This is a genomic window from Erythrobacter sp. S227 (genome assembly GCF_057364925.1).
Genome location: NZ_CP200280.1, coordinates 1,248,987 through 1,305,541, shown reverse-complemented (window position 1 = coordinate 1,305,541; position 56,555 = coordinate 1,248,987). Strand labels below are relative to the sequence as shown.

Sequence of the window (56,555 nt, the reverse complement as noted above, 5' to 3'; positions counted from 1 at the left end):
ACAAGGTCCGGGGTATGGACATCATCGTAACGACGACCGCGAAGACCGACGAAGAAGCCCGCGAGCTTCTCCGTTTGTTCGGCTTCCCCTTCCAGGGTGACGCGGACGCTCAAAAAGAGGCGGCGTAAGCGCACCTCATGACACAGACACTAGCAAAGAGAGCTTAAGTCCTATGGCGAAACTGAGTTCGATCAATAAGAACGAGAAGCGTAAGAAGCTCGTTCAGAAGTATGCAGCAAAGTACGAGAAGCTGAAGGCGATCGCGAATGACGAGAGCCTTGATGAAGGTGAGCGCCTGATGGCCCGCCTGAAAATGGCTGAGCTTCCCCGCAACGGGAATCCAACTCGCGTACGCAACCGCTGCGCCACCACCGGCCGCCCGCGCGGCTATTACCGCAAGTTCGGCATCAACCGGATCGAGCTGCGCAATCTCGGCAACCGGGGCATGATCCCTGGTCTGACCAAGTCGAGCTGGTGAGGAATTAATAGATGGCTATGACCGATCCATTGGGTGATATGCTCACCCGCATCCGCAACGGCCAGCGTGCGAAGAAGGACAGCGTTGTCTCTCCTGCTTCCAAGCTGCGTGCGAACGTTCTCGAAGTGCTGACCCGTGAAGGCTACATCCGTGGCTATTCCGACGACACTTCGGGCAAGCATCCGCAGCTGCGTATTGAGCTGAAGTATTTCGAAGGCGAGCCTGCGATCAAGCACGTTGCTCGCGTATCCAAGCCGGGCCGCCGCGTCTATTCGGGTTCGCAAGAACTGCCGACTGTTCGCAATGGCCTTGGCATCACCATCGTCTCGACCCCTCGCGGTGTTCTTTCGGACAACGAAGCGCGCGAAAACAAGGTCGGCGGCGAAGTGCTTGCGGAGGTCTTCTGATGAGCCGCATTGGTAAAAAGGCTGTTCCGATCCCTGGTGGGGTGACGGCCACGATCGATAACGGCACACTCACCGTAAAGGGCCCGAAGGGTTCGCTTTCGATGGGTATGTCTGACCTCATCAGCTATAAAGTTGAAGACGGTGAAATCCAGGTCAACCCGGCGAATGACAGCAAGCAGGCACGCTCCTTCTGGGGCATGCAGCGCACGCTGGTCTCGAACCTGGTTGAAGGCGTAACCGACGGTTTCTCCAAAACTCTGGAGATTTCAGGTGTTGGTTACCGTGCCAAGGCACAAGGCAAGACATTGAAGTTGGAACTGGGTTTCAGCCACGATGTTGATCTTGCTGTGCCAGAAGGTCTCGAAGTGAAAACGCCCGATCAAACCACTGTCGAGGTTTCCGGCATCGACAAGCAGGCCGTTGGCCAGTTTGCTGCTGAAATCCGCAAGTGGCGCAAGCCTGAGCCTTACAAGGGCAAGGGTATCAAGTATCGCGGCGAGTATATCTTCCGCAAGGAAGGGAAGAAGAAGTAAGATGGCAAAACTTTCTCTCTTTGAACGTCGCCGTCGCCGTGTCCGCACCGCTTTGCGTGCGCGCTCGGGTGGCAAGCCTCGCCTTTCGGTGCACCGTACAGGTCGCCACATCTACGCTCAGGTCATTGATGATACAGTCGGCAAGACCGTTGCTGCTGCATCAACTCTCGGTGCGAAGAAGTCGGGCGCCAATGTCGATGCCGCTACCCAGGTGGGTAAAGACATCGCAGCGGCTGCCAAGAAGGCTGGCGTTACCACTGTCGTGTTTGATCGCGGCGGGTTCCTGTTCCATGGCCGCGTGAAAGCGCTCGCCGATGCCGCTCGTGAAGGCGGGCTGGAGTTCTAATGATGGCTGACGAAAAGAAACCAGAAGAAGCAGCAACGCAAAACGCTGCAACCGAAACGCCGGCTGTTGCTGAAACGCCTTCGCAGGCTGCTGAAGATCAGTCAGCTGCTCAAGAGCCTTCCGCTCAGCCAGCCGAAGCGCCGAAGACCGAAGCTCCTGCTGAGGAACAACCCCAAGAACAGCGGGGCCGGGGTGGCCGTGGTCGCGGTGGTAACAACCGTGATGGCGGCGGTCGTGGTCGCGGTCGTGGCCGTGGCCGCGATAACAAGCGCGAAGAAGAAGATGATGGCATCATCGAGAAGCTCGTCCACATCAACCGTGTTTCCAAGACGGTTAAGGGTGGTAAGCGCTTTGGCTTTGCCGCTCTCGTAGTGGTTGGCGATGGTCAGGGCCGTGTCGGCTTTGGTCATGGTAAAGCACGCGAAGTGCCTGAGGCGATCACCAAGGCAACGGCTGCTGCTCGCAAGAAGATGATCCGCGTTCCTTTGAAAGAAGGCCGCACTCTGCACCACGACGGCAACGGTCGTTTTGGCGCGGGCAAGGTGACCCTTCGTACAGCGCCTGCGGGTACCGGTATCATCGCCGGTGGTCCAATGCGTGCCGTCTTCGAAAGCCTTGGCGTTGCTGACGTTGTGACCAAATCGGTTGGTACGTCGAACCCATACAACATGATCCGCGCAACCTTCGATGCGCTCAGCGACCAGACTTCGCCGAAGTCAGTTGCTCAGCGTCGCGGTAAAAAGGTTGCAGACCTTTTGGGTCGTGGCGGTGCAAGTGAAGCAGAAGCAGCGGTCGACGCCGCGGCGGTAGTGGAGTAATTCATCATGGCTACCATCAAAATCAAGCAGATCGGTTCGCCGATCCGTCGCCCGGAGAGCCAGCGTAAGATCCTTATCGGTCTTGGCCTCAACAAGATGCACAAAGTCGTGACACGTCAGGACACGCCTGAAGTGCGCGGCGCGATCGCAAAGATCCCGCATCTGGTGACCGTTGTCGACTAATAGGGCCGATTGGGCTTTAGCCGACACTGACATTCAAGACGGGCCCGTCATGCGAAATCCGCATGGCGGGCCCGCTTGCGTTTGGGGGGCAGGGCGGTAGTCTGGGCGAGCGCCGTTTTGGCGCGTTAGGGACTGAAAATTTGAGGCATTCTTGGGTCTTGGGGGCGTTTGCCTGTGTGGCAGCGAGTACCAGCCTTACGGGCTGTGTCAGCGCGGCTGCGCCCAAATCAACCGCAGAAGTCGTGAAGGACCTCGGACGTGAGGCGAGAGCGATTGCTATGGGGCGGGGCTATTCCGGCTCGCAAGTCTTCAATAGCGGCGCGCTTGATGAACGTGAAACGGGAGAGCTTCGCGTGCGCCTCAAGGGCGGCGAGCGCACCATCGCGATTGGCCTGTGCGACAAGCAGTGCAAGGACATTGACCTTGGCGTCTACGACGAAAACGGCAACGAGATCGCCAGCGACCGCCAAGAAGATGCCATCCCGATTGTTGAACTCGCGCCTGATGGGGATAGCGTCGCGGTGTTCCGCGTGAAGATGATCCGGTGTGATGCGGAGCCGTGTCGCTATGGGATTGGGGTGTATCGGGAGTGATTATTCAACGAAACAAGTGAAACGCTTAGTTTTTCTTGATCTTGATTGATTGCGATTCCGGGTGGCTCGAACTATGTTTCTTCGTACATGGTTGAAACAACTCTCAGTGTTTTCCTCACATTCTTTGGAGCGATTGCAGTCTTCCTAGGGAGCGTGGGAGTGGCTCTGATCCTTTGGTTGTGGGTTGGCGCTGAACTGTTTGACAAGCCCCTCAAGATTAATGGTGCAGTTGGAGCGATTAACTGGTCGAGGCGGGTGCAACTGGCGTTGGGGGTCGTTCTATTCGCCACTCTTGCTGTCTTGGGTGCTTGGTTGGTCCTTAGTGATTGGCCTGCAAACGTCGCAACAGCAATTCTTGCTGTTGTTCCTTGGTGGGCCATTTTCGTATTCTTGTTTATCGTTTGGCTGATTGTCATAGGTAGTTTGACGATTGCTTCGGGATGGCCAAAGCTTGGCAAAGTTTATTCTCGACCTAGCGGGGCGCCATTGGCCTCAAGAAAGCTTCCGTGGGCAGTTCTGGGCAACGGAGTGAAGTTTGAAAATGTACTTACGATTTCCGCTTATGTCGATGGGATCGGGGTTTCTCAAAACCGTTTCTTAGGACCATTCAGCAGGCCAATCTTGGTTCCATGGAGGGAGATATCCGTTGAGAGCATGGAGACTGCTCAGTTGCCCCAGACAAAGCTGAAATTTGCTGGAGTCGAACAAATTGAACTCCGTTGCCTGGCAGAATGTTGGGAATTTATCGCTGAGCATAGACCGACAAATTGAGCGCGCCTTAATCCTGTCGAGTAGTTACGAGGGTGAGGTGGATAGCCCTCACAGATACCGCTCAGAATCCACGCGGTGGTGCAGCACGCGGGCGATCAGGATTTCCTCCGCTGTCAGCAGATAGAAAACAACATGCGTCTGCCGCCTAATCCGGCCCAGCCCCGGCGTGAGCTCCTCGGCGCTGCGGCCTAGGTGCGGGTTGGTGCAGGCGACAAGGGAGGGTGGCGGTCAGCCGGTTATGCAAATCCCTCTCAAGCTTATTCATTAGGTGTATCACTCGCGGTCTGTTATAAGGTCCCCTGCTGACGTCGAAATTTGCGACGGACTTCGAATTTTTGACGACCGCCACGTGGTTTCAGTACCCTTGGCGCAGAAGACGACGACTTCCTTTCAATTCACGATTTGACGCACGACCGCAGGGCATTTCGCCTTGTGGCAATTTACATGTGTTCTTGAAAGGAACCATTATGAGCAAGACCGGAACAGTAAAGTTCTTCAACACCGACAAAGGCTATGGTTTTATCCAGCCTGACGACGGTTCAAACGACAGCTTCGTTCACATCAGCGCTGTGCAAGCCGCAGGCATGCACTCGCTCGATAAAGAGCAGCGCCTCAACTACGAAGTTGAAACCGGCAAAAACGGCAAGGAAAGCGCCGTGAACCTGTCGGCTGCTGACTAAGCGACAATAAGGCTGTCTCCCGCGCCTGTTTCACACAGTGCGCGGGAGATGTGCCAATGCTCCCCCACCCACAACAACGCGAGGCCTATCGTGAGCGCAACATTCGAGTTTTATGACGCGAGAGCAAACGAAGCGGCTGCGGCAGCGAAAGAAGCGACACTCGACAATGTGCGGGAGCGCAACTTGCGTGCCGAGCGGACCTGGCGTGGGCTTGCCGAACAATCGCGTAAAGCAGCGCTGGACCGGGCCAAGACCGAACGCGAACGCGCAGAGCGGCGCGAGGCAGAAGCCGAAGCCGAAGCCGCAACCGAAGCCGCCGCCGAAGTTGAAGCCGGCAACATTTGATCGCGACAGGTTGGCTGACAGCACTGGGCAGGGCATCCTCGCTTTGATGCACGAAGTTCGACCCGCACACCGGCATACCACACCCCTCTTTCCGCTTGCACCTTTTCCCACTCTTCGCTAGTGGGCCCGCTTCCATAGCGCGTTGCTCCATGGTGGGGCCGTACTGAAAGCGAAAGCGAGTGCAACGATGAAACTCAACGACATCCGTGACAATGATGGTGCCCGCAAGGGACGTATGCGTGTGGGCCGTGGTATCGGTTCAGGCAAAGGCAAAACCGCAGCCCGCGGTCAGAAGGGTCAAAAATCCCGCTCTGGCGTAGCGATCAAAGGCTTTGGCGGTGGTCAGATGCCGCTTCACATGCGTCTGCCTAAGCGTGGCTTCAACAACCCGTTTGGCAAAGACTTTGCCGAAGTGAACATTGGCATGGTTCAAAAATGGGTCGATGCGAAGAAAATCGACGCCAAAAAAGACATCACCGAAGACGTTCTTCGCGAAACCGGCCTTGTGCGCGGTGGCAAAGACGGTGTGCGTCTTCTTGGTAAGGGCGAGCTTAAAGCAAAAGCCAAATTCGTCGTCACCGGCGCGACCAAAGGCGCGATTGCAGCCGTTGAAAAAGCGGGTGGCAGCGTCGAAGTGACCGCGCCTGCCAAAGCGGCAGCTGTCGCTGAGTAAGCCTCTTTTATCGTCCCGAAGCCTCGCTTGAGCGCTTCGGGATGATGAAAAGTACACCGCAGGGTTCGACAATTGCCCCTGTGGTTCCTATCTAGGCCCTCACGTACTCGGCCCCGCATTGGGGATAGCCCGAGGGAAATCCATAGGATCGACACCAAAGATGGCTTCACGCGCCGATAATATCGCCAGCAATCTGAACCTTGGCAACTTTGCCCAGGCGACCGAATTGCGCCAACGCATCTGGTTCACAATCGGTGCGCTGATCGTGTTCCGCTTCTTGAGCTTTGTGCCATTGCCCGGGATTAACCCGCTGGCCCTGGACCTTCTGGCCGAGCAGAACCAGGGTACTATCCTCGACATGTTCAACATGTTCACAGGCGGCGCTCTGGCGAATATGAGCCTCATTGCTCTTGGCGTGATGCCGTATATCACGGCCTCGATCGTGGTGCAGATGGCATCGGCGCTTCACCCGACATTGACCGCGTTGAAGAAAGAAGGCGCGACCGGGCGTCAGAAACTGAACCAGTACACCCGTTACGGCACGGTTTTCCTCTGCGCTATTCAGGGGTATTTCCTTGCGACCGGCCTTGAAAGCTATGCAGGGCAACAGGGCATTCAAGCTGTGGTTGAGCCCGGCTATATGTTCCGTATCGGCGCGGTGATCAGCCTTGTTGGCGGCACCATGTTCCTCCTTTGGCTGGGTGAGCAGATTACCTCGCGCGGGATCGGCAACGGCGTCAGCCTCATCATTATGGCGGGTATTGTCGCCCAGTTCCCCGTGTTTGCCATGAACATGTTCGAAGGCGGGCGCACCGGTTCGATTGCGCCTGGCATCATCATCGCGTTTATCGTGATGGTCGTGGGCCTGATCCTGCTGATCTCATGGGTAGAGCGCGCACAGCGGCGTCTCCTCATCCAATATCCCAAGCGTGCGACACAGCGCGGCATGATGCAGGCGGACCGCTCGCACATGCCATTGAAGCTGAACACAGCTGGCGTGATCCCGCCGATCTTTGCCAGCTCGCTTCTTCTCCTGCCGCTGACGATCAGCTCGTTTGCCGGTAATTCGGTTGACACCACGAGCGGTTTTGGCAGCGCGATTGTGACGCTCAACCAATATCTGGCCCATGGTGAGCCGATCTATATGCTGCTGTATGCGGTCGGCATTATCTTCTTCTGCTTCTTCTACACCGCTGTTGTCTTCGACCCGGAAGAGCACGCGGAGAACCTCAAGAAGAACGGCGGCTTTATTCCGGGTATTCGCCCCGGCAAGCGGACGGCTGAATATCTTGAATATGTGCTTACCCGGATCACCGTTGTGGGCGCGGCCTATCTGACTTTTGTCTGTGTTGTGCCCGAATACATGATCGCGCAAACCGGAATTCCGCTGTTCCTTGGCGGTACGAGCTTGCTGATTGTGGTGAACGTGACCGTGGATACGATCAGCCAAGTGCAGTCGCACCTCTTGGCGCACCAATACGGTGACCTTATCAAGAAGGCGAAGCTCAAAGGCCGGATGCGTTAAGCAACTGACCTGAGCAGGAACGATAATCGAATATGCCGCGTACGCTTTGGATAGCTGCGCGGGGGAAAATTAGGGGCGTTTCGTGAACATCATTCTTCTTGGTCCTCCGGGCGCTGGTAAGGGTACGCAAAGTGCTGGCCTCGTCGAACGTCATGGCATGAAGCAACTGTCGACCGGCGATATGCTTCGTGCAGCGGTCAAGGCCGGAACGCCTGTCGGGCTCGAAGCCAAGGCCGTGATGGACCGGGGTGAACTTGTTTCAGATGAGATAGTCTCGAACCTGATCGACGAGAACCTTGCCTCAATGCCAGCGGATCAAGGCGCGATCTTCGATGGCTACCCTCGCACTGCGGCGCAAGGCGAGCAGCTCGATGCGCTTCTGGCAAAGCATGGCCGTAAGCTCGACCACGTGATCGAGCTTGGCGTTGATATTGACGCACTTGTCGAACGCATCACCGGTCGTTTTTCCTGCGCAAACTGCGGCGCGCTTTACCACGATACGGCCAACACCCCTTCGAAAGAGGGTGTTTGCGACAATTGCGGATCAACCGAATTCAAACGTCGCCCTGACGACAATGAAGAGACCGTGCGCACTCGCAACAACGAATACCGCGAAAAGACCGCGCCGATCCTGCCGGGCTATGAAGCGCGCGGTATCGTAAAGCGTGTCGATGGCATGGCCGATATTGACGTTGTTGCAAAAGACATCGACGCGATCCTCGCCGGGTAATTTGCGGCTCTGGCCTCAAGCGGGCTTTTCAGGGCGCGCGCGATCTCCTAACCCTGCAGCTTCTGGGAGGAGACCCGTTTTGCATCGTTTTCACCGTTCACTTGTCGGGCTCACTTTGGGCACGGTTGCGATTGTGGCATCGCCCGCCATGGCCGAAGTGGTCGAGGCGCGTGACGACCACTTCATCACCCGCACTGAGGCGGTAGTCGATGCAAGCGCCAAAGAGACATGGCTTGCGCTCATCAGCCCTGCAGGATGGTGGTCGAGCGAGCACACATGGTCGGCAGACGCCGCCAATCTGAAGCTCACCCCGCAAGCGGGCGGCTGTTTTTGCGAAACCATCCCCGAGGTTGACGAGCCTGGCCGTTTCACATTGCAGGGCAGTGTTGAACATATGCGGGTGATCCAGGCCTATCCCGAGGTTGCCTTGCGCATGTCCGGCGCGCTTGGCCCGCTGCAAAGCGAGCCGGTGGCCGGCATCCTCACCATTGCGTTGAGCGAGGCGGATGCGGGCGAAGATGGCGAGGCCCGGACCAAGATTGTCTGGGAGTACAATGTTGGCGGTAAGATGCGTTACCCTGTGCCGGTGATCTCAAATGCGGTTGATGGGGTGATGACGCTCCAGCTGACACGCCTTGCCGAGCTTCTGGGGCCGGTTGAGCTGCCCGGGTCCGAGGAAGAGGTGGAGGAGGCTCCTGCCGAAGAAGGCGCGGCTGCGGAGCTTTCCGAAGAGGAGGGCGCTGTGACCATCGAAGCGCAAGAGGTTTTGGATGATGGTGAAGCACCAGAAGGTGGTGACAGGGGTATGGAACTGGAGGGCCCAAGCGTCGACGAGGCGTTTGGTGATCTGAGCGGGGATCAGGGCTGAGTTTCAGCCTGTTTTGACCCGCTCTCACTGTTCGTGTATCAAGGTCTTGCAATCCACCGGCGGCTGTCCATTTAGGCGGCTCGCTCGGATTTGTGCGTCTTGCGGTTGACGAGCTTTGTCAAAGTCCGTAAGCGCGCCTCTATTCGATATTTCAATTCTTGTCTGGCAAGCGCTGCCTCATTGTAGTGCAACCCGGACTTTTGCCGTCTTGGCGGGTTTTCGAAATCGCGAATATTTTTAGCGTCGAGATAAAGGTCGGTGACCATTCACCCAAACCTTTGTGGAGCATGGAGAATTAAGTGGCTCGTATTGCCGGGGTAAACATCCCCACCAACAAGCGTGTTATTATCGCGCTCACCTATATTCACGGGATTGGCCGCACGACGGCTGTCCAAATCGCTGACAAGCTTGGCATTGCGCATTCTGCACGCGTGCAAGATCTTACCGATGAGGAAGTTCTTCGCATTCGTGAGACGATTGATGCTGATCATCAGGTGGAAGGCGACCTTCGCCGTGACACCGCGATGAACATCAAGCGTTTGATGGACCTGCGTTCCTATCGTGGTCTTCGTCACCGTAATGGCCTGCCTGTTCGCGGTCAGCGCACTCACACCAATGCCCGCACCCGCAAGGGCAAGGCCAAGCCGATCGCCGGCAAGAAGAAGTAAGCTTCGGGCTTAGGCTCAAAGCTTTTCCTTCGGACGAGTTAAAGGAATATATGAAATGGCACGCGAACCCGGAAAAGTCAGGAAGCGCGACAGAAAGAACATCACCAGTGGTGTTGCTCACATCAATGCGAGCTTCAACAACACGATGATCACCATCACCGATGCACAAGGCAATGCGATCAGCTGGTCTTCGGCAGGTATGATGGGCTTTAAAGGCAGTCGTAAATCCACCCCGTACGCCGCACAGGTTGCAGCGGACGATGCAGGCAAGAAGGCTGCTGAACACGGCGTACGCACGCTGGAAGTCGAAGTCAAAGGTCCAGGTTCTGGCCGTGAGAGCGCACTTCGCGGTCTTGCAGCGGTTGGCTTTAACATCACTTCCATCCGCGATGTGACGCCGATCCCGCACAATGGTGTGCGTCCTTCTAAACGGCGCCGGGTCTAATCCGACGCTGATCCGATTGAGGAGGGCGGACCGTCCGATGCGGTCCAACCTCTCCAACGGGTTCTTATGCTGCTGACGAGCGCTCTGGACCCGAATTTTGAAATCGAACCGCTAACGTAAGCGAATTAGGGGAAATCCATGTCCGTCAATACGAAGAACTGGCAGGAACTGAAGAAACCCAACGCTCTCGAAATTAAAGAAGGCAGCGACCAAAAGCGCAAAACCACCTTCGTCGCCGAACCGCTCGAACGCGGTTTTGGTCTGACGCTTGGTAACGCTTTGCGCCGTGTCCTTCTTTCGTCGCTCCAGGGCGCGGCGATCACCTCGATCAAGATTGAGAACGTGCTCCACGAATTCTCGTCTCTCGCAGGTGTGCGCGAGGACATCACCGATATGGTCCTAAATGTGAAGCAGATTGCTCTCAAGATGGAAGGCGAGGGACCAAAGCGTCTCCAGCTTTCCGTGACCGGGCCTGCGACCGTTGAAGCTGGCGATATTGCTGTCACCGGCGATATCGAAGTGTTGAACAAGGACCTTGTTCTTTGCCACCTCGACGAAGGCGCAACGCTCAACATGGAGCTGACCGCTGACGTGGGTAAAGGCTATTCGCCTGCGGTTCAGAACCGTCCGGCTGATGCGCCGATTGGCCTCATCCCTGTGGACTCGCTCTACTCTCCTGTGCGTCAGGTGAGCTACAAGGTCGAGAACGCACGTGTTGGCCAAGAGCTTGACTATGACAAGCTCAGCCTCACTGTTGAAACCGATGGCACGGTCACTCCTGAAGATGCGGTCGCTTATGCTGCCCGTATCCTGCAGGACCAGCTGACGCTCTTCGTACACTTCGAAGACGGCATTCCGCAGCCACAGTCGGCCATGATCGGTCAGGCAGCGACCCCGCAAGAGGACGATGCCAACCAACTCAACCGCTACCTTCTCAAGAAGGTGGACGAGCTGGAACTGTCGGTGCGTTCGGCAAACTGCCTCAAGAACGACAACATTATCTACATCGGCGATCTGGTTCAAAAGACCGAAGCCGAGATGCTGCGTACCCCGAACTTTGGCCGCAAGTCCTTGAACGAGATCAAGGAAGTGCTGTCATCCATGGGTCTGCGCCTCGGAATGGACATCCCCGGATGGCCGCCCGAGAACATCGAAGAAATGGCCAAGAAGCTCGAGCAAGAGCTACTTGGTTAATCAAGGTATCGGCGGCGCACCTTCCCTCTGGAAAAGCGCCGCCTGCTTTGGGCTACCTGATACGGGCCCTTATCGAACCAAAGGACTAGAATAATGCGTCACGGAATTTCACAGCGTAAGCTTTCGCGCAAATCGGGCCACCGCAAGGCTCTCTTCCGCAATATGTCGGCCGCTCTCATCAAGCATGAGCAGATCGTCACGACTGCGCCAAAGGCGAAAGAACTGCGTCCGTACATCGAGAAACTCATCACGCTTGCAAAGCATGGTGGTCTTTCAAACCGTCGTCTCGCGATGACCCGCCTTCAGGACGAAACCCAGCTCAAGAAGCTGTTCGACGTTCTGGCCGAGCGTTATAAAGACCGCGACGGTGGCTACACCCGCGTGATTAAGGCCGGCCCACGTGCCAGCGACAGCGCGCAAATGGCAGTGATCGAACTGGTCGACCGCGACGAAGACGCCCGCGGCCAGGATTCCGGTCCGGACATGAGCCAGGTTGACGAATACTCAGAAGCAGAAGCCGCTGCATAAGCGCTTCGAGCAAGAGACAATGAAGGGCCTGCGGAGCGATCCGCGGGCCCTTTTCTTTTGAACCCTAAGGGTTAGTGTGAGGTGCATGAAGAAACTCATCCTCGCCGCCGCCGCATTGGCCTCAATCGCCACAATCCCTGCACCCGTATCCGCCCAAAGCGCGCAAGAGCGGCTCGATGAGCGCTACAACCGAGCGCTAGCGGCAGGGTATAAGGCAATGATGCTGTGCGGCGCGATTGGACATGCCGAGAAAGGGATCACCCGGCGTACACCCGAAAGTGTAGAAGAGTGGGAGCTGACGGGCATTCAAGCACCGCTTGATAGCATCATACGCGATCTCCCTTATGAGATAGTGCGATACGGAGAAGGGCAGACAATCAATCGAGTGGAAGTTGCTTGGAATGATGAGATGCCTCCGCGTATTGCTGAGTATGGAATCAATGGATGCCATGTCTGGCCCATCGGCACAGTGCCGCCGACACCTTACATCATCGCTGAAGAAGAGGAGCGCTCTTTCCCAACGATCGGAACTTGGACAGACACGATCAATGCGACAATTGCTCGTCCCATCCTCGAAATGGCCTTCAACGGGACATATGGTGTTGGCAGTCGGACTACTGTTGTCATTGTTCGCAAGGATGGAAAGGTATTCGATTGGGCTTGGGAGGAAGGATTTTCGCCCTTTACCCCTCAGCGTACGTGGTCAGTTGCCAAGAGCATTGCCGCCACAGTGGTCGGCGCGGCAGTGTATCGCGGCCAGGCCGATGTTACTGCAAGTGCAGGTTTAGGAAACGATAACTATAAAGATCCACGCGCGGACATAACGATCGACGATGCCCTCCGGATGGCTTCTGGACGGTATTCGGATACACCGGGTAATCGCACTGATCCGCTCTATTGGGGCGGTACGACGGTCGACGAGCGCGCTCAAAACTGGCCCCTGATCCACGCACCTGGTTCCGTTTATCGCTATGCTAATAATGACACTTTAGCTGCGGTTCAGGCGATTGAAGGCACATTCGAAGAGATCTCGCCGCGTGACTTGTTGAGCGCGATTGGAATGCACAACACGGTCGCCGAGACAGATTGGCAAGGGAACTACGTCCTCTCCAGCCAAGTTTGGGCGACCGCATATGATCTTTCAAAGCTCGGCCAGATCTACCTGAACAATGGTGTGAACGAAGAAGGCGTCCGGATACTGCCCGAAAACTGGCGCGCTTACGTCTCTGACCCCAGCGGCCCGCAGCCGGAGGGCACCCAGTGGGGCTATGGCGCGGGGTGGTGGACGTTCCGCCGGCCTGAGGGCAACGCATTCGAGGGCATTCCCGACGATGCCTTTGCTGCGCGTGGCAATCGCGGGCAATATGTAGTTGTCGTGCCCTCACGCGATGTCGTAATCGTCCGGCGTGGTGAGGATATGGTGGGGACCCGCTTTGATATCGCAGCCTTCACCCGGGATGTGCTGGCAGCGCTTGAGGAGTGAATTTGCGATGTTCAGGTAAGTACGCACTTATCTGAACATCGGCTGTAAGGCTTGCTCAGAATCACCTCAGATTTGTTCATCTAAAAGGGCTCCACAGTGAACGGGAATGGTCCCTTCCACTGAAAACCCGAGGATGAACCCCATGACTGATCTTAAAAAGACTCTCACCAAGGGCGCGCTCGGGACTGTCGCGGCTGGCGCGATGGCCCTGGCGTCCGCAACTCCAGCTGTCGCCAATGATCGCCACCGTGATCGCGGCATTGATGCCGGCGATGTGATCGCTGGCGCTGTTATTATCGGCGGTATTGCCGCCCTTGCCGGGGCCTTTGATGGCGATAGGGATCGCCGCCACCGTGACACGCGCTTCCGCGGCTATGATCGCGGCTTTGACAACAATTTCCGCGGTAACTTCCGGGGTCGGGGCGGTGGCGAGCGTGCGATTGAACGCTGCATCCGCGTCGCCGAGCGTCAGGCCCGCCGTTTTGGAGGCTATCGCTTTGCCGATGTGACCCAGATCCGCGATGTTGACCGCACCCGCTATGGCTGGCGTGTCAAAGGCCGGATGGAAGTGCAGGGTAACCGTGGCTTCCGTGGTCAGAACTTCGATCGTGGCCGTTTCACCTGCTACTTCGAGCGTGGTAACCGCCCACAGATCGACTTCAGAGGCATTCGCGGTCTTTGAAGAAGCCAATCAAAAACTTCTAACTCTCCACCACCGGGCGGTTCAGGCTTGCGTAAGCCTGGGCCGCCTAGCTATTGTGACCATCAGGGGCGTTGGTGGGTGCCCCTCCAATTGAATAAAAACAGGAGGGAGCTTCATGGCTCAACACTCACGGATCGCCCAATCACGCTTGGCAGGCATTTCTGGCGTTATCGCCGCCGCCAGCCTCGCATTTGCACCAGCGCAGGCTCATGCGGCTGAAATTGCACCGGCCGGGACGGCGGGATACGCCACCGGCTTTATCGCCAGCACAACAGCCAATAACGGCATTGCAAATCCGCTTGGAACGCTTGGCGCGCCTTCGGTTCCCGGCGCTGATACAGCGCAGGAATGGGGCCGCTGGGGCTGGCGTCGCGGATGGCGTGGGCGCCGTGGTTGGCGTGGCCACCGGCGCGGTGTGCGCGGCGGTGATATTCTCGCCGGCGTTCTCGTCCTTGGCGGGATAGCGGCTATCGCAAGCGCTGCGAACAACAACCGCCGCCGTGACCGTGAAGTCGTGGTGGTAGAGCGTGATCGCGTGCGCGACCGCGACTATGATTACCGTCCAGAGAATCGCCGGACGACAACCCGCTCGACCTCGGGCGGCTCTGGCATCGACAATGCGGTTTCCATGTGCCTCAATGAAATCGAACAGAACATCCGCGTCGACAGCGTCGATGGCGCAAGCCGCGTGGGCTCTGGCTGGATCGTAACCGGCTCGCTGTTCGATGGTTCGGGTTTCTCGTGTGAAATTGACAATTCCGGCCGCATTTCAGGCGTCGACTATGGACGCGGTGTGAGAAGTTCAGCGGCGCCATCGTCACAGAATTTCGCACGCGCTGAAGGGCAATGGTCAGATGACCGTTACGCCAATGCGCGCGCTGATGTGGGTGGCGGTACCCGCCCTGATTTGGCGATTGATCCCGAAGACCAGCGTCTTCCTGCTTATCCTGGCGGTCCACTGCCGGACGAGTCCGCTGATCAGTGATCTTTTGATTGATCGCTTGACGAAGTTTCGGGGGAGGGCGCTTGCTCTCCCCTTTCTCTTTGGCCCCCTTTTCTTTGGTCCTCACCGCTTTGCCGCCCGTAACTCGGCAAGCCCCACTCAAACCGGATGGCTGCTGCGCGCAGCACAAAGCCTGCGATGAAGGCCGCGATCCAGATCGCCCAATTGCCAATTCCGGTGGTGTCTGCAAATTGCATCGCAAGGACGGTGATCCCTGCGCTTAACGCGGCGGCGGTGACATACAGCTCGGGCTGCATAATGATTGACGGGCGCCCTGCGACAACATCGCGGATCACGCCCCCGACACAGCCGGTGATCACTCCCATAAGGGCGGCAGGAACAGGCGGGATACCGTAGGCAAGCGCCTTTGCACTCCCCAACACGGCATAGGCGGCAAGGCCAAGCGCATCGGCATAATCGAGCAGCTTCCCGTCCCACCATTTGACCGGCGTAAACCACACCATAAGCGCGGTTCCAAGGCACACTGCCGCCACCCATGGGTCGTGCATCCAGAACACAGGCGCTTCGATCAAAAGATCACGGATCGTGCCCCCGCCAACGCCGGTGACAAGCGCGAAGAAGCCCATCGTCACAAAGGTCTGACGCTCGCGCGCAGCGACCAGCGCACCTGATAGAGCAAAAACCGCAATCCCGGCTACATCAAGCCAGTCGAGGATAGGGGTGAGGATCGCTTCGTTCATCTCTCAGCGCCCATGACGTGGACGGTTCAACTGTGCAAGATATTCCCGATTTCTCGCGCGGCCTCGATGCAGTCGAGATCGCTCATCAAGGGCCCCATCACCTGCATTCCGCATGGCAGCTCAGCGCCCTCATACGTGCCCGCGCCGATGGGAAGCACCGTTGAAGGGAGGCAGGGGAAGGTGGCGATGCCTGACCAGGCAAGACCTGAATGGCCCGCGACGTCCTGACCATTGATGCGCATGGGCTGATCGAACGCGCGTTTGTCGCTGTGGGGGATGGCCAGCACGGGGGCAGGGGGCGCAAGCACAAAGTCATAGGTCTCAAACAGCGCCGCCCATTGCGCCTGGTTCACGGCCTGCGCATCAAGCATATCAAACCAGTCGGTGGCATTCGCCCGCGATCCATTGGGTGATGGGGCCCCGCGCGCCATCGCCACATTGAGCATCAGCATGTAGTCGGCCTGCTGCTGGGCGAGGTCGGGGACAAGCGCGCTCTTACGGTCAACCGTGACGCCTGCCTTGATAAGGGCTGCAATCGCCGCTTCGGTCGGTGCTGCCACGGAGGCATCGACCGGCGCATCGGGATATTCGGTAATCGCCAGAACACGGCACTGTTTGAGCGGCTTGCCACGTTTGGCGATTGGGTATTGCCCCGCAATTTGCATCATCAATGACAGGTCTTGCGGATTGCGGGCAAAGGGCCCTGCAACCGAAAGCGCGCCATCATGGGCCGCAACAAAGCCTTCTTGTTTGGCCATTTGCGGGTGCACATGCCCGCGTTTCGAGACAAGGCCCCATGTCGGTTTATGGGCCCACACGCCGCAGAAATGGGCGGGCACACGGACCGATCCGCCAATATCTGTTCCAAACTCAACCGGCACCATGCCAGAGGCCACCACCGCCGCGCTGCCGCCAGAAGAGCCGCCCGGGGAGCGGGCCGTGTTATGCGGGTTGTTGGTGCGGCCATAAACGGGATTAAAGCTCTGCCAATCGGTGAGGTCGACCGGCACATTGGTCTTGCCAAGGATCACCGCGCCCGCCGCTTTCATCCGGCGCACAAGCTCGCTGTCGCTGCTGGCCACATAATCGGTCAAGCTCTTGTGCCCCCAACAGCTTTGCAAGCCTGCAACATCAAAGCTTTCCTTGACCGTCATTGGCACACCGAAAAGCGGTTGGTCGCCTTGCGGGCCTTGCCCATCCATCGCCTTGGCGATCTTTGCCGCCCGCTCAAAATCCGGCACAGCCAGCGCGTCAATCTCTGCATCGAGCTGCTCGATCCGCGTGATCGCTGCATCCACCGCCTCGGCCACAGACAGCTTTCCAGCACGGATCGCGGCGGCGGTTTCAAGCGCGCCGGGTTTATCGGTCAGTTTCGGATAGGCCAAAATGTTCCCCTCTCGAATGAGGGTCAGCTACCCCCCTTGTTCGCGCATCTTGCGGATAAGCGCATCGAAGTGTTTGGCCATTCGAAGCTCTGGGTCAACCGCTAGAATGATGTCGATCCCTGTCGGGAAGGCATTGCCGCCGTTCACAAACATGACCAGACCCTCTCTGGTTTCGGGTATGAAATAGACCTGTGCGTGTTCGGCAAAATCATTGCCGCCATGCGCCAAGACCGTACGTTCAGGCTCGCCAAACAGGCTCCACCCCACGCCATAGCCAATCGGGTCGGGGCACTGCGATGCATCGGCTATGCAGAAGTAGCCCATCTCGGTGTCGGAGCTTGAGAGCAGCGCTGCTCGCTGGGCACGCATGTCGGGAGATAGCCCCGTTCCTTCGATCAGCTTGACCAGCAGGCGGGCATAACCAGGCACGGTTGCGTACAGATTGTCGGCTGCCGAGTACTCGCCTGGCTCGATCAGGTTTTCATCACCGCTGCGGGTGAAGGGAGGAAACACGGTGCCATCACGGCCACGCGGCTCGCTTACCCGTCCATCGAGCCATTCTTCGCGAGCGACCGTTACCCCTTCGATGCCAAGAGGATCGAACACCACCTCTTTTGCAAGCTGCGGATAGGGCGTCTCGAAACGCGCTTCGAGATAGCGCATCACGATCTCGATACCGGCGCCTGAATAGCTGGTTTCGCCTTGGCCCGGATCGGCAAGGAAGGCGAGGCGATTGTCATCATACATCCACGGCCAGTTTCTCAACGCTGCCTGATGCGACAGCAATATGCGCGGTGTGAGAAGGGCGTAGCGCGGGTCCTCGCCAAGATCTGGGTCGACGAAGTGGTCGGCGATTGGATCATCGAGCGACATTTGGCCGCTGTCCGCGAGCCGCAGCACAGTTTCTGCAATGATGGTTTTGGCCACCGAAGCGGTGTTGAACGCTGTCGTTTCCGAGACCGGAACACCGGGCGATTGCTCACCCCAATACCCGCTCCACACAAGCTTGCCGTCTTCGATGCGCGCTATCCCAATGCCGCCAATATTGGGCTGTTCGATGGCTGCTCTAGCAACGGCATCGACGGATTCGGGCACCTCTTGCTCGGGTGCCTTTTGTTCAGGAGCCCTTTGCTCAGGGGAGTTTGCTGCGGCTGGTACTGAACAGAGCAAAAGGGGCAGAGCGACCGAGATGGCGCTGGCGAAGCGAATTTTCATAGGAACCTCACTACTGTATTAACATACCAATACAGTAGTGAGGTTGAATGGCAACGCATCATTAAAGCGAGGCAAGAAAACAGTCTTCAGCCTCGTAATCGAACAGGTCCCAAGGGTAGGCTGCGAGCTGCGGGAATGCTGCGCGCCAGTCGGCGGGGTTGAGTTCGGCGAGCCACTGAATCTGAGACGACAGCCAATGGCCACCATACCTCATGCCAAAGCCGAAAACATCACCCAGACCATTCTCTAGGCCACAGGCTTTTTGGCTAGTTATTCGGAAAGCTCTCGGCACAGACCAAGGGGTCCTACCTACGTTGCCTATCGGCGGCCCGTCGAAGTTTATGAATTCTGCCTCAACTCCAAATGCACCGGCAATCTGGCGACCTAGAGTTAGCACGCTTTCGTGTTGATCACTGGCTAGATTGAAAATGCCTCCCCAGCCGAAGTTATCTGCCTCAATACAGAAGTTTGCGATGTCTTGAACCGACGTGGTGTCAAACTGGCTGCGTCCGGCAAAGGCGAGAGGAATTGTACTCCGTCCATCAAGTAGTCGCTTTAAGAACCACCATTCTCGAGGGTGCTTACTGTAGGGACCATAGACGGCACAGGGTCGGATAATTGTGGCGCGAGGACCAAAAAGCTCAAGCGCCTTATTCTCCATTCTCACCTTCTTTGTAGAGTATGTCTGCGGACCTGGTGCAACCGTCGCTTGCTCCTCAGTGACTAGACCTCGAAACTCTGGAAATCCGTTTTGAGCAGCTTCGTCCAAGGTGCGTCCGCGTTCATCGCAGTATACGCTCGCGGAAGACACTGAGATAAGTCGGCCCACCCGATCAGGATCGTAGCGAACGATGTCGTCCTCATCAAAAGCGATTGTGTCGATCACAAGGTTTGCTTCGGGTGCACGGTCTTTGCCAATTGTGTAATCCACGAAGCGTTCGTTCGGTCGCATTTTCCATGCGGGATGCGTGCGCGAATACACGCACACATCCCAGCCATGAAAGGCAAACTCATAGCCCGCCGCATAGCCAATCTGCCCCGCTCCGATGATTGCAACTGAACGGGTCAACGTTTTAGCTCCTGGCAGCGGGACGCGGCGTGATCAGCGCAATGGCCAACCCCAAGAGCGATGCCGCTCCATACCCGATCAAGGGATAGGGATAATCGCCAAGCAGCGCCGCTATCACGAAGCCTGTCATGCAGCCCAGCAGCGCCAAACGCTGGGTCAGGACGATGCGAGAGGTCGTCAAGAGCACGCCTGCGCCAGCGATGAGTGACAAAGCCAGCGCGCCTGCAGCCAGGGGCGATGTGGCCCAAAGTTCTGGCAATATCCTCTCGACGAATGCTTGCGGTGGAAGGGGCGCGGCGAAACTTGCACCAATGCTCGCGGCAAATCCAAGTACGCTGACAGCCAGCATCCCGCCATTCCGATCAGAAACCGCGATTGTCAGAGCGCCGCAGGACAGGGCAAGGCAAGTCGCAAAATCAGGTTGCGCGAATGCCAGCAGGATTGCGGCAAGCAGGAACCAGGGCAGAAACCAGGGCCCGGGCCCGCTCTCACCCGCAGCAATGCGTACCATCAAAGGCGCGGCGAGAAAGCCGGTGTGGAGCGTGAAACCTCCCACCGCGATCCAGCGAGAGATGCCGTCGATCCATGGCCCGAAGGTGAGCGGGACTGCTAGGATTAAGCAAAGCGCGAAGAGAACCACGATCCGTGCGCGGCTGGAAGCGGGGAACGGCACCAATCCGATCAAAGCAAGCCCGACCGCAAGAGCGGCTGCGTTCACGATTGCGTAGGAGCCGGGAGCACCCGCCGAGACTAGATAGGCAATGCCAGCAAGGGCAGGAAGCAAAAGAGGCAGGACAGCGGGCCATCTTGCGATGATACCCGTCTGATCCTGCCTCGTTTCCATTTGCTGCCTTACATATGAATAGGCTTGCCCTGAACCGCCATTGCCGCTTCCTTAAAGGCCTCGGCATGGGTCGGGTGCGCGTGGCAGGTGTAGGCGATGTCTTCGGACGTTGCTCCGAACTCCATCGCTTGCGCGGCCTGTGCGATCATCGTGCCAGCAAGGCTGTTGATCATCCACACGCCCAGAACGCGGTCGGTTTCTGCGTCCGCAATGACTTTGACAAAGCCGTCTGTGTCGCGGTTGGCCTTGGCGCGGCTGTTCGCCATCATCGGGAATTTGCCGATTTTGACCTTTGACTTGTCGCCACCTGCTGCCTCGATCGCCTGTTCTTGCGTCAAGCCAACGCCTGCGATTTCCGGGGTGGTGTAGACGACGTTGGGGATCACATCGTGGTTCACAATGCCCGTTTCGCCAGCGATGTTTTCAGCGACCGCAATGCCTTCATCCTCGGCCTTGTGGGCGAGCATGGGGCCGGGCACAACGTCGCCAATCGCCCAGATGCCTTCGACGCCGGTGCGGAATTCGTGGTCGATTTCAATCTGGCCGCGGTTGTTGACCTGAAGGCCCGCCTTGTCGAGCGCCAGCCCTTCGGTGTTTGGTCGACGCCCAATGGAAACCAGCACATGGCTAGCCTCAAGCGTTTGCTCGTCGCCTCCATCCGATTTCTCGATGGATAGTGCGACTTTCTTACCTTTGACCTGCGCACCGGTGACCTTGTGGCCAAGCATCCAGTTGAGGCCCTGTTTCTTGAAGATCTTGTTTGCTTCCTTGCGCACTTCCTCGTCCATACCGGGGAGGATTTGCGGCAGGAATTCAACCACAGTGACCTTTGCACCAAGGCGACGCCATACGCTGCCAAGCTCAAGGCCGATCACGCCGCCGCCGATCACGACAAGGTGTTCTGGCACTTCGGAAAGCTCAAGCGCGCCGGTGGAATCCACAATGCGGCCGCCTGCGTTGTCGACCTCGACACCGGGGAGGGGGGTGACGCTGGAGCCGGTCGCGATCACGATGTCTTTTGCGGTGAAGGTTTCATCGCCAACTTTGACCGTGTGCGAGTCCACGAAAGAGCCAAGGCCTTTTAGCCATGTGACCTTGTTCTTCTTGAACAGAAATTCGATCCCGCCCGTGAGATCACCCACGGCGTTTGATTTTTCGCCCATCATTTTCGACAGGTCGAACGTTGCCTTGGCCTCAATGCCCCAGGTGGCGAAGTGACCACCCTCTGCCTCTTCGAAAAGTTCAGACGCGTGGAGCAGCGCTTTTGACGGGATACAGCCCACATTGAGGCAAGTGCCGCCCAGCGTCTCGCGGGATTCCACACAGGCCGTCTTAAGGCCCAATTGCGCCGCGCGAATAGCAGCAACATAGCCGCCGGGGCCAGCGCCAATGATAAGGCAATCGTAGTCGTAAGCAGTGTCAGCCATGGTTCGCATGATCCCGTTTTGATGGCATGAAATAAGATCCGGTGTTCATTTAGGCACTTTGGCGCGCGTTGGCCATTGCTACTTTTGCCCTACGACTTGTCATTTTGTGCGTCGCAAATGCCAGTAAATGCCGATTGTGACATATTTTTCTAGCGAAGGAATGATGGAGGGGATGAGCATCGCTTTCATCGCAATCTGTTTGAGGGGCGAGGTGGCGACGTTGCGGCGGGCCGAGATGATCTCGACCGGCAGCCCTTTGAGCGCTGCGCGGAAGTCGGCAGGGGTGGCGCCGTTGAAGCCGAGCTCTTGAATAGTCTCAGGCGAATTACCCTCATCGTCGACAAGCCGGTCTAGGAACGCGCGGTTGTTTCGCGGCAGGTGCGCCCAAGGCAGCTTGGTTTCCATCAGGCGGTGATGGCCAAAGGGCGAGTGCCACAGGGGCGAGAACCCAATGAAAAGCTCACCGCCGGGCTTGGCGTGATTGACGAGGGCCGCAAGCGTTTCAGGCAGCGCCATCACATGCTCCATGACATTGGAAGAGGTGATGATGTCGGCGGGTTCGATATCCAAATCGCGGATGTCTTCGCAGAAGAATTCCGCTTTGCCATTCCACTGACTTGCGACCTTGCGATTGGCGAAGTCGTAGTAGGAGCGGTTGAGTTCAACCCCGACGGCGGAAGATGCGCCCCCTTCCATCACTCGCTGCACCATACCGCCCCGTCCGCAGCCAAAGTCGATGACGCGTTTGTCAGAAAAGTCTGGCTCGCCTCCAAAGCGTTTCCAGAACTGAGGATAACGATCACGCAAGACATCATCGTAGCGCTTTTCGTCGAAGTTCCGCTGGTCCTTGGGGGAAGGCTGCCTTTCTCGGTTGGAGGACAATATCTCGTCGTAGAATCCTTTCCACGGCAACCCTTCGGAGACTTCTTCCGGTTCGGGATAGCGCTGACGGAGCAAAGCTCTTTTCGCGTCGGATATGTCTGCATACCAAGTGTGCCAAAGGAGGATGTAGTCCTCGCCAGCTCCCATGCGCCACCCGATCGAACCGCGCCCGATCGACGGAAAGGCGACCCATGGAGGAGCGAACAAGCCTTCTGAGTCGCGAAAAGTAACCGCTGTTTTATAGGGGTCGAAGTGCGGTCTTCCGAAGGTTTGGTAAAACAAGTCACCACACGCCGCAGGAGGAGCGTGTGCGGCTTGGTACTCCTCTTGTGCGGGCTCGCTGAGCTTGATGAACCAATTGCGCCACCGATCTAGATACGCGCTTTTGGCGACTATCCAGAACTTATCTGAGAACTTCTCAGGCTCGACTTCCCATGGTGGACGCACGGGGCTGACCTTAGAGATCAATCAGCATCCGGGTCGGATCTTCGATTGCTTCCTTGATGATTTTCAATGCAGTCACAGCCTCGCGGCCATCGATCAGGCGGTGATCGTAGGACAGCGCAATGTACATCATCGGACGGATCACGACTTCGCCGTTCACAGCAACCGGGCGATCTTCAATACGGTGAAGACCCAGCACGGCGGACTGCGGCGGGTTGATGATCGGGGTCGACATCAGCGATCCGAACACACCGCCGTTGGAGATGGTGAAGGTGCCGCCGGTCATGTCGGCCATGGTCAGCGTGCCTTCCTTGGCGCGCTTGCCGAAGTCGGCGATGTCTTTCTCGATCCGGGCAAAGCCCTTGTCCTGACAATCACGGATCACCGGGACCACAAGGCCGTTCGGGGCCGATACGGCGACAGAGATATCGACATAGTCGTGATAGACGATTTCATCGCCCTCGATATAGGCGTTGACGCTCGGCACGTCTTTGAGCGCCAAACAGGCGGCTTTCGCGAAAAAGCCCATGAAGCCCAGACGGATATCGTGCTTCTTGGCGAACATGTCTTTGTATTTGGTGCGCGCTTCGATGACCGCGCTCATGTCCACATCGTTGAAGGTGGTGAGCAGCGCTGCCTCTTCCTGAGCGCCTTTCAAACGCTTGGCGATAGTCTGGCGCATACGGGTCATTTTGACCCGCTCTTCGCGGCGGGCCTTGTCGGGTTTGTCCGGCGGATTGCCCACATCGGTGACAGCCTTGGGGTCGCTGCCAGCGGCAGGCGCGGGATCGCCTTTGGCTTTGGCAGCTGCAATCACGTCTTCCTTGGTCAGGCGTCCGTCTTTGCCAGTGCCCTTGATCGTGCTGGGATCAACGCCGTGTTCCAGAACCGCGCGGCGCACGGCGGGGGACAGGGTTTGCGCAGCGGTAGAGGTGCTTTTGGGAGCCTCTTCCATCTCCTTGCGCGCCGTTGCCTCGCGGGCGGGTTCCTCGCCCTTGGTCGCAGCGCCGGTCGCACCTTCTTCGACCACCGCGATAACCGCGCCAACTTCGACGGTGTCGCCTTCCGCTGCCCTGTGCTCGCTCAATACGCCAGCAACGGGCGAGGGCACATCAACTGCGACCTTGTCGGTCTCAAGCGAACAGATCGGTTCATCCACTGAGACCGCGTCGCCGGGCTGTTTGAGCCATTCACCGATGGAGCCTTCTGTGACCGATTCTCCGAGTACCGGAACTGTGATTTCTGTAGCCATTTCTAGTAATCCTAAATTTGAATTGGCGTAAAATTATTCAGCAAGACCAAGCGCTTCGGCGACGAGTGTCGCCTGTTGCTCGGCGTGGCGTTTGGCAAGGCCCGTGGCAGGCGAAGCGGAAGCCTCGCGCCCGACATAGAAAGGCCGCATGCCAAAATGCCCGCCCAGTTCGAGCGACTTTTCAATGCGGCTTTCGACAAAGAACCAGGCGCCGTTGTTCTTGGGCTCTTCCTGACACCAGATGACCTCTTTCAGGTTCTTCATCCGGCTAAGCCGCAATCCGAGAGGGTCGCCTGGGAAGGGGTAGAGCTGTTCGATGCGGATGATCGTAATGTCGTCGATCCCCTCTGCATCGCGCTTTTCAATAAGGTCGTATGCAACCTTGCCCGAACACAGGACGACGCGCTTGATCTTTTCATCGGCGGGGCTGTCCGGTTCCATCGACGGGTCCGATTTGATGCGCTTGAACTGCCAGTCGCCCTGGAATTCCTCACGCGAGGATTTTGCCATCGGGTGACGCAGCAGCGACTTGGGCGTCATAATGATGAGCGGCTTACGGAATGGACGCAGCATCTGGCGACGCAGAACGTGGAAATAGTTCGCTGGTGTCGTGATGTTGCAAACTTGAATGTTGTCGCTCGCACACAGTTGGAGGAAGCGTTCAAGCCGCGCGGAGGAGTGCTCCGGTCCCTGACCCTCGTAGCCGTGGGGGAGCAGCATCACGAGACCGTTTGCGCGAAGCCATTTGGCCTCGCCGCTCGCGATATACTGGTCGATCATGATCTGCGCGCCATTGGCAAAATCGCCAAATTGCGCTTCCCAAAGCACGAGGCTTTTCGGGTCAGCCATGGCGAAGCCGTATTCGAAACCGAGCACGCCGTATTCCGACAGCGTGCTGTCATACACCTCGAACTTGCCGTGGGGCAGGGTGGTGAGCGGGATGTACTTGTCTTCGGTTTTCTGGTCGACCCACACGGAATGCCGCTGTGAGAAGGTACCGCGTCCAGAATCCTGACCGGAAAGACGGACGTTGTAGCCTTCCATCACGAGGCTGCCGAAGGCGAGCGCTTCTGCGGTGGCCCAGTCAAAGCCCTCGCCAGAGCTGAACATTTCAGACTTCGCCTTAAGCACGCGGCCCAAGGTCTTGTGAATGTTGACGCCTTCGGGAACTTCGGTGAGCGTGCGGCCCAGCGCATCGAAGGTTTTTGGCTCGATCGCCGTTTCGATATTGCGGCGCGCGGTTTCATCATCAGCAGGTTTGTTGAGACCCGCCCAGCGTCCGCCAAACCAGTCCGCTTCATTGGCGGAGTAGCTTTTCGCGGCCTCAAACTCTTCTTCGAGAAGGTCGGTGAACTCCTGCGCAACTGCCTCGCGGTGGCCCGGTTCAATGACGCCCTCTGCGATCAGGCGCTCTTCATAGATGCGGCTGACCTTGGGGTGGGTTTTGATGACGTCATACATGAGCGGCTGGGTGAACTTGGGCTCATCGCCCTCGTTGTGGCCAAAGCGGCGATAGCACCACATGTCGATCACCACATCGCGGTGGAATTTCTGGCGGTATTCAATCGCAAGCTTACACGCGAAGGTCACGGCCTCTGGATCGTCGCCGTTGACGTGCAGGATCGGTGCCATCACGCCTTTCGCAACATCGCTTGGATAAGGCGAATTGCGCGCGAATTTCGGCGAGGTGGTAAAGCCGATCTGGTTGTTGATGATAAAGTGGATACAGCCGCCAGTGTCATAGCCGTTGACGCCAGACAGGCTGAGGCTTTCCCAAACAACGCCTTGTCCCGCAAACGCCGCGTCGCCGTGGATCAGAACGGGGAGCACTTGCTCCTTCTTGTCCAGATCATCGCGGATCGCCTGTTGCGAGCGCGCCTTGCCCAAAACGACCGGGTTCACCGTCTCGAGGTGAGAAGGGTTGGGGGTCAGCGACATGTGCACGCTGATCCCGTCAAATTCGCGGTCGGTGCTGGTGCCAAGGTGATATTTCACATCGCCTGAACCGCCGACGTCTTCGGGGTTTGCAGTGCCGCCGGAAAATTCGTGGAAGATGACCTTGTATGGCTTGGCCATCACATTGGCGAGGACGTTCAAACGGCCCCGGTGCGCCATGCCGTAGATAATCTCGCGAACGCCCGCGCTGCCGCCATGCTTGATGACAGCCTCAAGCGCAGGGATCATCGATTCCCCGCCATCAAGGCCGAAACGCTTGGTCCCGACGTACTTTTTGCCGAGGAATTCCTCATACCCTTCACCGCGAAGGACAGCGGCGAGGATCGCCTTCTTACCCTCTGGCGTAAATTCGATTGTGTCGCCGGGGCTTTCGAATTTGTCCTGCAAAAAGCGCCGCTCTTCCGTGTCGGCGATGTGCATGTATTCCAGGCCGACATTGCCGCAGTACACTTCGCGAAGGCGGTTGTAGAGCGCGCCAACGGTGGTCCATTCCATGCCCAGAACACCGCCGACATAAACCTCTTCGTCTTCCTTCCCATCGAGCTCATGGAAGGCAAGGGTGAGGTCGGCCGGATCGCCCTGCTTGCTTGACAGGCCCAGCGGATCCAGGTCTGCCGCCAAATGTCCGCGCACACGGTAAAGCCGCACAAGGGTCATCGCCTTGTTCGACAAATCCGATGCATGGCGCAGAGCGTCTTCATCGGTGGGTTTGCCAGCCGCTTTGGATGCAGACTTAACCGCCTTTTCGACCTCCATGCGCATTTGCGTGGGGTCCATCGCTGCGTTGAGGTCAGCGCCTGCATCTGCAACCTCGGCCATCCATTTGGGATTGCCCCAGGAAGGACCGGGCTGCGGGCCTTCCTGATCGGTCATATCAGGGATGAAACGGGCGGTTTCTTTGTTCATGGCAAGTTTCCTGGGGAGGAGGAGAACACGAGGTGTTTAGGGGCGCTCAACCACTACCGGCGAAGCGCCCCTTTGATTCTAGGCCATTTCTTTGAGCATGGCGTCGAGCGTTGTGCCGAGCTCTGATGGTGAGGGCGAGACGCGGATGCCGGCATCTTCCATCGCGGCGATCTTGTCGTCTGCGCCGCCTTTGCCGCCAGACACAATTGCGCCTGCGTGACCCATACGGCGACCCGGAGGCGCTGTGCGGCCTGCGATAAAGCCGACCGTTGGTTTGGAGCGGCCTTTCGCAGCTTCCTGTTTCAGGAACTCAGCGGCTTCTTCTTCAGCCGACCCGCCGATTTCGCCGATCATGATCATCGACTTGGTTTCTGGGTCATCAAGGAAGAGGTCGAGCACGTCGATAAAGTTGGTGCCGTTGACAGGGTCACCGCCAATGCCGACCGCCGTGGTCTGGCCAAGGCCCACCATCGTGGTCTGGTGCACCGCTTCATAAGTGAGCGTACCGGAACGCGAGACGACGCCGACCGAACCCTTCTTGAAGATCGAACCTGGCATAATGCCGATTTTGCACTCATCAGGCGTGAGGACGCCGGGGCAGTTCGGGCCGATGAGGCGCGATTTGGAGCCTTTAAGAGCCGCCTTGGCGCGCACCATGTCGAGCACGGGGATGCCTTCGGTGATGCAGATGATAAGCTCAACCTCCGCGTCAATCGCCTCACAGATCGCGTCTGCTGCAAAGGGTGGGGGGACGTAGATGCAGCTTGCGGTCGCACCCGTCGCCGCCTTGGCTTCGCGCACGGTGTTGAATTGCGGCACACCGATATGCTCGGTTCCGCCTTTGCCGGGAGTAACCCCCGCCACCATTTGCGAGCCGTAATCGATGGCTTGCTGGGTGTGGAAGGTGCCGGTGTTGCCGGTCATCCCTTGGGTGATGACCTTGGTGTCTTTGTTAATCAGGATGCTCATTTCTTACTTCCTCTAAGAACCCTATTCGAGTTTCACCCTCGAGTTCGTTTCCACTCATTCAAAGAGAGCCGCAGCTCTCCCTCTTCGTATACGTATCGGCTTTCTTGATCCTCTCTGACAGGAAAGGGACCAAATGCATCCCCGGGTAAATCCCATGGAGACTTGTCTGAAAGCCACTCCAATCCGCGATCGTAGTCAGCGCGCTCACTTTCATAGACCTTCCGAAACTTTAGTCCGGCCGTACCCTTGTAGAAGCCTTCCCTAATCCGCTTTGCCATTGTTTTAACCAACGGTTCGGCTTCGCTGCTGTAGCCAACGGAGCCGGAGGTCACGAAAGCGATGACTTGGAAACAGGCAGATGATCTGCTTGTCCGCGATTGCGCAAAAATCCATCGCGCCAATTCGAGATCATCACCAATATTGAGAGCTTCGCCGATGGTGTGAAATGTCCGAGGCTCAGGGTTTTTCTTGAGCCACTCGATCTGCGAGGCTAAATCGCTTTCACACACTTTGCTCTCCGCGTACCAACGGGAGATTTCATCTCGATAGGTCATTTCGGCAGCGGATGGCCCAGCCTTGTCAGTCTTGACCATCGCCCGCGCCATTCGAACAAGCTCATCAGCTGATTTCTCTGCTGATGCCAAATCCGCTCCGGCATCAAGCGCCGCTTTGATATGCGAGCTCTTTGCCTCTTGTTCGGCTTGCTTAACGCTGCGGGCTTTGGTCATCGTGGCTACTCAGCTCACGCCAGCGAGCTATCCAGACCCTTACACGCCTCAAGCAGCTCTTCGACTGCGTCGGTTGAGACTTTGAGGTTGGCTTTCTCTTCATCGCTGAGTTCGATCTCGACCACTTCCTCGGTGCCGTCTGCTCCGATCACTGTGGGGACGCCGACGTAGAGGCCGTCGAGGCCGTATTTGCCTTGAACGTAGCTTGCACAGGGAAGGATGCGCTTCTGGTCGCCGATGTATGCCTCGGCCATCGCAATCGCGCTAGTCGCTGGTGCGTAGTAAGCGGAGCCATTGCCGAGAAGGCCGACGATCTCGCCGCCGCCTTTGCGGGTGCGGTCTACAATTTCGTCGATGCGGTCCGCTGACACGCCCTTGATCTTGGCGTAGTCATCAACCGGAATGCCGTTGATGGTGGTGTAGCTCTTCACCGGAACCATGGTGTCGCCGTGGCCGCCAAGAACGAAGGCGTTGACGTCTTTGACGCTGCAATCGAACTCCCAAGCAAGGAAGGTCGCAAAGCGCGCGCTGTCGAGAACGCCTGCCATGCCGACGACTTTGTTGTGCGGAAGGCCGGAGAACTCACGCAGAGCCCAGACCATCGCGTCCAGCGGGTTGGTGATGCAGATGACGAAAGCGTCGGGGCAGTTGTTCTTGATGCCTTCGCCAACGGACTTCATCACGGAAAGGTTGATGCCGAGAAGGTCATCGCGGCTCATACCCGGCTTGCGCGGCACACCAGCGGTGACGATCACCACGTCTGCGCCTGCAATATCGGCATAGTCGTTGGAGCCGGTGATCTTCGCGTCAAACCCTTCAACCGGGCCGCACTGCGACAGATCGAGCGCCTTACCCTGAGGCATGCCCTCAGCGATGTCGAACAGGACGATATCGCCAAGCTCTTTCTTTGCAGCGAGGTGGGCGAGCGTGCCGCCGATCATGCCGGAGCCGATGAGCGCGATTTTCTTGCGGGCCATAAAGGGGTGATCCTTCCCAGAACATTCAGGACGGAGAATTGGAACCTTGGAAAGTGTGAAAGGCGACCGTCCCAACTCGCCATCTTCCCGTCTTGGCCGTGGGATTAAGCATGGTTAGAGGTGATTGCAACCGGCAAAAGGTCTTATGCGGCGGTTATCTTTGCAAATAGTTTGCAAGTGCAATAAGGCTTAGGGGAAACTACCTTGCCCCTGCGTTACCCTGCGTTACAGAATGGAAAGCTCAGGCGCTTGCGCGGCCCGGGATTTGCTTGGGCTCGTGCTCGCGCTCTTGTGCAAGCAACATCGCGGCAAGGTAATCGGGCACAGCGCGGCTGAAGTGATAGCCCTGGCCAAGGTTACAGCCCGCCTCGCGCACGGCCCGCACCTGCTCGGCGGTTTCAAGACCTTCTGCCACAATATCCATGCCCAGCGTGTTGGCCATCTTGGCAACCGCCTGAATGATGGCCTCGCTCTTTTGTCCGGCCTGAGCGCCTGAAACAAAGCTGCGATCGACCTTGATCTTCGAGAAGGGGAACTTGTTGATATAGCCGAGCGAGGAGTAGCCCGTGCCAAAATCATCAAGCGCAAAACACACGCCCAGGTCGGAGAGCTCTTCGATAAAGGCGGCGGTTGAGTGGTTGTCGTCGAGGAAGACGCTTTCGGTAACCTCAAGTTCAAGCCGGTGCGGATCAAGCCCTGCCTCGCGCAGAGCATTCTTGATACCGAGCGCTGCGCCGGGTGCGCGAATTTGCAAGGGGGACAGGTTCACAGCGACGCGGACATCCTCGGGCCAGCTTGCCGCAATACGCGCGGCCTGAACCGTGATCCAGTTGCCGAGCGTCACGATCACGCCGGTCTCTTCGGCCACAGGAATGAATTCATCCGGGCGAAGCTCGCCCTTTTCCGGGTGGAACCAACGCACAAGCGCTTCGAAACATTTGATCTTTCCGGTTTCCAGATCGACAATCGGCTGGAAGAAGATGGAGAGCTCGTCACGCTGAATTGCGATGCGAAGTTCAGCCTCGATCTCGCGCCGGCGCACAAGGTCGCGGCTCATCGACGGATCGTAGAAACATGTCTGGCCCCGGCCACCCACTTTTGCATGGTACAGCGCCAGATCCGCGCGCTGCATCAATTGGTCGGCGTCGTCCGCATTGTCAGGCAGAATAGCAACGCCAAGCGATGCGCGAATTTCCAGAAGCTCGCCATCGACACGCATCGGGCACATGATCTCGCAGTGGATCTCGCTCGCGATAAGCTCGGCGTGCTTCATGTCGGCGATGGGGCAAAATACGATGAATTCATCGCCGCCAAAACGGGCGACCGTGCTGCCTTCGGGCGAAACCTCGGTTAAACGCTCGGCAATCCCTTTGAGAACCTTGTCCCCGACCGGGTGCCCCAAAAGGTCGTTCACCTCTTTAAAGCGGTCGAGATCGATCCAGATCAAAGCAAGATTTGCACCCTCTTTGATATCAGCCATAGTCTGAGCCATGGCATGGTTAAGACCTGCGCGGTTGGCAAGGCCGGTTACAACATCGGTTCGGGCGAGCTCCTGCATCTCCACCGCGAGCTTCGCATTGGCCTGCGCGGAAATGATGGAGCTTCTAAGCGAGCGGTAAACCTTTACGGTGATGGTCGTCACCGATGGAATATGGAGCAGCGCGATAATCCCCAAGGCCTGCGCGAGCGAGGCTTCGCTCAACAGAAGACCAATGGAAATCGGCCCCATTACAAGCATCATCTGACCAAGTGCGATGACAGGGCGGCCCGCATTTCGCGGCGCGATCGCGGTGGCATAACCAACCGCATAAACCGTCAGCACCATCTGGGCGAGCAGCGATACTTCGGAAACAATCGCAAACGTCGCCATCGCGCCAATCGCGATCGCATAGGCAAAGGCACCGATCTCAAACAGGATTTCAAGAGTGCGGGAGTCTTCGCGCTGGCTAAACCGGTGCGCCACCACAATCGAAAAGCGGAACGCAACCACAGCTGCGAGCGCATAGGCGACGGTCTGCAGCGCCTTATCTTCGATGCTGTAGGAGGTGTAGAAGGCGATTATCAGGCCGGTCAGCGCGCCGATTACCAAGCTCATCGGGCTTGAATACAGTGAATCAACCAGAGTCCCGCGGATCTGGGCATCGACTGCATTAACCGCTTTTGAGCGGGTAAAAAGGGCGCGAACGCGTTTGATAACTGAGTTCCCTATTATTCTTACGCTCAGGGGTAGAGCAAAGAGGTCACAGAGTGGTTAACAGCGGGTTGGCGTTATCCTCCATCTCGCGCTGGACAATCCAAGTGTTTGAAGTATCGGGGAAAGGTGCGGTTTAAGCTGCTTGCTTAGCCATAAACGCATGAGGGTCGATGCCCTCATTTGCGTAAGTTTCCAACACCTTATGGTACACAACCGGCTCCGGCGTGTTGAAACGGGCTCTCACTTCCTCAAGGGGGAGCGCAAACAGCTCCTGAATGGGTTGTTCGACGATCCGCGGGCAGGATTTCCCGTGCCGCCGCGCTTCAAGCAAGGCCCCGATGATGGGTGCATCGGTCTTGATCTTGGATTTCATCATAAGGGTGCCGAGCCATGCAGTCAGCAAATGCCCGGGGCTGGGCCGTTGATGGTACATATAGGCAAAGATACATTGTTCGCCCAAAAGGTCGCGGCCATAACCGGTTACAATGTGCAGGATATCGTGAAAATCGCGCAGGCGATCATTGTACCAATCGACCCCGTCATCAAAGCGCACGACGTCCTCTTTGCGCGCGGCATCGCTGGCCTCGACCATTCCAGCTGCCGATAGGCCCTCACGCTCCATAAAGTCGCAATAGGCATGGGCAAAGCTGCCCTTTGGCGTTTTGCGCAAGGTGGCATGGTCATCAAGAAAATCGGGGAGATAAGGCTCATCCTGGAATATTTGACGGCCACGCGGCGTCGACAGGAATTCGGCTGCTGCATCCGCCATTCCGCGCCAGGGTAGAGAGTCCAGAACAGCGATGATCTCGTCGGTTTGCTCTTTGTCTTTACGAAATTCGTGAAAATGGTGCCACGCCTTGCCAAATTGAAATTCGGAAGGCTTCCGGTCCGGGTGAACAATGGGAAACTGCTCAACGCCATTTGCGGTCGTGCGCGTGATCAGATTGGGCGAAAGAGTGCCGCCCTCATCACCGCCCGCTTCATTCAGGAGGAAAGAAGACGCAGCTTTGACTTTGCCCGTCGATTGCTCAGGCGACAGCTCGGCTGGGAGCTGGGTATTGGCTTCGTGTCCCATGCATAAAATGCTGGGGTAGGGTTAAAAGATTGTCAACTCCCGTTAACCATCAGGCGGCAGCCAATTGGGGAAGGACGATGCTTTAAAAAGGCTTAACGCCCCGCCGGACCACCTGCCCAACCAGACGTGCCGCGAATGCCTTCGTCCTGACCCGATACACTGGCGGCCAAACGCCGGTCGAGGGTACGGGTAATGTTCACCCACCAATCGTAAGTGTCGCGATCGCCTTTGAAAAATGCCTTTTCGGCTTGCGCGCGTGCCACCTTCGCAGCGCCCAGACCGTGGGCTGCGAAATGGCGCAGAGCGGCGCGCATTACCTGATCGTTATTGTGAGATCGCTCGCTGAAATCGGCATTGTCATTGGCAACCCGCTTTTGCGCGCGCGCCACAAGAATTCTGACATTGCCCGGGCGGGCACTGGTGATGTTTGCAGATTTTGCAGCGGCAAAATGGATCGACATGAGGCGTCTTTGTCCAATCTCGGGATCGGCTCGCGGGCACCGACCTTCGTCATCAAAGGCAAGGCACCGGCGCGGGCAGGGGTGTATCGCGGATTAAGGAGATAGACGCAGGCGAGCTAAGGCTTAGTGTGAAGCTAAGGTTTAGAGCGCGTTAACCACTGAAAAAGCGGGGCACAGGCCCCCCCCAGGTAGCCCCAAAACCTTTCTGGCGCAAAATCAACGCGGTGCGTTGGTTCCGCTGCCGGATTGGGCGGAAGCCTCTTCGGCAAGGCGGCGGCGTTCCGCTTCCAATGCGGTTTTCGCAGCATCGCTTTTCCACTGACCGGCGCGCGCAAAATCATCGCGCACTTGCCCTGCGCCCGAAACGCTTGGCTGGACCAGAACCGCGCCGGGGCCGGTGATCGGAGCTTGCACCGCTTGTGACCGGGGCATTCCCGACCGCGCCGTACCTGACGAGCTTGCATCTGCGCCCGTGGCATAGCCCGAGCTTGCCGTTTCACCGCTCGGCAGGTCAGGCAATTCAAAGACGGGCGGGGCGGTCACGCGTTGCCGTGCGCCCGGTTCCACACCGGCGTAGCTTTGCGTGAAGGCTTGTTTGCGCCCGCCTGCACCGCGATTGCGATAGAAACGGTGCGCGCCAATTGTACCCACATGGTCGAGGCTCGATGCCCAATAGGGGTTTACCCAGAGAGTGTGGTAGTGGGTTGCATGCCCGATGGGTTCATAAACGCTGCCTGAAAGCGCATCAGCAGCAATGTTTTGCGCGCGCGCCCATGAGCTGCCGCTTGCCTTGCGCCGCAAGCTGCCATCGCAGGTGAAGGTGAACTGGCATCCGGTCCTGCGGCTCGACCCTTGATAGACCACGCCGCACACGCTGCTGGGCCAGCTGGGATGCTTGACCCGGTTCAGCACGACCTGTGCAACGGCGCGCTGGCCTGCTTCGCTCTCGCTTGCCGCTTCGTACCAGATCGCTTGTGCAAGGCAGTCTTGAGCGCGCACCATGCTGGTTCCGCCTGTGCCAAAGAAGGGCGACGCGCCGGGCCCTGCGTCAATCAATGCGCCCACTTCGCGGCCCGCCTCGCCAACGCCTTCGCCCAAGGCATCAGTGGTCGGCAATGCGATCAGGGCATCGGACGGCGGGTCTTCTAGGAAAAAGAAGGCCGAGCCCGGAAAGCTCATTCCGGGACGTTCAAACGGCATCGCGGGGTTTTTGGCGAGCTCTTCCTGCAAGCGCTCTCGCACGATCTCCGCTTCGGTCGGAGCACCGCCGGGAAGCGCACCAAAATCGCCTCCAAAACTATTGGGTGCGGCCATTGCGGGCACTGCAATCACGGCGAGGAGCGCTGCGGCACGGCGTTTGAGCGACCATTTGCGGGTGTTTGGACCAGTGCTTTTATCAGCCGCTGCGTGTGCGTTTGTCGTTTGTATCCTATCGCCGGTTTCCGCTTCGCGACTAGCGTCGCCGAGGTAAATCACCTCAGGTGGCGACTTGCCCTTTGACTGGAAGGCTGACTTGAAGAGTGGCTTATGGCCAAAGGTAAAGGAACGATCGTTTCTCATAGCGCGCGACAAGCGCGTATCCGTGGGGGCATGGATTTGCGAGGGGCATGAGGGGGCGTGTCCCATCCGCGCACATCCAGGCAAAAGTCCTTAAGACTCCGCACGTGATGGGAGAGGCGTGCGATTGCCCGGGGGGAGGGGGGCGATCTTGGGGTGATGCAAGAAAGTGCCGGGCTGGAGCGTCATGCTTTGAAGGCAAGAAAGGGGCGCCGGGTGCAGCGACGATCCTTCTTACGAGCAATGAGCCACCAGCCCGGCGCGGCGGGTTAGGAGCGCCGCATCTCTAAAACAGTTTCGCCTGGCGCCTTTGCGTTACGACCCGAAGGGCGTCTGGCAAGATAATGCTAAAGAGGGGTCAAGCATTCATCATTTTGCAAAAACGCGACACTTCATATTTCCTGTAGCCCCCCCTAATTGGCGGGTGAGCGCAGTATTATCAGGGACTTGGCCGGCGGGGTTTTGTGTCAGGGTACTGTCCCCGTGCTAGGCAAAAGGGGCGTCACAGGCCAATTAAAGGGCTGTAATTGAGCGTTTCGAAGGTGATTGACTGGCCATTCGAGTCGATGCGTGAGCCGGTCAAGCGATGCGCAAAGATAGACCCTTGCAAACAGGTAGCGCAGCCCGGATAGTCGCTGGCGATGGCAGTTCAGATAACATCGCGTGAGGAGTTGGAGGCTTGGCTTGAGGACAAGCCGAGCAGGTATGGCATTGTCGTAGCTGCGCTCGCCGTCCAAAGGGTCCTCCCACTGGCGATAGATCCATCGAATTGGCTGGGTCGAGCGATCGAACCCAAATTACTACTGCAAGTCTTTCGTGCGGCTACCGTGTCCAGTTTCGGCGCCCCTTTGGCACGGCATGACAGGAATCCCGCCAATGCTGTGGCTAAGACTGCGACCGCAAATAGTGACAGGTCGATAGTCTTCTCTGTCGGTTATGCGGCTGCAAACGCAGCTGCTCTCAATCCAGTTGCTGCAGTACATGCAGTTGTCGATGCCGCAGCTGCCGTATCCCATGCTGGGTTTGCAAATGACGATCTATGGCAAACAATTAGCGAAGATTGCGATGCATTTGACCGAGGATTAAGTCCGGCTCTGGTTCTAGGTGGTCCTATTTGGAGAATGCCCAAGGAATGGTGGGCTGATTCGTGGAATAAGGCACGCAAGTGGCTTTCCGGGTCAAACCAAGGCTTCGAAATTTGGCGCGAATGGTACTACGGTCGCATCGAAGGCTTGCCCCACGCCTTCGCCGACTTCGACGATGCCGCAGACGAAGCATTCTACCGCTGGATCGTCGAACAAGACGACGACTGGTGGTCTCGCGAACCCGCCGAGGTTAACGCCGACATCAAGGCCAAGGTCGACAGCCTTCGCAAACCCAAAGACCCGAAGACAAAGCCGAAGGTCGACTTCTTCATCAGCTATGCCAATGAAGACGAGGCTGCGGCACGTGACATCGCGAAGGTCCTTGATGAGCTGGGAAAATCCTACCTCGTGCAATTTCGCGATTTTCCGCAAAGCAACTTCGTAAACGCAATGAATGAGGCAATGGAGCGGGCCGAAAAGCTTATTCCCGTCTATTCCAAATCCTATGTCTCCTCTGATTATTGCAAGGCGGAATGGAACCATTTTTTCAAGCTTGATCCTTCGGGTGTCGAACGCCGAATTGTTGGTTTTAAGCTAGACGGGGCGGACCTTGCGCCGCTTATGGAGCAAATCGTCTATGAGCAGCTTTTCGGAGTGTCACGAGGTGATTGGGCCGAGGTCATTCGCAATTGGGTGAGCTGGGAACCGGCGGATTTAACCCGCGCGAATGTGGCCGAGACGACCACGACCATACTTGATCCTGGAGTTGAGAAATCACAGGAGGGCAAGCTTCACGTTGCTGCGTCGGTTGACCGCAATACGCCCGAAATCCCGGCACAGCTTGCTCAAGCAATGGTCAGCTTGCGCATGATGCTCGAGCTTGTGAAACGGTGCCAGCAGAACATGACAGGCATTATGCAAGCCTCGTTGGAGCTATACGAAAGTTACCTGCGCGAGGGTGGGGACCGTCCCAGTTGGGATGGCCTGGACCGCCTTGTTGCAGTGCTTGCGGAAGGTTCGCTCTCCTTGTCGAGCAATGAATTGCGTGAGGAAAAGAAGGCGCTTGAGCAGTTTATCGCAGCTCACAACCAATGCCTCGCTGCGCGTAAGCAAGCGCCGTATCAAGAGCGCCAACTTGCCCACGTGCCCTTGGACGGCGCCACATCAGAGGCGATTGACGATTTTATTGATCGACTGAAGCAGTTTCGCGAAACCGCTTCGGCACAGCACGAAGTTTCGCCTGAATATGATCAACAGGCAAAAGATCTCGTCAAACAAGGACGAGAGTTCGCATTTGAAGCGGGTTTACCAGATCAGGGCGAAAAGCCTGACATCGCTCGCAAGCGGTTCCTTCGCTACGTTGGCGGGTTTGCGATCAAAACGCTCACCGTGCTTGGTTCGATCGCGTCGATCAGTACCACCCCGCAAGGCAAGCGTTTGATCGAGGCCGCGCAAAGGGTCGTCGAGAAGTTCTACGAAATGATCGGTCTCTAAAACCCTGCTCCTCCCAAACTGACCGCGTCAAAAAGGCGCGCGTTTATCCGAAGAACTCCAGATGCGGCGTGTCGAACGGGTGGTTTGCACTTTGCACAGGGATTGTTCCGAAGGCCGCGCTCTCTTGCTGCCAGACATCTTCCATCGCCTGGAATGCCTTGCCGCTGTTGCTTTGGCTGCTGGCGCTTTGCGCCTGGGAGCCGCTGTTGAACCAGTCGCCATAGGTCTCCACGCCGAAACCGTTCGCCTCAAGAAAGTCGATCACTTGCTGCTCGCTTTGATAGTTGGCGTAAGAGATATTGCCGTCCGCCTCCATGACCGCGCGCAAATACGCGGTGCCATCGGTGAGAGCAAAATAGACGTCCTGAAACCCGTCGCCGTCATAATCGTCCGCGCCAAGGACTTGGTTGATGTTCTCGATCCTGAGGTCGTTCTGGAAGCGCTGTTGGCTGTCAAAGGGGCTGAAGCGTTCCACAACTCCTGCCTCCACCAGCGGATCGATATAAATGCCAGCCACCCGCGTTTCGCCGGCCCAGCTGTTGTCGTTGAAGTACACAAGTCCATCGGGCGCAGTGCCCACGGTGGCAAATCGCCCAATCGCATCATTGACGAGGATCTGGTCGATATCGCCATCGCCATTCACATCGGCAGCCCCGATCCGGAGCCAATTCCCGTCGCCACCAAGGGCGTTGCCGTCAAAATCGAGGATGGAATTCATCGCATCCTGATAAACGCTGGGATCTGAGGTCTCGAAATTTACCTCAACGCCATCTCCGCGAAGCAAGCGGATGGTTTGATCGTCAAACTGCGCAAATTCGATTGTTGTCAAAGTGTCAGTGCCATCAGCGCCAACCACTTGGAACACGCCCAAAGAGGTCTGCGTGATGGTGTAGTCGGCGCGGTTGCCGCTGAATACAGCCGTGTCGACGTTGGAGCCACCGTCAATTGTATCGCGGCCAAGTCCGCCGGTCAGTGTGTCTGCCCCGCCATTGCCGCGCAACGTATCTGCGCCGGCATCTCCAAAAAAGACATCGCCCCCATCGCCGCCCAGCAGCGTGTCATTGCCTGCGCTGCCATGGACCTCAGCTGCGGACCCCGCAGTGCCATCATAAAGATCATCACCGTCAATAAAGAACACGCTTCCGGTGATGGTGCCTTCGTTGATCAGATCAATCGAATTGCCAAAATCAGGCGCGACCTCGTTTGAGCTCGGCTCTGTCAAACCGCTAAGCCAGCTGTAACTTGAGACAGTCATCCCGGCGGCGATGCTGATTGAGCCGCCTACTGCGCCTGATAAAGCGGTGTTTGTCAGATCACCGCCATTGAGCGTCAAATTGACATTGTCAGTGGCATCGATGGTGCGAAAGCCGCTCAATCCCGACAAGGTCACGTCGATAGGGTTGCTGCCCGTGATATCCTCTCGGTTGAAAACGAACAGGTCCTCAAACCCTGTGATGTTGCCGAAGTCCAAAGCAAAATCATCGATGAGCTGGATTTCGAATACATCGGCTTCGCCCTCACCGCCGTCGATCACATCAAGGGTGGAAAGATCAAAGCTGGCGTTGAAAAGGCCGAATTCGTCATTGCCCCCTCCCAATTCGACGGAAGTTGCAACGCTTGATGTGTCGGAGATTGTGAAGCTCTCGTCCGCGTCCGATCCCACCACCACGTCCACTATCGAGCCATCGCGCAGTGTCCAGTTGTTTGCGGCAAGTCTTAGCACCGCGTCTGGATTGTCACTTTGAAGCAGGCTGAAGAACCCGACAGAGTCTGTAGTTCCTGTGATATCGAGGAAGCCGTCAAAGCCGGTGTAAAACTGGGATTCGTTGAGAACCAATGCCTCAAAACCGGATGTGACAGATCCAATTGGACCTGACCTCGATACAAGTTCCAGCGTGTCGTACCCTTCGCCGCCTTCCAAATTGTAGAAAAAGCTCGAACCGGGGCCTGGGTCGCCTTCGAGCCTGAGAAGGTCATCGCCGCTGCCAAGGTCAACCACCGCTTCTGGCGTCAGTTCGCCCGGTGCGAGTTCGGGGTAGTTGATGATGACGACGTCATCGCCCCCATTCAACTCCATTCGCCCGTCGATGACACCAAAATTGATGACCGTGTCATCGCCTTCAGAGCCCTGTACCGCGACTAAGGTAACCGGAAAGGTTTGCCCTGGCGGTCCAATAAAGCCGCCCAATTCATTAATAAGTGTCGATCCACCCACTTCGAAAACGAATGTTCCGATCACGCGCCCAAGCTCAGTGTTGACGAACTCTATACCAGAGGCTTGCAGATGGACGTCGGCTTCGAGCGTTAGTTCATTGACGACGCGTGTGTCGGCCTCATCAAACACGAGCATATTCAGATCTCACAATTGCGACTTTCAAGGGAATAGCGGCTTTATCTCTCCGGCTCAAGAACTTGTCCCGGGCTTGTTCGGGAAAGCCACTGTTTAACCTGACGTCGATTGTAAAAGCGGTGCGTTGGGAGAGGTGACGGCTTGACGTGCACGCGTGGCGTAGAACATAGATAGAACAAGGAACTCCAGCGTTGCCGCTTGCGTTCTCACTGGACATAGGCGCGAACCGCCCCCAATTGGATATTCAATGTCTCTTACAAAAATCTCCGTTCGCGGTGCGCGCGAGCACAATCTTAAAGGTATCGATATTGACCTGCCGCGCGATGCGTTGATCGTGGTCACGGGGTTGTCGGGCTCGGGCAAGTCTTCGCTCGCGTTCGATACGATCTATGCCGAGGGGCAGCGGCGTTATGTCGAAAGCCTGTCGGCCTATGCGCGCCAGTTCCTTGAGATGATGCAGAAGCCCGATGTCGAGCATATCGACGGGCTCTCGCCAGCGATCTCGATTGAGCAAAAGACCACCAGCCGCAACCCGCGCTCGACCGTCGCGACGGTCACCGAGATTTACGACTACATGCGGCTTTTGTGGGCGAGAGTGGGCGTGCCTTACTCGCCTGCCACGGGAAAGCCGATCTCTGCGCAGTCGGTCAGCCAGATGGTCGACCGGGTGATGGAATTGCCAGAGGGGACGCGCGCCTATTTGCTTGCGCCGGTGGTTCGCGGCCGCAAGGGCGAATATCGCAAGGAGCTGGCCGAATGGCAGAAGGCGGGCTTTACCCGTGTGCGGATCGACGGCGAGCTTTATGCAATTGAAGAAGCGCCCGCGCTCGACAAGAAATTCAAGCATGACATCGAGGTGGTGGTCGACCGGATCGCGGTGAAGGCCAAGGGTGACGGCAGCTTGCAGACGCGGCTGGCGGATTCTTTTGAAACGGCTCTGAAGCTGGCCGATGGCCTTGCCTATTTCGACCTTGCCGATGGCGTGGTACCAGGGCGCGAGGATGAGGACGTCTCTGGGGGAGCGATGAAAGGGGCAGGCATCCCTGCCAACCGCATCGTATTTTCAGAGAAATTCGCCTGTCCCGTCAGCGGTTTCACCATCGAGGAGATCGAACCGCGCCTGTTCTCCTTCAACTCGCCTCAAGGGGCCTGTCCCACCTGCGATGGCATCGGTGAAAAGCAGCTGTTCGACCCGCAGCTGGTGATCCCCAATGAAGGGCTGACCTTGAAACAGGGCGCGGTGGCTCCGTGGGCGAAGAGCAACCCGCCATCGCCTTACTATATGCAGGTGCTGACCAGCCTCGCGAAGGCGTATGACTTCACCATCACCACGCCGTGGCGCGATCTGGAGCCCGACCAGAAGCTCATCATCCTTCATGGAACAGGCGGGATGCCGGTCCCGCTGACCTTCAAGGACGGGCGCAAGGAATACACCGTCAACAAGGCGTTCGAAGGCGTGATCGGCAATCTCAACCGCCGGCTGGCCCAGACCGAAAGCGCATGGATGCAGGAGGAGCTTTCCAAGTTCCAGACATCCCAGCCGTGTGAGGCTTGCGGTGGCAAACGCCTCAATGAAAAATCGCTCGCCGTGCGCATCCCCAGTGCGAATGGCCCCACCGATATCGCCGAACCTGTGCGTATGAGCGTATCGGATGCCAAGGCTTGGTTCCTTGACCTCGACAATCACCTTTCCGATCAACAAAGCCAGATCGCCAAGCCGATCCTCAAAGAGATCAACGAGCGGCTGGGCTTCCTCGACAACGTCGGCCTCGACTACCTCAACCTCGACCGCACCAGTGGCACGCTATCGGGTGGGGAGAGCCAACGCATTCGCCTCGCCAGTCAAATCGGCAGCGGGCTTAGCGGCGTACTCTACGTCCTCGACGAGCCCTCCATCGGGCTCCACCAGCGCGACAATGACCGGCTGCTGGAAACGCTCAAACGCCTGCGTGACCTCGGTAACACCGTGATCGTGGTCGAGCATGACGAGGATGCGATCCGCACCGCCGACCATATCGTCGACATTGGCCCGGGCGCAGGGGTTCGCGGGGGCGAGATCGTTGCGCAAGGCACGCTCAAACAAATCATGAAATCCAAAAAGTCGCTCACCGCAGACTATCTGACCGGCAGGCGCGAGATTGCGGTGCCGTCGACGCGTCGCAAGGGCAACGGCCTCTCCATCACCGTCCACGGGGCGAGCGCCAACAATCTGCAAGACGTGACCGCCAGCATCCCGCTTGGCACCTTCACCTGCATCACCGGCGTGTCGGGCTCGGGCAAGTCGTCCTTCACCATCGACACGCTATACGCGGCTGCTGCACGGACCCTCAACGGCGCGCGCATTATCGCTGGCAAGCACGACAAGGTCACCGGCCTCGACCACTGCGACAAGGTGATCGAGATCGACCAATCCCCCATCGGCCGCACCCCGCGCTCCAACCCTGCGACCTACACCGGCGCATTCACCCAGATCCGCGACTGGTTCGCAGGCCTGCCTGAATCCAAAGCGCGCGGGTACAAGCCGGGGCGCTTCTCCTTCAACGTCAAAGGCGGGCGGTGCGAGGCGTGCCAGGGCGACGGCGTGCGCAAGATCGAGATGCACTTCCTCCCCGACGTTTACGTCACCTGCGAGGAATGCGGCGGAAAGCGTTACAATCGTGAGACTTTGGAGGTAAAGTTCAAAGGCCTCTCCATCGCCGATGTGCTCGATATGACGGTTGAGGACGCGACCGAATTCTTCAAAGCCGTCCCCCCCATCCGCGACAAGATGGCGATGCTGTGCGAGGTGGGGCTGGGCTATGTGAAGGTCGGCCAGCAGGCGACCACGCTATCAGGCGGAGAGGCGCAGCGGGTGAAGCTCGCCAAGGAACTGGCCAAGCGTTCGACCGGCAAGACCTTGTATATCCTCGACGAGCCGACGACCGGCCTCCACTTTGAGGATGTGCGCAAGCTCCTAGAGGTGCTCCACCGCCTGGTCGAGCAGGGCAATAGCGTGGTGGTGATCGAGCACAATCTCGACGTGATCAAAACCGCCGACTGGATCCTCGACCTCGGCCCCGAAGGCGGAGTGCGCGGCGGCGAGATCGTAGCCGCTGGCACGCCCGAGGTGGTCGCAAAAGAGCCGCGCAGCTTTACCGGGCAGTATCTGGCGCCAATGTTGGAGCGGGGGAAGGAAGCGGCGGAGTAACCCGCCGCATTCCCCCGCGCACTCAACCCTTCAACCGCGCCCCCGATCCCGGCGCAGAATCCGCTTTTGCGACTCACCGGGAAGGCGTATTTAGAGCGCTCCTTTATTGGAGTAAGGACAATGAATAACGTGAAATGTCTCTCAGGGCGCGCCGGGTTGGCGGGCCTTGTATTTGGCGTTGGAATAACCGCGATGGCAGCCTCGCCGCTGCTCGCGCAGGACGAGACGATCATGATCAGCACGACCATGTTCGGCGAGAATGAAGTCGGACATGAAGGCGCCGGCAAAGATGCAAGCGGTGACTTCACCGGCGAGATCGACACGGATGCTGGCACATTGTGCTATTTCCTCGATATCGAAGGTCTCGACGATGTGACCGCCGCCCATGTGCACAAGGGCAAGAAAGGCAAGAACGGCCCGCCTGTGGTGGTCCTTCAGCTCGACAACCCCGATGACGAGGACCTGTGCGTCGAGGTTGACGGCGACTTGCTCGCTGACATCGCCAAGAACGAGAGCGATTACTATGTCAACGTCCACACCGCGAGCATTCCGGCTGGCGCAATCCGCGGTCAACTCGGAGACTGAACCAGGGCGTTTTTTGTAAAGCTATGGAGGCACCCAGCGCGCGATGAGCGGGCTGGGCGCCGCCCGGCCGCTGCGGGCATGCGCGGCGGCGAGATCGTAGCCGCTGGCACGCCCGAAGTGGTCGCGAAAGAGCCGCGCAACTTTACCGGGCAGTATCTGGCGCCGATGTTGGAGCGGGGGAAGTAGGGGGTGGGAGAGCCTCCCCGTCATGCTGAACTTCTTTCAGCATCCATCGCGAAAACTGAGCTCTGAGCCTGAGATGGACCCTGAAACAAGTTCAGGGTGACGCAGGATTAGTGATTCTGAACATCGCATTGAGCCAATCCATGTCAACGCCGAATTGAAAGCCTGTCTCATCGTATACGTAGGTCGCGAATTTCAATTCATTCGGATTTAGGACGCGACTTGCAAGAAACGATAGGTGCCCATTTTGATTTTCCGTTACGAACGTGAAGACAACCCTCTCGGGTTTCCAAGGGGCAACGAAGGGGTTCTCGATTGAGGTCTCAAGAAGTCGTTTGTTCGGTGGTTTGCAGATATGAAACACAGAATTGGTGTTTGTGACTACGTTGATAAATCCGACCTCGGGCGACGACTTATAAATGATTACTGGCCCGATCTGTGAGATTGTTGCAAGCTCGCCGTCAGCTCCTTTCTCAAGTTTGAATGTGCAATAAACAGCGGAGGGCCGGAAGCGCCATCGCTCTCGAAATGGGTCAAACATTGCGTACTCAAAGAACCCGCCATGCCCCGGCCGTTCTAGGTCATTAAGTTCTTTAACAAGATACTGCGTCGTTATGCCTTCGCAAACAGCTAGGGATAGGTTGGTCGCGCATTCTAGCTGAACCAAGTATTCAGTCTCTGCGTCGTTCAAATGCGGATACTCAGCTAGGGCCCTTTGTCGCAGTTGAGCTCGAGTGATTTCGACGTTCCTTTTTGCGGGTTCTTCGTAATTCGAAACAAGCTTGTGCAGGGCGCTTCCACCTGAGCCAGCGACCTTCACCATCCCAAATGTATCGCTTTTGTGGTGTATTGACCTTCCCTCACCTACGTTCGCTCCAACATGAAATGCGTGGTTCTCAGCGATGCCTCCCGGTGTTTGCATTGCGAATGACGCGAGGACCTGAATGCCGGAATACGAATTGGCTAGCTTTGAGATTTCACGGGCAGGTCTTTTCTGCATCTCAAACGCGTTGATGTTACCGCTTAAATCGTCAAGAAAACGAGCAATTTCCGACGCATTGCCAGCTGCGGTTACGCATGTTCGTTCAGAGACGATGGCTAGCTTTCTAGCGTGCATGTAAGCGTCGGTGGTGGAGGCGCCTAGCCTCGACCGAATGGGTCGCTTAACCTTTTCTCTATCGCCATACGTCACGACGATATCGGATAAGAGCGTCGGAACTTGGCTAGGTGTTATCAAAAGGCAAGCGGTCATTGTTGATCTCCAATGTCGCTTAAGGCCTAAAAGAGGCCCCGCCGGCTTCAAGTGTCTTTCTACACGGCGGAGTTTGGAAACTACGTTTCACGTGAGATTTTCGCAGTCCACCCGCTGCGACTAACGCTCACCTAGCGGCTCGCGAAGTCTCGCTCCCCTCCCGCAAGCGGGAGAGGTTGGGGGTGGGCTTGGCTTGGTGGCTGTCCTTCGGGCCAATGTGACTTCTGTGGGCGCGCGTCCTTCGACAGGCTCAGGACGAACGGAGCTTCGGGGCTCGGCACTGATATATTCGTCATCCTGAACTTGTTTCAGGATAACCGTGTCCCCTTGGTGCTCGGTTGATGGGGTTATCCTGAAACAAGTTCAGGATGACGGACGAGGGCGTAGCATGACGGACGAGGGGGTAGCATGGCGGGCCGCGCAAATGGCACCCGACCTTCGAGTTTTCCTACACCGCGCAATGCGCGTAAATACCCCGGCTCCAAAATCCCCAGCCGGAGCCGCCCCCATGCCTCATACGTCCGACCGCGCACAAAACTTCTCCCCCGTCCTAGCGCAGCCCCGCGAGCAGCTTCCCACCAGCAAGGGCTTTCCGCGCAAGCTTCAGGCGCAGTTTTTGCGGGTGCTGGCGCAGTGGGGGAATGTGCGGGAGGCGGCTCGGGCGGTGGGGGTGTCGCGCTCGGCCGCGTACCGGATGCGGCGCGAGTGCCTGTTGTTCTCCGAATTGTGGGATGCAGCGCTTTTGTGCGCGCGCCCGCAGGTCGAAGAGGTGCTGGCCGACCGCGCGCTTAACGGGACGCAGGAGACCGTCTTTTACCACGGCGAAGAGGTGGCGACGCGCACGCGCTACGATTTGCGCCTGCTGCTGGCACACTTGGGGCGGCTGGACCGGCTGGAGCAGGACCGGCGGGTGGTGGAGGCGACCTATGGCTTTGACCGGCAGCTGGAGGTGCTGGGTGATGCGCCGGAGCGCGGTGAATGGGCACCGGAGCAGGGCGAATTGGCGGCGGAATAGGGCGCGCGTGCGGGGGGTGCGACTTTTTTGGCCCTGAACAGTGTGTCAAGTGTGTCAAAAGTTGCGTTTAATCGCGGCGTTTCAGCAGCTTATCCGGGTTGCTGTGTGGTGAAAGTGAGAGCGCCAAAAATGCCGGTGCACAGCAATATGCCGATCAGCAGGAACTGGCACACGCGGGCGCTCTTGCTGAAGAACAGCCAGATCATCATGGGCAGGGCGGCAAGGGCAAACAGCTGCGCCACGCCCGCTAGCGGGGTCATCGATTCCATGGCCTTGGCGTTCTGCTCTGCCGTGATGAAAGTGAACTGGGCCGCGGAGCTGAGCACGTTCACTCCGATAACGCCGCCCACGACAAAGCGTTTCTGCTGCCAGAACCACTCGTCGAAATCGGGCCAGAGGCCGGGCTCGTCCGGGAAGGTCATGGCCGCGATCAGATAGTACCAGCCGATGGTGAGGAGGATGCCCATCACCGTGCCGCCGTTGAAGGGCATGACCTCGCGAAAGCTGAACATGTGGAGGAAAAAGGTCGATTGGTCGACGATGACGAACAGGCCAAGCAGCGGAGTGAGAAGGCCGATGCGAACGGCATTGGCGTCGTCGATGCCGGCTCGCCTGCGGGCTCTGAGCTTTAGGACGCGGGCAAAGCCGCCCAGAACCTGCGCCATGGCAAGGCCCATGAGGAGGATGAACGCCTCTAGTAGAAAGTTGAAGCCTTCCAAGCTTTTGCCCCTTTTCGCTGAATGTACGAGCGACGGGCAATAGCGTTCCTCTCCGCGCGTGGCTTGTCAAGCGATGGTGCGGGGCGTGGGCAGGGTGACGCGGCTGAGTTAACGCAAACTCAATGCCCTGATCGTAGCTTTGTGCGGACCGGAAAGAGGGGAATGGAAATGAACGGGTATTGGGGCGCGATCGGGCTGGTGGTTGTGGGCGTTGTCGGCATTATGGCGGCGGGCGGACCGGACCAGCGTTTCAAAAGCGAGAGCGAGTACGTCTCCTTTTGCACAAACGAGCTGGCGAAAGCAGGATTGCCCTCACACAAAAGCCGTTCGGGGTGCAAATGCATGTACCGCCAGGGGCGCGCAGCGCTTGAGGCGCGTGGTGAGTTCGAGCTTAGCGAAAGCGAAGCCGAAGCGTTCTATGGCCAGTGTATGGCACCCGTTGTTTCGGCATATGAGGCAGAGGCTGCCTGGAATGCACAAGGCAGCTATGGTTCGTCGTATGGAGAAGACGATTGGGGCGGCACCGGTGGCGGTTCCTCGGACTGGGGGAATTGATCCGGGTTGGCGTTCTCTAAGGGGAGACGACGTCGAGTTTGACCCGCGCATGGCCACGCGAAATCATGCCAAGCTCTTGCGCTGCGCCGCGGGACAGGTCGATTGTGCGCCCGCGGATGAATGGGCCGCGATCGTTGATGCGCACTGTGACGGAACGACCGTTGCGCGTATTGGTGACCCGCACCCTTGTGCCAAAGGGCAGGGTTTTGTGGGCAGCCGTCATCGCGTTCATGTTAAACCGCTCACCATTGGCGGTGAGGCGGCCGTGAAAGCGGCGGCCATAGTAGGATGCAACGCCGGTCCCCAGATCGCGCAGGACACTGACCTCTGGTTCGATCTCGCGCGGTGCTTCGAAGGTGCCAAGATCCACGGCTGTGTCTGGCAAGGCGAGGTCGATATCGACCAGGTTCGGGTCAATCGGCTCTATAACCTCGGCAAAGGCACGGGCGAACGTATCGGTCCCATTGGAGGTCGGGTTTGTGCCCGGTACAGACCGGAACTGTGCGGCAAGTTCATTTGTTTGCGCAGGCAAAGAGGAAAACGGAACCATCAGCAAACCGGCAACCAATGCACCAGCCGGGAGCGGGCGTACAATAGAGCGCGCTGAGCGGTATTGGCGGCGCGAGGCTCGCCCGAGGTCCCTATTCTCTCCCATCGCGGGCGTATTACACAAAGATGACGCAAATGGCCAATCTGGGCCATTCCATTGGCCTTTTGGACGGCTCGTTCTGGCGTGTTGGGGGTGTTCGGGCCCGCTTTCGACACTTTGCTTGCGCGGCGGAATATCTTTTTCCCAGCCACAAGTGCAAATGGGGCCGGCATTGCTGCCGACCCCACTCTCACCTGCGCGTGGGCGCCTCGTCTTTCATGGTTGGTCCGGCAAGCCTTCCCTCCCATGTTTTACGCTGCGCACTTGGCGTCCGGAGTTTACCCGCGTCCAGCAGCGTCTTTCATGTTCTACCCTTGCAGGTTTCCCACTTTCGTCGCCGCCTTGCTTCGCGGTTCGTCACCGGTGCTCGCGCCGGCATCCGACTTTGCTTCGCATTGGCGCCTCCGCTCTGTTTTGGCCGAAACCTCCACTTTGCTAAGGCATGCCGCTTGGCATAGCCGAGGCCGCAATCCTGGGTTTGACAAGTCGAACACTGGTAAGTGATTGCCCGAGGGCTCTTACCCAACAGCTATTGTCAGCCATTACTACAGCCTTGAACGGTTGCTTTGCTTCGCTTCTCTTTCAAACGATCCGCCTTGCCTTTGACCGAGGTCTCTTGCATAGCGTCTCTCAAGAGCTGCGTGGACAGCAGCTACCGTATCTTTGTTTCGAAAAACCTTCGTGAAATCATTTCCTTGCGGTCCCTCTTTCGGAAGTGTTTTCGTCCCGAAGACAAGTTGAAATTGGGCCTCGAATGGCCTTTTCGCAAGGTGCGCAAGAGCGACTTATCCACTTTTGCCCAGATCACTTGTGGACTGAGGTGGACAACTCAACGGTTCGTCGCATTTACTTGGTTCGGGCAGGAACTATTGGCCCATTAGAGAGTCTGCGTTGGTTCTATTCGCAAAGGCAGGCTTTTAGTTTGTTACCCAACCAAGCAATACGTTCAAACCGACTCGAAGCGGCTACTCCGAATCGGTCTGGAATATGCCTGATAGGCTCCTACCGGTCGCGTTGAGCCAGCAGCTTCAGGCGTAGAGCGTTCAGTTTGATGAAGCCTTCTGCATCGTGTTGATCGTAAGCGCCTGCGTCGTCCTCAAAGGTCACATGAGCCTCTGAATAGAGTGAATTGGGCGATTTGCGGCCAACGACGCTGGCAAGGCCCTTGTAAAGCTTGAGCCGAACAGTGCCGGTCACTTTCTCTTGGGAAAGGTCGATGGCCGCCTGCAACATCTCACGCTCAGGCGCGAACCAGAAGCCGTTGTAGATCAGCTCTGCGTATTTGGGCATCAGCTCGTCTTTGAGGTGCGCTGCGCCACGGTCGAGGGTGATCTGTTCAATCCCGCGGTGAGCGACGGCGTAGATTTCGCCGCCCGGTGTCTCATACATCCCGCGCGACTTCATCCCGACAAAGCGGTTTTCGACAAGGTCCAAGCGGCCAATACCATGCTTGCGGCCAAGATCATTGAGAGCGGTGAGCAAAGTCGCAGGCGACATCGCCGCGCCGTTCAAGGATACGCCGTCGCCGCGCTCAAAACCGATCTCGATATATTCTGGCGTATCGGGCGCGTGCTCTGGGTGGTCGGTGCGCGAATAGACGTAATCGGGGGTCTCTTTCCACGGGTCTTCGAGCACTTTACCCTCGGACGAGGTGTGCAGAAGGTTCGCATCGGTCGAAAACGGGCTTTCACCGCGCTTGTCGGTTGGGACCTTGATCTGGTGCTTCTCAGCCCATGCGATGAGAGCGGTGCGGCTGGTCAAATCCCACTCGCGCCAAGGCGCAATAACGTTGATCGAAGGGTCAAGCGCATAGGCCGATAGTTCAAAGCGAACCTGGTCATTGCCTTTGCCGGTCGCACCGTGGGCGATGGCATCAGCGCCTGTTTCATGCGCGATTTCGACCAGACGCTTGGAAATAAGCGGGCGCGCAATCGAAGTGCCGAGCAGATAGTCGCCTTCATAGCGGGCATTCGCGCGCATCATCGGGAAGACGAAATCGCGCACGAACTCTTCGCGCAGGTCCTCGATGAAGATGTGCTTATCAGGAATACCCATGACGCGTGCTTTATCGCGAGCAGGCTCAATTTCTTCGCCTTGGCCAAGGTCAGCGGTGAATGTGACCACCTCAAGCCTGCGCTCTACGCTCAGCCATTTGGCGATCACAGAGGTGTCGAGACCACCGGAATATGCAAGCACAACGCGTTTAATATCCGACATTTAGGAGCCCTTATTCATCAATCTTCAAGAGCGGCTTTCTAAAGGAAACCACGCCCTCAATGCACAGTTGAATTGCCCCTTAAACTTGCAAGGGGGCAGGTGGCCACCAATATTTTGTAGCTGATACGATAGGAGGGATCACAGTGTTTGGGATGTGGAACAAAGCGCGCGAGATGGCGGAAATGACGCCGCCAGAGCGCAATCGCTGGGTCGATTTCCTTCGGGCTGTATCCATTCTTGCTGTGGTTTTCGGCCATTGGTTGATGGCGGGGCTCTATGTTGATGACGCCGGAGCGTTGCAGCGCGGCGATCTTATCGAAACATCGCAATGGACGCATTGGCTTACATGGGCCTTTCAAGTGATGCCCGTGTTTTTCCTTGTTGGCGGCTATTCCAATTCGGTGAGCTGGGAGGGGACTTTGCGAAAGGCTGAGCCCGGACAGAGAGGCGTTTACCGCGATTGGCTGGCTGCGCGCGTACAGCGGCTGATTGCTCCAACTTTTCCGGTTTTGTTGGTCTGGGCGGTGATCGCGGTTGTTCTCACGCAAGTGGGCTTTCCCCGTGTTCAAATCCGCATGGCAACCGAAGCGGCGCTTATCCCGGTGTGGTTCCTGGCGGTTTACCTGTTGGTCACGGCCTGCACGCCGCTTGCCATGAAGGCGTGGAAGCGCTTTGGGTGGCTCAGTTTTGCGGTTCTTATTCCTGTCACGGCGATGGTCGATTGGCTGCGGTTTGAGCACGGCGTGCCTTACATCAGCTTCACCAATTTCCTGTGGGTGTTCCTTGCGATCCACCAGCTGGGTTTTGCGTGGAAGGACGGGAAGTTCGATAGCCGCCTGTCCGCCATAGCGTGGTTTGCGATTGGTCTTGGTGTTCTGATTTCTGTCACCGTTTACGGGTTTTATCCGGTTTCAATGGTGTCAGCGCCCGACGGGTTCTCCAACTCGCTGCCCCCGACTTTTGCGCTTCTGGCGCTGGGTGTGGTGCAGGTGGGCCTGGTGCTCGCGCTGGAGCCTGCAGGCCGCCGGATGCTGGATAAAGTCGGTGTCTGGACCGCGACAGTGTTGATGAACGGCATGATTATGACCGTCTTCCTGTGGCACCTCACCGCCTTTGTGCTGGTGATGACATTCGTGTGGATCGCGCTTGGCGGGATCGGGTTGGACAGCGTGCCGGGCACCGGTGAATGGTGGACGAGCAGGCCTTTGTGGCTTGGTATCTACATCGCAGCCTTGCTGCCCTTCATCGGCGTTTTTGCAAAGCATGAGCGCACTTTCAGGCCGATCAGAGGTGGCCGCACAGTGCCACGCGCGCGGGTGGTGGCAGGCGTGCTGCTGATCTGCATCGGACTTGGCTGCACAGCAGGCATCACCATCGCGAGCCCTGAGGGGATTACGGGGCTCAGGATCTGGGTGGTGGCCGCCCCATTTGTGGGAGCAGCGCTGCTGGGGTTTGGTCCGGTCTATGAATTCATCGCGCGGCGGCGGGAGAAAGCGGCCTAGGCCGCCTTCAACCGCCAAGAAGGGCCTTTTCTGTTTCGCCAATATAGTCCCGTGTGAGCGGGAGAGCGTGCCGGTCACGTGTGTATTGGATCTGGAAATTGCACATGCCGCCGTACTCAAACACGGTCGCGGCGCCTGCAAGATAGAAGGTCCACATTTTGAAGAAGCGCTCATCATACATCGCGATGATCGCGTCGCGGTGCGTCATGCAGTTGGCGTACCATTGGCGTATGGTCTTGGCATAGTGGACGCGCAAAATCTCGATGTCGCTTGCCATCAATCGATATTTCTCGCTCGCCATCATCGTCTCGGAAAGCGAAGGGATATAGCCGCCGGGGAAGATGTACTTGCGCGTGAACGCATCGGTCATCCCCGGTGAGCCCATACGCCCAATCGTGTGCAGCAGCATCACGCCTTGGTCGGTAAGCAGGTTGGCGCACGCTTGGAAGAAGGTTTCAAACTGCGCTTTGCCGACGTGTTCAAACATGCCGACAGAGACGAGGCGGTCAAATTTGCGGCCAGCCTTTGCAAAGTCGCGGTAGTCGACGAGTTCGATCGAGACCTTGTCCGCAACGCCAGCGTCCTCAACCCGTTCGCGGGCGAGGGTCGCTTGTTCCTCTGACAGGGTGATGCCGGTCACATGCACATCGTGGTGCTTGGCAAGGAAGATAGCCATGCCGCCCCAGCCACAACCGATGTCCAGCACTTTTTGCCCCGGTTCAAGCGCCAGTTTGGCCGCAATATGAGCCAGCTTCGCCGTCTGTGCTTCGCCCAGGGTCATATCGTCATTCGGCCAGTAGGCGCAGGAATACTGCCAATGCTCATCATCCAGCATCAAGGCATAGAGATCGTTCCCGATGTCATAGTGGTGCGCGACATTGTCCTTCGACCCAATCGCACTGTTCACCTGCTCAAAGGCGAATGCGGCTTTGTTTATGAGTTTGCGCGAAAGCTTTGGCCGGGAGATGTTTCCGCCTTTTTCCCACTTGTTGTTCGCCCGCAACAATGTGACGAGCTCCATCACATCGCCTTCTTCGATGATAAGGCGTCCGTCCATGAAGGCTTCTGCGGCACCAATGCGCGGGTCCATGATGATGTCGCGCGGCACCTTATCGTCTGCCATTCGCACAACGATTTCTGGAAAGCCGTTAGCAGGCTCTCCGTACACAGAAGAGCTGCCATCGGCAAACACCACGCCAAGCCTACCTTGTTTAACGCCCTTTTTCAGAAAAGTTTCGAAAAGTCTCTTGCTCATGGTCTCCCATTCGGCTCCCTCTTCTGAAAGGTTACCGTGAGAACATTGGAGGCATCAAGCAAGCTTTGCGAAGTCTATGTCGGACCAGCGACAGATGGCTTGCGGCAAGCGGTTACTCTGCGGCTTCCTTAATCTCGGGATCAAACCGCCAGCTGGGGATGTCGCCGCGTGCCCGCAGTTTGGCGCTTTCCTTCTCGAGATACTCGCGTGTCATGGGGATGGCGTTGCGATCCTTCACATATTGCAGCTGCCAATTAACCATAGTGCCGTTGCGGAATGATTGCTCTGCGCCTGCAAGATAGAACAGCCACATGCGGTAGAAGACTTCGTCATACATCTCGGAGATCTCTTGCCGATGCATGACCGTGCGGTTGTACCATTCCTGAAGCGTGTGGCTGTAGTGGAAGCGCATGGCTTCGACATCCATCACCTGCCACCCATTCTTCTCGCTCTCGGTGACCAGCTCGGAAAGGGCAGGGATATAGCCGCCCGGGAAGATGTATTTGCGGGTCCAGGCATCGGTGTATCCGGGCTCGCCGCTGCGGCCGCAGCAGTGTGAAATCATCACGCCATCGTTCTTGAGCAATCGGTTGGTATGCTCAAAGAATTGCGGGTAGTGGATGGTGCCCACGTGTTCGAGCAGACCGACGGATGAGATCCGGTCAAACTGCCCTTCAACATCGCGGTAATCGCACAGCTCAAACTTGACCTTATCGTCAACGCCAAGCTCTTTGGCTCGCTCATTGGAAAAGGCGATCTGGTCAGGAGCAAGCGCCACGCCGAGCACTTCGCAATCATACATCTTATTGAGATAAAGCGCGAAACCGCCCCAGCCACAGCCGATATCGAGCACGCGCATAGGCTTGCCGCCATTGTCCTCTGGTCGTTTCAGGAACATCTTGGCGGCAAGATGCGCCTTCTTGTCCATCTGCGCCTGTTCAAGGCTTGTTTGTGTTGGATCATCCTCGCGGTAATAGGCCATGGTGTATTGGCGATCTTCATCGAGGAAGCGTTCGTACAATTCGCGGGTGAGGTTGTATGTGTGTTCGGCATTGGCTCTGGCTGAACCGCGCAAATTTATGCCATCGACGGCCGCTTTCATCTTCTGCATCGCCTTGCGCAGCGGGCCTTTGGCCTTGAGGGAATTTTCGCCCAAACGCTTCGCATTCATGGTCACGAACAGGATCATGTCGCGGATGTCATGGGGCTCTTCGACTACCAGCCAGCCCCACATGAACGCTTCGCCTGCGCCCATTTGCGGATAGCGGACAATGTGATTGGCGGCCTTCTTGTTCGTCAGCGTGATCCGGATTGGCCCGGCGCGTCCCCCGACAAGCGGGTCGTACTCTCCTCCGGGGCCATAGGAGTGCTCTGTCCCGTCGTAATCCGTGACGATCAGCTTCCCGTGCTTGATCGCTTTGCCCAAGAATTTATCGAGTAGCCACATATCTTGTGCAGTCCCCTTCTGCTCAATCCCCGTGACGGTGTGGCGCGCCATGTGTTATTCTGTCAATCATCGAATGAATGTTGGATGGGGAGGGGATGCAATGTCAGACGCAAAGACAAAGCCTACAGCGGTATCGGTCGAGGAGTATATCGAGGCGGTGGAGCCTCAATCAAAACGCGAAGATGCCAAGGTGCTTGATGCGGTATTTCGTAAGGTGACGGGCGAGGCACCACAGATGTGGGGCCCCTCGATCATTGGCTATGGCAGTTATCACTACAAATACGAAAGCGGGCGCGAAGGCAATATGTGCCGGTCAGGCTTTTCACCGCGCAAGGCGAAGCATTCGCTCTATTTCATGGGCCGGTATTGCGATGAGGCGACAGGCAAGAAGGTCGACGGACTTCTCAAGAAAATGGGTAAGCACAAAACTGGGGCGTCATGTGTTTATGTGAACAAGCTCGCCGATATTGATCTGGCCGTTCTGGAAGAGATTATCGGTGAGTGTTGGGAGGCGATGAACCGGAAGTATCCCGAGTAAGCGCACTCAGATTCCCGCATACCACTGATAATCGCCGATATCTTCCCAAAAGCCGCCTTTGCCGCCGTAGATGTCACCAAAGCTCTCTACCGCCTCAATCGCGGTCAGATATTTGGCGTGTTTGTACCCCAATTGCCGCTCGATCCGCACACGCAGCGGCGCACCGTTTTTCTCGGGCAGGGGTTCTCCGTTAAGCTCATGCGCGATGATTGTCTGCGGGTGATAGGCATCGACCATATCGACGCTCTCGTAATAGTCGCGGCCATACAGGACATCGGCGCAGCGAAAGACGATGAAGTTCGCCTTCCCGCTAACCTTCGCCGCGTCGAGCAGGTCGGAGAGCACCGGTCCCTTCCACTCCGCAATTGCGCTCCATCCTTCGACGCAGTCATGGCGGGTGATCTGCGTGCGCTGGGGCAGGGCTTTAAGGTCGGCCATCGAGAGCGCGAGCGGGTTTTCGACCAATCCGCGCACCTGAAGCTGCCAATCGGCAAAGCCTTGCGAAAAATGCTCGCGGTAACTCGCATCATCAATCCGCACCGTGCCATTGCCCTTGATGTCGGGGGAGCGTTCATCGGGCGCATATTCGGGCGCAAGTGCCTGGCGAGAGGCAAGTGTGCGGTGGGCTTTGCGGTGCCAATCTTCGGCGGCGTCGAACAGGTCGCTTACCGGCTTGCTATCGGCAAGCTGAGTGCAGCCAGCAGCAGGCAAAGCAGCAATGCCGGCAAGCAAAGAGCGGCGTCTGATATCAGGCATTAGTCTCTCCTGAGCGTTTCCCGCCGGTGATCATTCGGGTGATCTGTGTGAGCGGCCCTGACCACAGGACCATAGCCAAGTGGACAGCTACAAATCCCGCAAGACCCCAGGCAAACAGGAAGTGCAGTGACCGCGCGCTTTGACGGCCGCCCAGAATATCCACCAGCCACGGGGCAACAACCTCAAAGCCCGGACTAATCGCAAGGCCGGTCGCGATCATCATGGGAAGGCCCACTCCAAGGACAAGACCATAAGCGATCTTCTGAACCGCATTGTACGAGCGGTCACCATGTGCACCAGGGCGCGCATGTTCTTTAATCGCGGTGAGCCAATTGCGAGGACTCCAATCGCTTATCGTGGTCGCAATATCGCGGGCAAAATGCCGGTTGATAAGGCTCATCACCCACATGATAAGCAGGCCCAGCGCAAATACCCAAGCAGAAAAATTATGCCAATCGCGGCTTTCGGCAAGGTCATAGCGCTGAGGGATGGTCATCCATGCAGGGAAGCGTTGAACCACTAGCCATGCGTCTGCGGGATCAAAGCCATAATCGCCCCAGTACAAGAACCGGTGCGCGTTGGAGATATTGAGGCCGGACATAAACAGCACAATGAAAGCCACTGCATTCACCCAATGCCAAAGCCGGGTCGTGAGAGCGTGACGCTTCATGCCTGCTGCCGCTCACGCGCCAGATAGATCACATCGCGCGGCTGGGAGAGCAGGTGCTGGCCGCTGTCGATGAGGAGTGT

The 56,555-nt window shown here is 57.6% G+C and carries 55 protein-coding genes and 1 pseudogene (2 of these 56 cut by a window edge); 29 read left to right on the top strand and 27 right to left on the bottom strand.

All coding sequences use genetic code 11. The features are described 5' to 3' along the window. The 9 genes from rplE to AC0V6Q_RS06210 form a co-directional block, all read left to right on the top strand. Positions 1 to 128, top strand: partial view of a 50S ribosomal protein L5 gene (gene rplE / locus AC0V6Q_RS06250; protein WP_486167540.1) — the 3' end only. Its footprint begins 451 nt before the window's first position; only the last 128 of its 579 coding nucleotides appear in the window; its start codon lies beyond the left edge, outside the window; the stop codon is at positions 126 to 128. Between the two features lie 44 nt (positions 129 to 172). Further along, positions 173 to 478 carry a 30S ribosomal protein S14 gene (gene rpsN / locus AC0V6Q_RS06245; protein ID WP_486167539.1) on the top strand — a complete coding sequence of 102 codons (306 nt, stop codon included), beginning with the start codon at positions 173 to 175 and terminating at the stop codon, positions 476 to 478. A gap of 11 nt (positions 479 to 489) precedes the next feature. Next, positions 490 to 885, top strand: coding sequence for a 30S ribosomal protein S8 (rpsH, locus tag AC0V6Q_RS06240; protein WP_034958145.1), 396 nt, complete (start codon positions 490 to 492; stop codon positions 883 to 885). Beyond that, positions 885 to 1,418, top strand: coding sequence for a 50S ribosomal protein L6 (gene rplF / locus AC0V6Q_RS06235; RefSeq protein ID WP_486167538.1), 534 nt, complete (start codon positions 885 to 887; stop codon positions 1,416 to 1,418). Before rpsH ends, rplF begins: the two co-directional genes overlap by 1 nt. Position 1,419: 1 nt before the next feature. After that, positions 1,420 to 1,764: a 50S ribosomal protein L18 gene (gene rplR / locus AC0V6Q_RS06230; protein ID WP_486167537.1), complete on the top strand. Its 345-nt coding sequence runs from the start codon at positions 1,420 to 1,422 to the stop codon at positions 1,762 to 1,764. Next, positions 1,764 to 2,582, top strand: coding sequence for a 30S ribosomal protein S5 (rpsE, locus tag AC0V6Q_RS06225; RefSeq protein ID WP_486167536.1), 819 nt, complete (start codon positions 1,764 to 1,766; stop codon positions 2,580 to 2,582). Before rplR ends, rpsE begins: the two co-directional genes overlap by 1 nt. 6 nt (positions 2,583 to 2,588) lie before the next feature. Then, positions 2,589 to 2,765 carry a 50S ribosomal protein L30 gene (gene rpmD / locus AC0V6Q_RS06220; RefSeq protein ID WP_298304244.1) on the top strand — a complete coding sequence of 59 codons (177 nt, stop codon included), beginning with the start codon at positions 2,589 to 2,591 and terminating at the stop codon, positions 2,763 to 2,765. Between the two features lie 176 nt (positions 2,766 to 2,941). Next, positions 2,942 to 3,358, top strand: coding sequence for a hypothetical protein (locus AC0V6Q_RS06215; RefSeq protein ID WP_486167535.1), 417 nt, complete (start codon positions 2,942 to 2,944; stop codon positions 3,356 to 3,358). A gap of 87 nt (positions 3,359 to 3,445) precedes the next feature. After that, a complete protein-coding gene (locus AC0V6Q_RS06210; RefSeq protein ID WP_486167534.1) occupies positions 3,446 to 4,129 on the top strand; it encodes a hypothetical protein in 684 nt (227 codons plus the stop codon). 48 nt (positions 4,130 to 4,177) lie between these two features. Here the strand turns inward: AC0V6Q_RS06210 and AC0V6Q_RS06205 are convergent. Further along, positions 4,178 to 4,321: pseudogene (locus AC0V6Q_RS06205) on the bottom strand (hypothetical protein); the annotation flags it as partial. A 275-nt stretch (positions 4,322 to 4,596) separates the two neighbouring features. On the opposite strand from AC0V6Q_RS06205, the gene AC0V6Q_RS06200 reads away from it, so the two are divergent. From AC0V6Q_RS06200 to AC0V6Q_RS06140, 13 genes are all read left to right on the top strand, one after another. Then, positions 4,597 to 4,809: a cold-shock protein gene (locus AC0V6Q_RS06200; RefSeq protein WP_486167533.1), complete on the top strand. Its 213-nt coding sequence runs from the start codon at positions 4,597 to 4,599 to the stop codon at positions 4,807 to 4,809. A 90-nt stretch (positions 4,810 to 4,899) separates the two neighbouring features. Then, entirely contained in the window at positions 4,900 to 5,154 is a 255-nt protein-coding gene (locus AC0V6Q_RS06195; protein ID WP_486167532.1) for a hypothetical protein, read from the top strand. A 187-nt stretch (positions 5,155 to 5,341) separates the two neighbouring features. Then, complete coding sequence (rplO, locus tag AC0V6Q_RS06190) at positions 5,342 to 5,827, top strand: 50S ribosomal protein L15 (protein WP_486167531.1); 486 nt, start codon at positions 5,342 to 5,344, stop codon at positions 5,825 to 5,827. 160 nt (positions 5,828 to 5,987) lie between these two features. Then, complete coding sequence (gene secY, locus AC0V6Q_RS06185; protein ID WP_486167530.1) at positions 5,988 to 7,352, top strand: preprotein translocase subunit SecY; 1,365 nt, start codon at positions 5,988 to 5,990, stop codon at positions 7,350 to 7,352. An 82-nt stretch (positions 7,353 to 7,434) separates the two neighbouring features. Beyond that, complete coding sequence (locus AC0V6Q_RS06180) at positions 7,435 to 8,082, top strand: adenylate kinase (RefSeq protein WP_486167529.1); 648 nt, start codon at positions 7,435 to 7,437, stop codon at positions 8,080 to 8,082. A gap of 79 nt (positions 8,083 to 8,161) precedes the next feature. Continuing rightward, entirely contained in the window at positions 8,162 to 8,950 is a 789-nt protein-coding gene (locus tag AC0V6Q_RS06175; protein WP_486167528.1) for an SRPBCC family protein, read from the top strand. A gap of 299 nt (positions 8,951 to 9,249) precedes the next feature. Continuing rightward, the gene (gene rpsM / locus AC0V6Q_RS06170) at positions 9,250 to 9,618 is read left to right on the top strand and encodes a 30S ribosomal protein S13 (protein ID WP_034958128.1); all 369 of its coding nucleotides are present in this window, start codon (positions 9,250 to 9,252) and stop codon (positions 9,616 to 9,618) included. Between the two features lie 55 nt (positions 9,619 to 9,673). Further along, the gene (gene rpsK, locus AC0V6Q_RS06165; RefSeq protein ID WP_298304268.1) at positions 9,674 to 10,063 is read left to right on the top strand and encodes a 30S ribosomal protein S11; all 390 of its coding nucleotides are present in this window, start codon (positions 9,674 to 9,676) and stop codon (positions 10,061 to 10,063) included. A 138-nt stretch (positions 10,064 to 10,201) separates the two neighbouring features. Beyond that, the gene (locus AC0V6Q_RS06160) at positions 10,202 to 11,257 is read left to right on the top strand and encodes a DNA-directed RNA polymerase subunit alpha (protein ID WP_486167527.1); all 1,056 of its coding nucleotides are present in this window, start codon (positions 10,202 to 10,204) and stop codon (positions 11,255 to 11,257) included. Between the two features lie 93 nt (positions 11,258 to 11,350). Next, on the top strand, positions 11,351 to 11,785 hold the full coding sequence (gene rplQ, locus AC0V6Q_RS06155; protein ID WP_486167526.1) for a 50S ribosomal protein L17: 435 nt from the start codon (positions 11,351 to 11,353) through the stop codon (positions 11,783 to 11,785). A gap of 85 nt (positions 11,786 to 11,870) precedes the next feature. Beyond that, complete coding sequence (locus AC0V6Q_RS06150) at positions 11,871 to 13,268, top strand: serine hydrolase domain-containing protein (RefSeq protein ID WP_486167525.1); 1,398 nt, start codon at positions 11,871 to 11,873, stop codon at positions 13,266 to 13,268. A gap of 142 nt (positions 13,269 to 13,410) precedes the next feature. Then, positions 13,411 to 13,950 carry a hypothetical protein gene (locus tag AC0V6Q_RS06145; protein ID WP_486167524.1) on the top strand — a complete coding sequence of 180 codons (540 nt, stop codon included), beginning with the start codon at positions 13,411 to 13,413 and terminating at the stop codon, positions 13,948 to 13,950. 136 nt (positions 13,951 to 14,086) lie between these two features. Then, complete coding sequence (locus tag AC0V6Q_RS06140) at positions 14,087 to 14,956, top strand: hypothetical protein (protein WP_486167523.1); 870 nt, start codon at positions 14,087 to 14,089, stop codon at positions 14,954 to 14,956. Here AC0V6Q_RS06140 and AC0V6Q_RS06135 read toward each other — a convergent pair. The 16 genes from AC0V6Q_RS06135 to AC0V6Q_RS06060 all read right to left on the bottom strand — a co-directional run bounded on the left by AC0V6Q_RS06135 (position 14,950) and on the right by AC0V6Q_RS06060 (position 35,019). Further along, the gene (locus AC0V6Q_RS06135) at positions 14,950 to 15,675 is read right to left on the bottom strand and encodes a trimeric intracellular cation channel family protein (protein ID WP_486167522.1); all 726 of its coding nucleotides are present in this window, start codon (positions 15,673 to 15,675) and stop codon (positions 14,950 to 14,952) included. The two genes, AC0V6Q_RS06140 and AC0V6Q_RS06135, sit on opposite strands and share 7 nt — an antisense overlap. A gap of 26 nt (positions 15,676 to 15,701) precedes the next feature. Beyond that, the gene (locus AC0V6Q_RS06130; protein WP_486167521.1) at positions 15,702 to 17,060 is read right to left on the bottom strand and encodes an amidase family protein; all 1,359 of its coding nucleotides are present in this window, start codon (positions 17,058 to 17,060) and stop codon (positions 15,702 to 15,704) included. A 27-nt stretch (positions 17,061 to 17,087) separates the two neighbouring features. After that, positions 17,088 to 18,275, bottom strand: a complete 1,188-nt coding sequence (locus AC0V6Q_RS06125; protein WP_486167520.1) for a serine hydrolase domain-containing protein — start codon at positions 18,273 to 18,275, stop codon at positions 17,088 to 17,090. Positions 18,276 to 18,336: 61 nt separating this feature from the next. Next, positions 18,337 to 19,344: a Rossmann-fold NAD(P)-binding domain-containing protein gene (locus tag AC0V6Q_RS06120; RefSeq protein ID WP_486167519.1), complete on the bottom strand. Its 1,008-nt coding sequence runs from the start codon at positions 19,342 to 19,344 to the stop codon at positions 18,337 to 18,339. 4 nt (positions 19,345 to 19,348) lie between these two features. Next, entirely contained in the window at positions 19,349 to 20,188 is an 840-nt protein-coding gene (locus tag AC0V6Q_RS06115; RefSeq protein WP_486167518.1) for a hypothetical protein, read from the bottom strand. A gap of 8 nt (positions 20,189 to 20,196) precedes the next feature. Next, complete coding sequence (gene lpdA, locus AC0V6Q_RS06110) at positions 20,197 to 21,615, bottom strand: dihydrolipoyl dehydrogenase (RefSeq protein WP_486167517.1); 1,419 nt, start codon at positions 21,613 to 21,615, stop codon at positions 20,197 to 20,199. 99 nt (positions 21,616 to 21,714) lie between these two features. Continuing rightward, positions 21,715 to 22,704 carry a class I SAM-dependent methyltransferase gene (locus AC0V6Q_RS06105; protein ID WP_486167516.1) on the bottom strand — a complete coding sequence of 330 codons (990 nt, stop codon included), beginning with the start codon at positions 22,702 to 22,704 and terminating at the stop codon, positions 21,715 to 21,717. 250 nt (positions 22,705 to 22,954) lie between these two features. Beyond that, positions 22,955 to 24,193: a 2-oxoglutarate dehydrogenase complex dihydrolipoyllysine-residue succinyltransferase gene (gene odhB, locus AC0V6Q_RS06100; RefSeq protein ID WP_486167515.1), complete on the bottom strand. Its 1,239-nt coding sequence runs from the start codon at positions 24,191 to 24,193 to the stop codon at positions 22,955 to 22,957. Between the two features lie 33 nt (positions 24,194 to 24,226). Then, complete coding sequence (locus AC0V6Q_RS06095; protein WP_486167514.1) at positions 24,227 to 27,055, bottom strand: 2-oxoglutarate dehydrogenase E1 component; 2,829 nt, start codon at positions 27,053 to 27,055, stop codon at positions 24,227 to 24,229. 78 nt (positions 27,056 to 27,133) lie between these two features. Next, positions 27,134 to 28,024: a succinate--CoA ligase subunit alpha gene (gene sucD, locus AC0V6Q_RS06090; RefSeq protein ID WP_486167513.1), complete on the bottom strand. Its 891-nt coding sequence runs from the start codon at positions 28,022 to 28,024 to the stop codon at positions 27,134 to 27,136. Between the two features lie 32 nt (positions 28,025 to 28,056). After that, a complete protein-coding gene (locus AC0V6Q_RS06085) occupies positions 28,057 to 28,752 on the bottom strand; it encodes a hypothetical protein (protein ID WP_486167512.1) in 696 nt (231 codons plus the stop codon). A gap of 14 nt (positions 28,753 to 28,766) precedes the next feature. Continuing rightward, entirely contained in the window at positions 28,767 to 29,729 is a 963-nt protein-coding gene (gene mdh, locus AC0V6Q_RS06080; protein ID WP_486167511.1) for a malate dehydrogenase, read from the bottom strand. Between the two features lie 241 nt (positions 29,730 to 29,970). Continuing rightward, positions 29,971 to 31,824, bottom strand: a complete 1,854-nt coding sequence (locus AC0V6Q_RS06075) for a putative bifunctional diguanylate cyclase/phosphodiesterase (protein WP_486167510.1) — start codon at positions 31,822 to 31,824, stop codon at positions 29,971 to 29,973. 232 nt (positions 31,825 to 32,056) lie between these two features. After that, positions 32,057 to 32,998 (bottom strand): Coq4 family protein, encoded by a 942-nt coding sequence (locus tag AC0V6Q_RS06070; protein ID WP_486167509.1) that lies wholly within the window; start codon positions 32,996 to 32,998, stop codon positions 32,057 to 32,059. A gap of 92 nt (positions 32,999 to 33,090) precedes the next feature. Next, a complete protein-coding gene (locus AC0V6Q_RS06065) occupies positions 33,091 to 33,459 on the bottom strand; it encodes a hypothetical protein (RefSeq protein ID WP_486167508.1) in 369 nt (122 codons plus the stop codon). A 216-nt stretch (positions 33,460 to 33,675) separates the two neighbouring features. Further along, positions 33,676 to 35,019, bottom strand: coding sequence for a cell wall hydrolase (locus tag AC0V6Q_RS06060; protein ID WP_486167507.1), 1,344 nt, complete (start codon positions 35,017 to 35,019; stop codon positions 33,676 to 33,678). Between the two features lie 1,118 nt (positions 35,020 to 36,137). Between AC0V6Q_RS06060 and AC0V6Q_RS06055 the strand changes: the two genes are divergently transcribed. Further along, positions 36,138 to 37,595, top strand: a complete 1,458-nt coding sequence (locus tag AC0V6Q_RS06055; RefSeq protein WP_486167506.1) for a toll/interleukin-1 receptor domain-containing protein — start codon at positions 36,138 to 36,140, stop codon at positions 37,593 to 37,595. Positions 37,596 to 37,638: 43 nt separating this feature from the next. On the opposite strand, the gene AC0V6Q_RS06050 is transcribed toward AC0V6Q_RS06055, so the two are convergent. Then, positions 37,639 to 39,945, bottom strand: a complete 2,307-nt coding sequence (locus AC0V6Q_RS06050; protein WP_486167505.1) for a hypothetical protein — start codon at positions 39,943 to 39,945, stop codon at positions 37,639 to 37,641. Between the two features lie 247 nt (positions 39,946 to 40,192). On the opposite strand from AC0V6Q_RS06050, the gene uvrA reads away from it, so the two are divergent. Beyond that, positions 40,193 to 43,132, top strand: coding sequence for an excinuclease ABC subunit UvrA (gene uvrA, locus AC0V6Q_RS06045; RefSeq protein WP_486167504.1), 2,940 nt, complete (start codon positions 40,193 to 40,195; stop codon positions 43,130 to 43,132). 120 nt (positions 43,133 to 43,252) lie between these two features. Next, positions 43,253 to 43,717 (top strand): CHRD domain-containing protein, encoded by a 465-nt coding sequence (locus AC0V6Q_RS06040; protein WP_486167503.1) that lies wholly within the window; start codon positions 43,253 to 43,255, stop codon positions 43,715 to 43,717. A 277-nt stretch (positions 43,718 to 43,994) separates the two neighbouring features. Here AC0V6Q_RS06040 and AC0V6Q_RS06035 read toward each other — a convergent pair whose 3' ends face one another. Continuing rightward, positions 43,995 to 45,152 carry a hypothetical protein gene (locus AC0V6Q_RS06035; RefSeq protein ID WP_486167502.1) on the bottom strand — a complete coding sequence of 386 codons (1,158 nt, stop codon included), beginning with the start codon at positions 45,150 to 45,152 and terminating at the stop codon, positions 43,995 to 43,997. A gap of 508 nt (positions 45,153 to 45,660) precedes the next feature. Here AC0V6Q_RS06035 and AC0V6Q_RS06030 point away from each other — a divergent pair. Beyond that, entirely contained in the window at positions 45,661 to 46,167 is a 507-nt protein-coding gene (locus AC0V6Q_RS06030) for a hypothetical protein (RefSeq protein WP_486167501.1), read from the top strand. An 89-nt stretch (positions 46,168 to 46,256) separates the two neighbouring features. On the opposite strand, the gene AC0V6Q_RS06025 is transcribed toward AC0V6Q_RS06030, so the two are convergent. Next, entirely contained in the window at positions 46,257 to 46,886 is a 630-nt protein-coding gene (locus AC0V6Q_RS06025) for a hypothetical protein (protein ID WP_486167500.1), read from the bottom strand. A 168-nt stretch (positions 46,887 to 47,054) separates the two neighbouring features. Between AC0V6Q_RS06025 and AC0V6Q_RS06020 the strand changes: the two genes are divergently transcribed. After that, a complete protein-coding gene (locus tag AC0V6Q_RS06020; protein WP_486167499.1) occupies positions 47,055 to 47,441 on the top strand; it encodes a hypothetical protein in 387 nt (128 codons plus the stop codon). Positions 47,442 to 47,457: 16 nt separating this feature from the next. On the opposite strand, the gene AC0V6Q_RS06015 is transcribed toward AC0V6Q_RS06020, so the two are convergent. Continuing rightward, positions 47,458 to 48,096, bottom strand: coding sequence for a septal ring lytic transglycosylase RlpA family protein (locus AC0V6Q_RS06015; RefSeq protein WP_486167498.1), 639 nt, complete (start codon positions 48,094 to 48,096; stop codon positions 47,458 to 47,460). Between the two features lie 996 nt (positions 48,097 to 49,092). Continuing rightward, positions 49,093 to 50,307: an argininosuccinate synthase gene (locus tag AC0V6Q_RS06010; RefSeq protein ID WP_486167497.1), complete on the bottom strand. Its 1,215-nt coding sequence runs from the start codon at positions 50,305 to 50,307 to the stop codon at positions 49,093 to 49,095. A gap of 152 nt (positions 50,308 to 50,459) precedes the next feature. Between AC0V6Q_RS06010 and AC0V6Q_RS06005 the strand changes: the two genes are divergently transcribed. Continuing rightward, positions 50,460 to 51,809: an acyltransferase family protein gene (locus AC0V6Q_RS06005; protein ID WP_486169265.1), complete on the top strand. Its 1,350-nt coding sequence runs from the start codon at positions 50,460 to 50,462 to the stop codon at positions 51,807 to 51,809. A gap of 7 nt (positions 51,810 to 51,816) precedes the next feature. Here AC0V6Q_RS06005 and AC0V6Q_RS06000 read toward each other — a convergent pair whose 3' ends face one another. Next, the gene (locus AC0V6Q_RS06000; RefSeq protein ID WP_486167496.1) at positions 51,817 to 53,064 is read right to left on the bottom strand and encodes a class I SAM-dependent methyltransferase; all 1,248 of its coding nucleotides are present in this window, start codon (positions 53,062 to 53,064) and stop codon (positions 51,817 to 51,819) included. 112 nt (positions 53,065 to 53,176) lie between these two features. Continuing rightward, complete coding sequence (locus AC0V6Q_RS05995; protein WP_486167495.1) at positions 53,177 to 54,562, bottom strand: class I SAM-dependent methyltransferase; 1,386 nt, start codon at positions 54,560 to 54,562, stop codon at positions 53,177 to 53,179. 49 nt (positions 54,563 to 54,611) lie between these two features. On the opposite strand from AC0V6Q_RS05995, the gene AC0V6Q_RS05990 reads away from it, so the two are divergent. Further along, the gene (locus AC0V6Q_RS05990) at positions 54,612 to 55,049 is read left to right on the top strand and encodes a DUF1801 domain-containing protein (RefSeq protein ID WP_486167494.1); all 438 of its coding nucleotides are present in this window, start codon (positions 54,612 to 54,614) and stop codon (positions 55,047 to 55,049) included. Between the two features lie 6 nt (positions 55,050 to 55,055). Here the strand turns inward: AC0V6Q_RS05990 and AC0V6Q_RS05985 are convergent, their stop codons facing one another. The 3 genes in view from AC0V6Q_RS05985 to AC0V6Q_RS05975 are tightly spaced (each overlapping or abutting the next) and all read right to left on the bottom strand, a layout consistent with a single transcriptional unit that may run on beyond the window. Beyond that, positions 55,056 to 55,805, bottom strand: a complete 750-nt coding sequence (locus AC0V6Q_RS05985) for a molybdopterin-dependent oxidoreductase (RefSeq protein ID WP_486167493.1) — start codon at positions 55,803 to 55,805, stop codon at positions 55,056 to 55,058. Further along, on the bottom strand, positions 55,798 to 56,475 hold the full coding sequence (locus AC0V6Q_RS05980; protein WP_486167492.1) for a cytochrome b/b6 domain-containing protein: 678 nt from the start codon (positions 56,473 to 56,475) through the stop codon (positions 55,798 to 55,800). The genes AC0V6Q_RS05985 and AC0V6Q_RS05980 overlap by 8 nt, the downstream gene beginning before the upstream one ends. Next, positions 56,472 to 56,555, bottom strand: partial view of an SDR family oxidoreductase gene (locus tag AC0V6Q_RS05975; protein WP_486169264.1) — the 3' portion only. It continues 678 nt past the right edge of the window; the window shows 84 of its 762 coding nt (coding positions 679–762); its start codon lies beyond the right edge, outside the window; it ends in the stop codon at positions 56,472 to 56,474. Before AC0V6Q_RS05975 ends, AC0V6Q_RS05980 begins: the two co-directional genes overlap by 4 nt.

Coding starts and splice junctions, on each gene's coding strand:
- AC0V6Q_RS06035 (WP_486167502.1), bottom strand. CDS start 45,152: ATGACCGCTTGCCTTTTGATAACACCTAGCCAAGTTCCGACGCTCTTA.
- AC0V6Q_RS06200 (WP_486167533.1), top strand. CDS start 4,597: ATGAGCAAGACCGGAACAGTAAAGTTCTTCAACACCGACAAAGGCTAT.
- rpmD (WP_298304244.1), top strand. CDS start 2,589: ATGGCTACCATCAAAATCAAGCAGATCGGTTCGCCGATCCGTCGCCCG.
- AC0V6Q_RS05980 (WP_486167492.1), bottom strand. CDS start 56,475: ATGAAGCGTCACGCTCTCACGACCCGGCTTTGGCATTGGGTGAATGCA.
- AC0V6Q_RS06115 (WP_486167518.1), bottom strand. CDS start 20,188: ATGGAAACGAGGCAGGATCAGACGGGTATCATCGCAAGATGGCCCGCT.
- rpsN (WP_486167539.1), top strand. CDS start 173: ATGGCGAAACTGAGTTCGATCAATAAGAACGAGAAGCGTAAGAAGCTC.
- lpdA (WP_486167517.1), bottom strand. CDS start 21,615: ATGGCTGACACTGCTTACGACTACGATTGCCTTATCATTGGCGCTGGC.
- AC0V6Q_RS06000 (WP_486167496.1), bottom strand. CDS start 53,064: ATGAGCAAGAGACTTTTCGAAACTTTTCTGAAAAAGGGCGTTAAACAA.
- mdh (WP_486167511.1), bottom strand. CDS start 29,729: ATGGCCCGCAAGAAAATCGCGCTCATCGGCTCCGGCATGATCGGCGGC.
- secY (WP_486167530.1), top strand. CDS start 5,988: ATGGCTTCACGCGCCGATAATATCGCCAGCAATCTGAACCTTGGCAAC.
- AC0V6Q_RS06070 (WP_486167509.1), bottom strand. CDS start 32,998: ATGGGACACGAAGCCAATACCCAGCTCCCAGCCGAGCTGTCGCCTGAG.
- AC0V6Q_RS06160 (WP_486167527.1), top strand. CDS start 10,202: ATGTCCGTCAATACGAAGAACTGGCAGGAACTGAAGAAACCCAACGCT.
- rpsE (WP_486167536.1), top strand. CDS start 1,764: ATGATGGCTGACGAAAAGAAACCAGAAGAAGCAGCAACGCAAAACGCT.
- AC0V6Q_RS06150 (WP_486167525.1), top strand. CDS start 11,871: ATGAAGAAACTCATCCTCGCCGCCGCCGCATTGGCCTCAATCGCCACA.
- sucD (WP_486167513.1), bottom strand. CDS start 28,024: ATGAGCATCCTGATTAACAAAGACACCAAGGTCATCACCCAAGGGATG.
- AC0V6Q_RS06040 (WP_486167503.1), top strand. CDS start 43,253: ATGAATAACGTGAAATGTCTCTCAGGGCGCGCCGGGTTGGCGGGCCTT.
- AC0V6Q_RS06125 (WP_486167520.1), bottom strand. CDS start 18,275: ATGAAAATTCGCTTCGCCAGCGCCATCTCGGTCGCTCTGCCCCTTTTG.
- AC0V6Q_RS06005 (WP_486169265.1), top strand. CDS start 50,460: ATGTGGAACAAAGCGCGCGAGATGGCGGAAATGACGCCGCCAGAGCGC.
- AC0V6Q_RS06050 (WP_486167505.1), bottom strand. CDS start 39,945: ATGCTCGTGTTTGATGAGGCCGACACACGCGTCGTCAATGAACTAACG.
- rplF (WP_486167538.1), top strand. CDS start 885: ATGAGCCGCATTGGTAAAAAGGCTGTTCCGATCCCTGGTGGGGTGACG.
- rplR (WP_486167537.1), top strand. CDS start 1,420: ATGGCAAAACTTTCTCTCTTTGAACGTCGCCGTCGCCGTGTCCGCACC.
- rplO (WP_486167531.1), top strand. CDS start 5,342: ATGAAACTCAACGACATCCGTGACAATGATGGTGCCCGCAAGGGACGT.
- odhB (WP_486167515.1), bottom strand. CDS start 24,193: ATGGCTACAGAAATCACAGTTCCGGTACTCGGAGAATCGGTCACAGAA.
- AC0V6Q_RS06015 (WP_486167498.1), bottom strand. CDS start 48,096: ATGGGAGAGAATAGGGACCTCGGGCGAGCCTCGCGCCGCCAATACCGC.
- AC0V6Q_RS06210 (WP_486167534.1), top strand. CDS start 3,446: ATGGTTGAAACAACTCTCAGTGTTTTCCTCACATTCTTTGGAGCGATT.
- AC0V6Q_RS05995 (WP_486167495.1), bottom strand. CDS start 54,562: ATGGCGCGCCACACCGTCACGGGGATTGAGCAGAAGGGGACTGCACAA.
- AC0V6Q_RS05985 (WP_486167493.1), bottom strand. CDS start 55,805: ATGCCTGATATCAGACGCCGCTCTTTGCTTGCCGGCATTGCTGCTTTG.
- AC0V6Q_RS06145 (WP_486167524.1), top strand. CDS start 13,411: ATGACTGATCTTAAAAAGACTCTCACCAAGGGCGCGCTCGGGACTGTC.
- AC0V6Q_RS06135 (WP_486167522.1), bottom strand. CDS start 15,675: ATGAACGAAGCGATCCTCACCCCTATCCTCGACTGGCTTGATGTAGCC.
- rpsK (WP_298304268.1), top strand. CDS start 9,674: ATGGCACGCGAACCCGGAAAAGTCAGGAAGCGCGACAGAAAGAACATC.
- AC0V6Q_RS06055 (WP_486167506.1), top strand. CDS start 36,138: ATGCCCAAGGAATGGTGGGCTGATTCGTGGAATAAGGCACGCAAGTGG.
- AC0V6Q_RS05990 (WP_486167494.1), top strand. CDS start 54,612: ATGTCAGACGCAAAGACAAAGCCTACAGCGGTATCGGTCGAGGAGTAT.
- AC0V6Q_RS06065 (WP_486167508.1), bottom strand. CDS start 33,459: ATGTCGATCCATTTTGCCGCTGCAAAATCTGCAAACATCACCAGTGCC.
- rplQ (WP_486167526.1), top strand. CDS start 11,351: ATGCGTCACGGAATTTCACAGCGTAAGCTTTCGCGCAAATCGGGCCAC.
- AC0V6Q_RS06085 (WP_486167512.1), bottom strand. CDS start 28,752: ATGACCAAAGCCCGCAGCGTTAAGCAAGCCGAACAAGAGGCAAAGAGC.
- AC0V6Q_RS06020 (WP_486167499.1), top strand. CDS start 47,055: ATGAACGGGTATTGGGGCGCGATCGGGCTGGTGGTTGTGGGCGTTGTC.
- AC0V6Q_RS06060 (WP_486167507.1), bottom strand. CDS start 35,019: ATGAGAAACGATCGTTCCTTTACCTTTGGCCATAAGCCACTCTTCAAG.
- AC0V6Q_RS06095 (WP_486167514.1), bottom strand. CDS start 27,055: ATGAACAAAGAAACCGCCCGTTTCATCCCTGATATGACCGATCAGGAA.
- AC0V6Q_RS06140 (WP_486167523.1), top strand. CDS start 14,087: ATGGCTCAACACTCACGGATCGCCCAATCACGCTTGGCAGGCATTTCT.
- AC0V6Q_RS06030 (WP_486167501.1), top strand. CDS start 45,661: ATGCCTCATACGTCCGACCGCGCACAAAACTTCTCCCCCGTCCTAGCG.
- rpsH (WP_034958145.1), top strand. CDS start 490: ATGGCTATGACCGATCCATTGGGTGATATGCTCACCCGCATCCGCAAC.
- uvrA (WP_486167504.1), top strand. CDS start 40,193: ATGTCTCTTACAAAAATCTCCGTTCGCGGTGCGCGCGAGCACAATCTT.
- AC0V6Q_RS06075 (WP_486167510.1), bottom strand. CDS start 31,824: ATGAGCTTGGTAATCGGCGCGCTGACCGGCCTGATAATCGCCTTCTAC.
- AC0V6Q_RS06010 (WP_486167497.1), bottom strand. CDS start 50,307: ATGTCGGATATTAAACGCGTTGTGCTTGCATATTCCGGTGGTCTCGAC.